The sequence below is a fragment of the Bradyrhizobium sp. STM 3561 genome (assembly GCF_045571455.1).
Taxonomy (GTDB): domain Bacteria; phylum Pseudomonadota; class Alphaproteobacteria; order Rhizobiales; family Xanthobacteraceae; genus Bradyrhizobium; species Bradyrhizobium vignae.
In genome coordinates, this window is the sequence record NZ_CP120695.1 from 2,280,488 (window position 1) to 2,336,287 (window position 55,800).

General features: G+C 63.7%; 58 protein-coding genes (1 of these 58 running past the window's edge). 36 read left to right on the top strand and 22 right to left on the bottom strand.

The window, feature by feature from the left end; all coding sequences use genetic code 11:
- Window positions 1–41: 41 nt before the first annotated feature.
- Window positions 42–374: a DHCW motif cupin fold protein gene (locus P6U28_RS10385; RefSeq protein WP_122403692.1), complete on the bottom strand. Its 333-nt coding sequence runs from the start codon at window positions 372–374 to the stop codon at window positions 42–44.
- 272 nt (window positions 375–646) lie between these two features.
- Window positions 647–1,018 (bottom strand): nuclear transport factor 2 family protein, encoded by a 372-nt coding sequence (locus P6U28_RS10390; RefSeq protein ID WP_122403690.1) that lies wholly within the window; start codon window positions 1,016–1,018, stop codon window positions 647–649.
- A gap of 147 nt (window positions 1,019–1,165) precedes the next feature.
- Here P6U28_RS10390 and guaA point away from each other — a divergent pair, with 147 nt between their 5' ends.
- From guaA to P6U28_RS10420, 6 genes are all read left to right on the top strand, one after another.
- The gene (gene guaA, locus P6U28_RS10395) at window positions 1,166–2,764 is read left to right on the top strand and encodes a glutamine-hydrolyzing GMP synthase (protein WP_122406723.1); all 1,599 of its coding nucleotides are present in this window, start codon (window positions 1,166–1,168) and stop codon (window positions 2,762–2,764) included.
- 218 nt (window positions 2,765–2,982) lie between these two features.
- Entirely contained in the window at window positions 2,983–4,320 is a 1,338-nt protein-coding gene (locus P6U28_RS10400) for a tyrosine-type recombinase/integrase (RefSeq protein WP_407122152.1), read from the top strand.
- Between the two features lie 301 nt (window positions 4,321–4,621).
- Window positions 4,622–4,867, top strand: coding sequence for a helix-turn-helix transcriptional regulator (locus tag P6U28_RS10405; protein ID WP_407122153.1), 246 nt, complete (start codon window positions 4,622–4,624; stop codon window positions 4,865–4,867).
- Window positions 4,864–5,346, top strand: coding sequence for a hypothetical protein (locus P6U28_RS10410; RefSeq protein WP_407122155.1), 483 nt, complete (start codon window positions 4,864–4,866; stop codon window positions 5,344–5,346). The genes P6U28_RS10405 and P6U28_RS10410 overlap by 4 nt, the downstream gene beginning before the upstream one ends.
- A 57-nt stretch (window positions 5,347–5,403) precedes the next feature.
- Window positions 5,404–6,033, top strand: coding sequence for a hypothetical protein (locus P6U28_RS10415; RefSeq protein ID WP_407122156.1), 630 nt, complete (start codon window positions 5,404–5,406; stop codon window positions 6,031–6,033).
- On the top strand, window positions 6,030–9,155 hold the full coding sequence (locus tag P6U28_RS10420) for a toprim domain-containing protein (protein WP_407122157.1): 3,126 nt from the start codon (window positions 6,030–6,032) through the stop codon (window positions 9,153–9,155). Before P6U28_RS10415 ends, P6U28_RS10420 begins: the two co-directional genes overlap by 4 nt.
- 34 nt (window positions 9,156–9,189) lie before the next feature.
- Here P6U28_RS10420 and P6U28_RS10425 read toward each other — a convergent pair whose 3' ends face one another.
- Window positions 9,190–11,484 (bottom strand): AAA family ATPase, encoded by a 2,295-nt coding sequence (locus P6U28_RS10425; protein WP_407122158.1) that lies wholly within the window; start codon window positions 11,482–11,484, stop codon window positions 9,190–9,192.
- 878 nt (window positions 11,485–12,362) lie between these two features.
- On the opposite strand from P6U28_RS10425, the gene P6U28_RS10430 reads away from it, so the two are divergent.
- From P6U28_RS10430 to P6U28_RS10440, 3 genes are read left to right on the top strand one after another with little or no spacing between them, the layout of a single operon-like run.
- On the top strand, window positions 12,363–12,965 hold the full coding sequence (locus P6U28_RS10430) for a hypothetical protein (RefSeq protein ID WP_407122160.1): 603 nt from the start codon (window positions 12,363–12,365) through the stop codon (window positions 12,963–12,965).
- A 12-nt stretch (window positions 12,966–12,977) separates the two neighbouring features.
- Complete coding sequence (locus P6U28_RS10435) at window positions 12,978–13,232, top strand: hypothetical protein (protein WP_407122162.1); 255 nt, start codon at window positions 12,978–12,980, stop codon at window positions 13,230–13,232.
- On the top strand, window positions 13,225–13,461 hold the full coding sequence (locus P6U28_RS10440) for a hypothetical protein (RefSeq protein ID WP_407122164.1): 237 nt from the start codon (window positions 13,225–13,227) through the stop codon (window positions 13,459–13,461). The genes P6U28_RS10435 and P6U28_RS10440 overlap by 8 nt, the downstream gene beginning before the upstream one ends.
- A 39-nt stretch (window positions 13,462–13,500) precedes the next feature.
- Here P6U28_RS10440 and P6U28_RS10445 read toward each other — a convergent pair whose 3' ends face one another.
- A complete protein-coding gene (locus P6U28_RS10445; protein ID WP_407122165.1) occupies window positions 13,501–14,025 on the bottom strand; it encodes a hypothetical protein in 525 nt (174 codons plus the stop codon).
- Between the two features lie 313 nt (window positions 14,026–14,338).
- On the opposite strand from P6U28_RS10445, the gene P6U28_RS10450 reads away from it, so the two are divergent.
- Window positions 14,339–14,539: an AlpA family transcriptional regulator gene (locus P6U28_RS10450; protein ID WP_302874136.1), complete on the top strand. Its 201-nt coding sequence runs from the start codon at window positions 14,339–14,341 to the stop codon at window positions 14,537–14,539.
- Between the two features lie 27 nt (window positions 14,540–14,566).
- Here the strand turns inward: P6U28_RS10450 and P6U28_RS10455 are convergent, their stop codons facing one another.
- The 5 genes from P6U28_RS10455 to P6U28_RS10475 all read right to left on the bottom strand — a co-directional run bounded on the left by P6U28_RS10455 (window position 14,567) and on the right by P6U28_RS10475 (window position 17,479).
- The gene (locus tag P6U28_RS10455; RefSeq protein WP_407122168.1) at window positions 14,567–14,806 is read right to left on the bottom strand and encodes a helix-turn-helix domain-containing protein; all 240 of its coding nucleotides are present in this window, start codon (window positions 14,804–14,806) and stop codon (window positions 14,567–14,569) included.
- A gap of 145 nt (window positions 14,807–14,951) precedes the next feature.
- Window positions 14,952–15,605 carry a hypothetical protein gene (locus tag P6U28_RS10460; protein ID WP_407122169.1) on the bottom strand — a complete coding sequence of 218 codons (654 nt, stop codon included), beginning with the start codon at window positions 15,603–15,605 and terminating at the stop codon, window positions 14,952–14,954.
- A complete protein-coding gene (locus tag P6U28_RS10465; protein WP_407122171.1) occupies window positions 15,536–15,943 on the bottom strand; it encodes a hypothetical protein in 408 nt (135 codons plus the stop codon). The genes P6U28_RS10460 and P6U28_RS10465 overlap by 70 nt, the downstream gene beginning before the upstream one ends.
- 151 nt (window positions 15,944–16,094) lie before the next feature.
- Entirely contained in the window at window positions 16,095–16,643 is a 549-nt protein-coding gene (locus P6U28_RS10470) for an HD domain-containing protein (RefSeq protein ID WP_407122173.1), read from the bottom strand.
- Window positions 16,644–16,888: 245 nt separating this feature from the next.
- Window positions 16,889–17,479, bottom strand: coding sequence for a recombinase family protein (locus P6U28_RS10475; protein WP_407122174.1), 591 nt, complete (start codon window positions 17,477–17,479; stop codon window positions 16,889–16,891).
- Window positions 17,480–17,730: 251 nt separating this feature from the next.
- Between P6U28_RS10475 and P6U28_RS10480 the strand changes: the two genes are divergently transcribed.
- The 7 genes from P6U28_RS10480 to P6U28_RS10510 are packed head-to-tail and all read left to right on the top strand — an operon-like array spanning window position 17,731 to window position 23,447.
- Entirely contained in the window at window positions 17,731–18,504 is a 774-nt protein-coding gene (locus P6U28_RS10480; protein ID WP_407122175.1) for a hypothetical protein, read from the top strand.
- Between the two features lie 13 nt (window positions 18,505–18,517).
- Window positions 18,518–18,790 (top strand): hypothetical protein, encoded by a 273-nt coding sequence (locus P6U28_RS10485; RefSeq protein ID WP_407122176.1) that lies wholly within the window; start codon window positions 18,518–18,520, stop codon window positions 18,788–18,790.
- Window positions 18,787–19,461 (top strand): hypothetical protein, encoded by a 675-nt coding sequence (locus tag P6U28_RS10490; protein WP_407122178.1) that lies wholly within the window; start codon window positions 18,787–18,789, stop codon window positions 19,459–19,461. The genes P6U28_RS10485 and P6U28_RS10490 overlap by 4 nt, the downstream gene beginning before the upstream one ends.
- Window positions 19,462–19,471: 10 nt before the next feature.
- Window positions 19,472–19,711 (top strand): hypothetical protein, encoded by a 240-nt coding sequence (locus P6U28_RS10495; protein ID WP_407122180.1) that lies wholly within the window; start codon window positions 19,472–19,474, stop codon window positions 19,709–19,711.
- An 8-nt stretch (window positions 19,712–19,719) separates the two neighbouring features.
- Window positions 19,720–22,482 (top strand): hypothetical protein, encoded by a 2,763-nt coding sequence (locus P6U28_RS10500; protein ID WP_407122182.1) that lies wholly within the window; start codon window positions 19,720–19,722, stop codon window positions 22,480–22,482.
- Window positions 22,482–22,910: a hypothetical protein gene (locus P6U28_RS10505; RefSeq protein WP_407122183.1), complete on the top strand. Its 429-nt coding sequence runs from the start codon at window positions 22,482–22,484 to the stop codon at window positions 22,908–22,910. Before P6U28_RS10500 ends, P6U28_RS10505 begins: the two co-directional genes overlap by 1 nt.
- Before the next feature lie 9 nt (window positions 22,911–22,919).
- Window positions 22,920–23,447, top strand: a complete 528-nt coding sequence (locus tag P6U28_RS10510) for a hypothetical protein (RefSeq protein ID WP_407122184.1) — start codon at window positions 22,920–22,922, stop codon at window positions 23,445–23,447.
- A gap of 126 nt (window positions 23,448–23,573) precedes the next feature.
- Here the strand turns inward: P6U28_RS10510 and P6U28_RS10515 are convergent, their stop codons facing one another.
- A complete protein-coding gene (locus tag P6U28_RS10515) occupies window positions 23,574–24,599 on the bottom strand; it encodes a phospholipase D family protein (RefSeq protein ID WP_407122185.1) in 1,026 nt (341 codons plus the stop codon).
- 197 nt (window positions 24,600–24,796) lie between these two features.
- Between P6U28_RS10515 and P6U28_RS10520 the strand changes: the two genes are divergently transcribed.
- The 3 genes from P6U28_RS10520 to P6U28_RS10530 are packed head-to-tail and all read left to right on the top strand — an operon-like array spanning window position 24,797 to window position 30,892.
- The gene (locus tag P6U28_RS10520; RefSeq protein WP_407122186.1) at window positions 24,797–26,383 is read left to right on the top strand and encodes a type I restriction-modification system subunit M; all 1,587 of its coding nucleotides are present in this window, start codon (window positions 24,797–24,799) and stop codon (window positions 26,381–26,383) included.
- Window positions 26,373–27,719 (top strand): restriction endonuclease subunit S, encoded by a 1,347-nt coding sequence (locus P6U28_RS10525; RefSeq protein WP_407122187.1) that lies wholly within the window; start codon window positions 26,373–26,375, stop codon window positions 27,717–27,719. Before P6U28_RS10520 ends, P6U28_RS10525 begins: the two co-directional genes overlap by 11 nt.
- A complete protein-coding gene (locus P6U28_RS10530; protein ID WP_407122188.1) occupies window positions 27,716–30,892 on the top strand; it encodes a type I restriction endonuclease subunit R in 3,177 nt (1,058 codons plus the stop codon). The genes P6U28_RS10525 and P6U28_RS10530 overlap by 4 nt, the downstream gene beginning before the upstream one ends.
- Before the next feature lie 588 nt (window positions 30,893–31,480).
- Here the strand turns inward: P6U28_RS10530 and P6U28_RS10535 are convergent.
- The 6 genes from P6U28_RS10535 to P6U28_RS10560 all read right to left on the bottom strand — a co-directional run bounded on the left by P6U28_RS10535 (window position 31,481) and on the right by P6U28_RS10560 (window position 37,096).
- On the bottom strand, window positions 31,481–32,317 hold the full coding sequence (locus P6U28_RS10535; RefSeq protein WP_122403689.1) for an ABC transporter substrate-binding protein: 837 nt from the start codon (window positions 32,315–32,317) through the stop codon (window positions 31,481–31,483).
- Between the two features lie 68 nt (window positions 32,318–32,385).
- Window positions 32,386–32,871 carry a MaoC family dehydratase gene (locus tag P6U28_RS10540; protein ID WP_122403688.1) on the bottom strand — a complete coding sequence of 162 codons (486 nt, stop codon included), beginning with the start codon at window positions 32,869–32,871 and terminating at the stop codon, window positions 32,386–32,388.
- 9 nt (window positions 32,872–32,880) lie between these two features.
- Window positions 32,881–34,464 carry an acyl CoA:acetate/3-ketoacid CoA transferase gene (locus P6U28_RS10545; protein ID WP_122403687.1) on the bottom strand — a complete coding sequence of 528 codons (1,584 nt, stop codon included), beginning with the start codon at window positions 34,462–34,464 and terminating at the stop codon, window positions 32,881–32,883.
- Between the two features lie 4 nt (window positions 34,465–34,468).
- Window positions 34,469–35,611 (bottom strand): acyl-CoA dehydrogenase family protein, encoded by a 1,143-nt coding sequence (locus P6U28_RS10550; RefSeq protein ID WP_122403686.1) that lies wholly within the window; start codon window positions 35,609–35,611, stop codon window positions 34,469–34,471.
- 12 nt (window positions 35,612–35,623) lie between these two features.
- Window positions 35,624–35,992, bottom strand: coding sequence for a tautomerase family protein (locus tag P6U28_RS10555; RefSeq protein WP_122403685.1), 369 nt, complete (start codon window positions 35,990–35,992; stop codon window positions 35,624–35,626).
- A 3-nt stretch (window positions 35,993–35,995) separates the two neighbouring features.
- Window positions 35,996–37,096 (bottom strand): LacI family DNA-binding transcriptional regulator, encoded by a 1,101-nt coding sequence (locus P6U28_RS10560; protein WP_122403684.1) that lies wholly within the window; start codon window positions 37,094–37,096, stop codon window positions 35,996–35,998.
- A gap of 184 nt (window positions 37,097–37,280) precedes the next feature.
- Here P6U28_RS10560 and dapA point away from each other — a divergent pair, with 184 nt between their 5' ends.
- The 11 genes from dapA to P6U28_RS10615 all read left to right on the top strand — a co-directional run bounded on the left by dapA (window position 37,281) and on the right by P6U28_RS10615 (window position 46,110).
- Entirely contained in the window at window positions 37,281–38,189 is a 909-nt protein-coding gene (dapA, locus tag P6U28_RS10565) for a 4-hydroxy-tetrahydrodipicolinate synthase (protein ID WP_162500609.1), read from the top strand.
- A 16-nt stretch (window positions 38,190–38,205) separates the two neighbouring features.
- Window positions 38,206–39,396, top strand: a complete 1,191-nt coding sequence (locus P6U28_RS10570; protein ID WP_122403682.1) for a CaiB/BaiF CoA-transferase family protein — start codon at window positions 38,206–38,208, stop codon at window positions 39,394–39,396.
- Window positions 39,393–40,556, top strand: a complete 1,164-nt coding sequence (locus tag P6U28_RS10575; RefSeq protein ID WP_209295168.1) for an acyl-CoA dehydrogenase family protein — start codon at window positions 39,393–39,395, stop codon at window positions 40,554–40,556. The genes P6U28_RS10570 and P6U28_RS10575 overlap by 4 nt, the downstream gene beginning before the upstream one ends.
- A gap of 10 nt (window positions 40,557–40,566) precedes the next feature.
- Entirely contained in the window at window positions 40,567–40,974 is a 408-nt protein-coding gene (locus P6U28_RS10580) for a MaoC/PaaZ C-terminal domain-containing protein (protein ID WP_122403680.1), read from the top strand.
- Between the two features lie 3 nt (window positions 40,975–40,977).
- Window positions 40,978–41,409, top strand: a complete 432-nt coding sequence (locus P6U28_RS10585; protein ID WP_122403679.1) for a MaoC/PaaZ C-terminal domain-containing protein — start codon at window positions 40,978–40,980, stop codon at window positions 41,407–41,409.
- Window positions 41,410–41,417: 8 nt separating this feature from the next.
- On the top strand, window positions 41,418–42,359 hold the full coding sequence (locus P6U28_RS10590) for a dihydrodipicolinate synthase family protein (RefSeq protein ID WP_244607670.1): 942 nt from the start codon (window positions 41,418–41,420) through the stop codon (window positions 42,357–42,359).
- 11 nt (window positions 42,360–42,370) lie between these two features.
- Window positions 42,371–42,673: a DUF4286 family protein gene (locus tag P6U28_RS10595; protein ID WP_122403677.1), complete on the top strand. Its 303-nt coding sequence runs from the start codon at window positions 42,371–42,373 to the stop codon at window positions 42,671–42,673.
- A 122-nt stretch (window positions 42,674–42,795) separates the two neighbouring features.
- Complete coding sequence (locus P6U28_RS10600; protein WP_122403676.1) at window positions 42,796–43,632, top strand: ABC transporter substrate-binding protein; 837 nt, start codon at window positions 42,796–42,798, stop codon at window positions 43,630–43,632.
- Window positions 43,633–43,651: 19 nt separating this feature from the next.
- The gene (locus tag P6U28_RS10605) at window positions 43,652–44,383 is read left to right on the top strand and encodes an amino acid ABC transporter permease (RefSeq protein WP_122403675.1); all 732 of its coding nucleotides are present in this window, start codon (window positions 43,652–43,654) and stop codon (window positions 44,381–44,383) included.
- On the top strand, window positions 44,380–45,171 hold the full coding sequence (locus P6U28_RS10610) for an amino acid ABC transporter ATP-binding protein (protein WP_122403674.1): 792 nt from the start codon (window positions 44,380–44,382) through the stop codon (window positions 45,169–45,171). The genes P6U28_RS10605 and P6U28_RS10610 overlap by 4 nt, the downstream gene beginning before the upstream one ends.
- Before the next feature lie 9 nt (window positions 45,172–45,180).
- Entirely contained in the window at window positions 45,181–46,110 is a 930-nt protein-coding gene (locus tag P6U28_RS10615) for a dihydrodipicolinate synthase family protein (RefSeq protein ID WP_122403673.1), read from the top strand.
- On the opposite strand, the gene P6U28_RS10620 is transcribed toward P6U28_RS10615, so the two are convergent.
- The 6 genes from P6U28_RS10620 to P6U28_RS10645 are packed head-to-tail and all read right to left on the bottom strand — an operon-like array spanning window position 46,107 to window position 51,662.
- Complete coding sequence (locus tag P6U28_RS10620; RefSeq protein WP_122403672.1) at window positions 46,107–47,411, bottom strand: LLM class flavin-dependent oxidoreductase; 1,305 nt, start codon at window positions 47,409–47,411, stop codon at window positions 46,107–46,109. The two genes, P6U28_RS10615 and P6U28_RS10620, sit on opposite strands and share 4 nt — an antisense overlap.
- Window positions 47,412–47,415: 4 nt before the next feature.
- Window positions 47,416–48,174, bottom strand: a complete 759-nt coding sequence (locus tag P6U28_RS10625) for an ABC transporter permease (RefSeq protein ID WP_122403671.1) — start codon at window positions 48,172–48,174, stop codon at window positions 47,416–47,418.
- Window positions 48,171–48,986, bottom strand: a complete 816-nt coding sequence (locus P6U28_RS10630) for an ABC transporter permease (protein WP_122403670.1) — start codon at window positions 48,984–48,986, stop codon at window positions 48,171–48,173. Before P6U28_RS10630 ends, P6U28_RS10625 begins: the two co-directional genes overlap by 4 nt.
- Window positions 48,983–49,999: an ABC transporter substrate-binding protein gene (locus tag P6U28_RS10635; protein WP_122406722.1), complete on the bottom strand. Its 1,017-nt coding sequence runs from the start codon at window positions 49,997–49,999 to the stop codon at window positions 48,983–48,985. Before P6U28_RS10635 ends, P6U28_RS10630 begins: the two co-directional genes overlap by 4 nt.
- A 23-nt stretch (window positions 50,000–50,022) precedes the next feature.
- On the bottom strand, window positions 50,023–50,802 hold the full coding sequence (locus P6U28_RS10640; protein ID WP_122403669.1) for a class II aldolase/adducin family protein: 780 nt from the start codon (window positions 50,800–50,802) through the stop codon (window positions 50,023–50,025).
- The gene (locus tag P6U28_RS10645) at window positions 50,799–51,662 is read right to left on the bottom strand and encodes an ABC transporter ATP-binding protein (RefSeq protein ID WP_122403668.1); all 864 of its coding nucleotides are present in this window, start codon (window positions 51,660–51,662) and stop codon (window positions 50,799–50,801) included. The genes P6U28_RS10640 and P6U28_RS10645 overlap by 4 nt, the downstream gene beginning before the upstream one ends.
- A 304-nt stretch (window positions 51,663–51,966) precedes the next feature.
- Here P6U28_RS10645 and P6U28_RS10650 point away from each other — a divergent pair, with 304 nt between their 5' ends.
- The 5 genes from P6U28_RS10650 to P6U28_RS10670 form a co-directional block, all read left to right on the top strand.
- Entirely contained in the window at window positions 51,967–52,605 is a 639-nt protein-coding gene (locus tag P6U28_RS10650; protein ID WP_162500314.1) for a GntR family transcriptional regulator, read from the top strand.
- Between the two features lie 67 nt (window positions 52,606–52,672).
- Entirely contained in the window at window positions 52,673–53,452 is a 780-nt protein-coding gene (locus tag P6U28_RS10655) for an SDR family oxidoreductase (protein ID WP_122403667.1), read from the top strand.
- A 7-nt stretch (window positions 53,453–53,459) separates the two neighbouring features.
- Window positions 53,460–54,605, top strand: coding sequence for a pyridoxal phosphate-dependent aminotransferase (locus P6U28_RS10660; protein WP_122403666.1), 1,146 nt, complete (start codon window positions 53,460–53,462; stop codon window positions 54,603–54,605).
- Between the two features lie 11 nt (window positions 54,606–54,616).
- On the top strand, window positions 54,617–55,498 hold the full coding sequence (locus P6U28_RS10665) for an alpha/beta fold hydrolase (RefSeq protein WP_162500313.1): 882 nt from the start codon (window positions 54,617–54,619) through the stop codon (window positions 55,496–55,498).
- Between the two features lie 3 nt (window positions 55,499–55,501).
- On the top strand, window positions 55,502–55,800 hold the 5' portion of the coding sequence (locus tag P6U28_RS10670) for a Zn-dependent hydrolase (RefSeq protein ID WP_122403665.1). It continues 955 nt past the right edge of the window; only the first 299 of its 1,254 coding nucleotides appear in the window; the start codon lies at window positions 55,502–55,504; its stop codon lies off the right edge, out of view.

The window sequence follows — 55,800 nt, forward strand, 5'->3', positions numbered from 1 at the left end:
CTTTGCTATTTTGCGGTGCAAATTAGCCCCGCTCTCGCGTCTCAGTCGACGATAAAGAGCGTCGCCCCCACAGCCGTCGAGGACCGGTGCGCGGCGTCGCCGAAATCCGACACCTGGTAGCTCATCCCCGCCGTGAGCTTGAATTTGCGCCCGTCGCGCAGCTCGCTGTCGAGCTCGCCCTTGAGCACGTAGAGCACGTGGCCGCGATCGCACCAATGATCGGCCAGATAGCCCGGCGAGTACTCCACCATCCGCACCCGCAAGTCGCCGATATCGAGAGTGCGCCACAGCGCCTGCCCGGTCTCGCCGGGATGAACGGTTGGTTCAACCTTGCTCCAGTCGGTGACGGTGAAAGGGGATGTGGGGAGTTTCATGGGGGAATCCTGTCTCAGAGCCGGCGGGCGCAGTGTTAGCGCACGCTCGCGCCGCAGTCTCCGTTCGCAATGACGCTTGCGGCACGCTAGCGCCTCCCGCTCGGTGTCATCGCCCGGCTTGACCGGGCGATCCAGTACTCCGAGACGTCGGTAGCCTATCGAGAAGCCGCGGCGTACTGGATTCCCCGCTTTCGCGGGGAATGACAGCGTTGGGTGGGCCGGCGTCGTCCGCACACGCCAAGCGCGCTGCTGCGATGGCCCGCGCGCCAGCGTCAATGCGCCAAATGGTTCGCCGAGCCCTGCACGATCAGCCCCGCCTCGTTCACCCGCAGATATTCGCAGATCTTCTTGCCCCGCTCGTTCTCGTAGAACACCACGACACTGTCGGGGCTGACGAACAGATCGATCAGCGAAAAGTGCAGCTCCGGCAGCAGCCCCAGCGCCTTGCCCCAATAGGCGCGAAGCGCATCCTTGCCGCGCACGGTGCCGCTGGCATCGAACCCAAGCGCCGGAATGCGGTCCGAGGTCATCACGGCCGCCTCGTCGTAGAGCGTGAGCACGCGCTCGAGATCGCGCGCGTTCCAGGCCTCGACCCAGGTCCGGCCGAGCGCGGCGAGCGTTGATGGCTGATGATGCTGTGACATGGCATTCTCCCTGACCGCCCCTGTTTGCGAGTGGGGCATAATAGGTCAACAATACTTACCTATATTCGTTTGTCCATGCCCAAAGAAGCATGTGGGCGCGCCGCCAGCGCGGTTGCGGCCCGCCCGCTGCCAGCGTATCTGCTGGCCATGACAGCAGCACAGAACGACCGCTCCGCGTCGACGTCCTCGGTGGCCTCGGCGCATGACAAGATTCTCATCGTCGACTTCGGCAGCCAGGTGACGCAGTTGATCGCGCGTCGCGTCCGCGAGGACGGCGTCTATTGCGAGATCGTCCCGTTCAACAAGGCCGAAGCCGCCTTCGACGAAATGAAGCCGAAGGCGGTGATCCTCTCCGGCGGCCCGGAATCGGTGCACGAGGCCGGCTCGCCCCGCGCCCCGCAATTGATCTTCGATTCCGGCGTGCCCGTCATGGGCATCTGCTACGGCCAGATGACCATGGCCGCCCAGTTAGGGGGCGAGGTCGAGGGCGGCCATCACCGCGAGTTCGGCCGCGCCGATGTCGAGGTCAAGGCCGACAGCCAGCTGTTTGCGGACGTCTGGTCGTCGGGCAGCAAGAACCAGGTCTGGATGAGCCATGGCGACCGCATCACCAAGATGCCGCCGGGCTTCTCCGTCGCCGGCACCTCGCCGAACGCGCCGTTCGCGATCATCCAGGACGAGAAGCGCAAATATTACGGCCTGATGTTCCACCCCGAAGTGGTGCACACGCCCGACGGCGCCAAGCTCATCCGCAACTTCGTGCGCAAGATCGCCGGTCTCACCGGCGACTGGACCATGCGCGCCTTCCGCGAGGAGGAGATCGCCAAGATCCGCGCGCAGGTCGGCAAGGGCAGGGTGATCTGCGGCCTCTCCGGCGGGGTCGATTCAGCCGTGGCGGCCGTGCTGATCCATGAGGCCATTGGCGACCAGCTCACCTGCGTCTTCGTCGATCACGGCCTGATGCGCCTCAACGAGGCCGAGCAGGTCGTCGACCTCTTCCGCCATCACTACAACATCCCGCTCGTGCACGTGGATGCCTCCAAGCAGTTCCTCGGCGAGTTAGAGGGCGTCACCGACCCCGAAGCCAAGCGCAAGACCATCGGTCGTCTCTTCATCGAGGTGTTCGAGGCTGAGGCCAAGAAGATCGGCGGCGCCGACTTCCTGGCGCAAGGCACGCTTTATCCTGACGTGATCGAGAGCGTCTCCTTCACCGGCGGCCCCTCGGTGACGATCAAGTCGCACCACAATGTCGGCGGTCTGCCCGAGCGCATGAACATGAAGCTCGTCGAGCCCTTGCGCGAGCTGTTCAAGGACGAGGTGCGCAAGCTCGGGCGCGAGCTCGGCCTGCCCGAAATCTTCGTCGGCCGCCACCCGTTCCCGGGCCCGGGCCTTGCCATCCGCTGCCCCGGCGAGATCACCCGCGACAAGCTCGACATCCTGCGCAAGGCGGACGCCGTCTACATCGACCAGATCCGGAAAGCAGGCCTCTACGACGAGATCTGGCAGGCCTTTGCCGTGCTGCTCCCGGTGAAGACGGTGGGCGTCATGGGCGACGGCCGCACCTATGATTATGTGGTTGGCCTGCGCGCCGTCACCTCAACCGACGGCATGACCGCGGACTTCTACCAGTTCGACATGAAGTTCTTAGGCGAGACCGCCACGCGCATCATCAACGAGGTGAAGGGCGTGAACCGGGTGGTGTACGACGTGACCAGCAAGCCGCCAGGGACGATCGAGTGGGAGTGATCTAGCATCGTCTCACACCGTTTCATGCAGTATCAAATTCCTCACGAAACCCAAGCGGGATAAGGAGTTAGTGGCTCAGGCAGTCTCAGCCGCTATCACCCAATCTCACTCATTTTGACGGTCGTCGTGACGGTATTTTGGGAAGCGGTCGAAAACGCCGCTTCCGGTACCGACAGACGGTCTGACGGTATCAAGCGGCAAATCAGAGTGAGGCTGATTTGCTAACTGATCGTGAGCTGGGCGCCCTGACGCCTAAAGAAAAAATGTTCAAGGTGAGCGACCGCGACGGCTTGTACGTGGCGGTGCTCCCAACTGGTACCCGGGCCTTTCGGTACGACTACCGACTCAATGGCCGGCGCGAGACCCTGGCGATCGGGCGCTATGACCCGACCTGCAGGGCGACACGCGATCCCGAGGCGCTTGAGTATGGAATGTGCATGTCACTGCGCGAGGCGCGCACGCTTCTGGACCGCGCCCGGCGCGACGTGGAACGGGGCGTGTCGCCGTCGCGCGCAAAGGCGGAGAAGCGCGCCGCAGCGGCCGAGGCGTTGACCTTCGGCGGCTGGGCGCAAGCCTACTTTACGCACAAGGCGGACCCCAAGAGTGGAGCGGAGCAGTTGGCGGACAGCACGCTCGAGCTGCGGCGGTCGACGTATCGGCGGGTTATCGAGCCCGAGCTGGGCCGCCTGAAGCTCGAGGAGGTAACGCCGCAACGCCTGATGCGCTTGTGCCTTGATGCGAAGGAAAAGCGGGGCCCCGCTGTCGGCGTCCATGTCCGCGAGGTGGTGCAAGCGGTGTTCCGCCACGCACAAGGCAGCGGAATTTCGATCGCGAACCCGGCGGATGGCGTGCGGACCAGCTCTATCGCCACTTTCGAGCCGCGCGATCGCGCATTGTCCCCAGTCGAGATCCGGAAGTTCTTCACAGCTCTCGAGAAAGTTGCGGCCGCGCCAACGCTGCGCCTGGCGCTGAAATTCGTTCTGTTGACCGGTGTGCGCAAGAGCGAGTTCATTGACGCGACCTGGAGCGAAGTCGATTTCGATACGGAGCGCTGGACAATTCCCGCAACTCGGATGAAGGCCGGGAAGGCTCACGTCGTGCCGCTGAGCCAACAGGCGTTGGATATTCTGACGGCTTTTCGTTCGTGCTTCGGAGCAAGCCAATACTTGCATCCAGGGCGCTATGAGCACGATTTGCCCATCAGCAACGCGACGTTAAATCGTATCATCGACAGCGCCGTGGAGCGCATCCGGAAGGACGACCCGGAATTCCAGTCGTTCGGCGTCCACGACTTGAGACGCACCTTTTCCACCCAACTGAACCGCATGCATTGGGATGAGAGATGGGTTGAAATGGCGCTCGCGCACGCGCCGAGAAACAGGATTGCAGCCGTCTACAACACGAACAAATATTTGCGAGAACGCGGAATCATGCTGCAGGCGTGGGCTGACACTGTTGATTGTTGGGTGCGCGGGGAGTCTGCGAAGGATCTAATCGCCGACGCCAAGCGACGCGCAGCAGAGGTCCCCATCGACGCACTTGATGACGATATGTAGGGGCAGCCCATGTCATGAGATAACCCGGCTTCTGCCGGGTTTTTTGTGAGCGCTGTTGCCATGCGCAGCGCCGTGGCGGCCCGAAGATCATGCCTGTAGCAAAGGCACAACAAATTTGCGCCCGAAAACAGCCTGCCAATCTGATGATCTATTTTGTCTCGCCATTCATTTGCCTGCACTCCTTTCGTAATGGAGGGTTTTCGGGCGCAAAATCGGGCGCAGATTCCAATTAGTATCAAACGGTGTCGTGACTTTATCATCGGCTTCAATTCGTCTTGAAGGCGATCTTTTGGAGTCATGAATGTCAAATCAGATCGACGCTCGCACTGATCTCGCTGTGGCCCAGGTTCGGATGGCGCAGGCTTGCCCCGATACTCTGTTAAATGCGCATGCGGTCAGAACGCTCACCGGCTGGTCAAAGCCGACGCTCTATCGCCACATCAAAAACGGCGACTTTCCAGCGCCGGTCATGCCTGGACGCTGGCACGGCGGCGATGTGCTGGCGTGTCTCGCGAAGAAGGCGGATAGGCAGAAGGAGGCAGCATGAGCAACCCATACCGTACCGAGCGCCGCACGCTCGGCCTTCGCGCAGACTACCCAGGCCGACGCGCAAATAACGAGAGGCGTCCGGCGTGGACCTTCGCGGAGAGCAATCTGCAGCCCGGCCAGGATCGCAAGCCGGGACGGCAGGAAAAGCAGGGCCACGCGCCGCGCCCGCAGTCCGGCCAGAGAAAGCCTCGCCAGTGGTCGGGTGGCTTCGAGGCGACCGCGCTGTTGGTCATCGGTGAACAGACGCACCCCGAAGCTACGCTAAGTCGCCGCTGCACGCACGTGCGAGCCGACGGCAGCACGGTCGGTTATGTCGTGGCTCGCTTCCACTACAAGGCGCCGCCGCCTGCCACAGGAACTTTGGTGCAGGTCGGCGCGCTCGTCGAGGCGAGCAATGGTGTTGCGAGTGGCGCACCGCTCTTTCGTCTCACAGTTCTTCGCTGGCACGAAGTGACCGGTGCTCATGCTGAAACATAACGCACCGCTATTAAGCGTCGCACCTTTAGACAGAGTAGTTTTAATGATGCATCAAAAATGAGGATGCCGCCCCGCGAGCCCTTTATTTGCAAGAGATTCATCAAAAACTATCGGTTTGCAAAAGGCGATAGACGTAACGGACAATTCGCTTACGTGGGCAACTTCCCACGCAACCCGCCCGCCCCGGGGAAAACAAAAAACCCGGGCCTGTTCGAGCAGGACACCGGGCTTCACACGCGATTTGATATGAAGAATCATACAGCAACGACCGCTGAGCGTGCAGGAAAAAACGTCGCTTCGATTCAACTGCTGCGGTTCCGCGACAATGCGGTCGCTGATCGCTTCCGCAGTGTCGTGCACGAGTCGTTCGCATGCCCATGGCCCGACTTCATCGGCGCCGTCTTGGCGATGTTCTGCGACGCCAAGCGCATCCGCCTCGGCACATTTCAATTTTTTGGCCGCACCGTGTGCGATGTGCCCGTTTGTGGGGTGAGCGCGGCGGCTGGATTTTGCCGGTGGCGCATGCCGGGCGCCGATGGCGTGAATGCTCCGAGCGTTGTGCTTGAGCCATCAGGCAGGGTTTTCTGGCAGCCCCCAAACGGCGGCGCACCGCGAAGAGTTTGGAGCTTCGGGGAGTTGGTGCGCATTGTGGGCTACTGCCGCCCGAGCGGATGGAGGGCGGTATGATGAGCGCCGGGACCATCCCACATGACGCGGTGGCCCAGTTCCGCGACGCGATGGCCGCACAGGGTATCGTCGTCGCCGAAGAGATCATCGCCGATGGCCGGCTGCACCGCTACCACGTCGAGGGCGATAAGAAGGGCCAGCGCAACGCCTGGGCCATTCTGCACATCGACGGCAAAAGGCCGGCGGGCGCGTTCGGCTGCAACCGCCGTTACGGCACGGATCAGAAGTTCACTTGGTCGGCCAAGGGCGCCAAGCCTCTGACGCAAGCTGAGCGCCGCGCGCTGCGTGAGCGCATCGAGCGCCAGAAGACCGAGCGTGAGGCAGCGGAGCGGGCCCGGCACGCGGTGGCGGCCGAGCGCGCACGCCAGCTTTGGGACGCCGCGAGCGATTGCGAGACGCATCCCTACCTCGAACGCAAGCAGATCCAGTCGCACGGTCTGCGCGTCGGAAAGTGGGAGAAGATCGACGAGGAGACGGGCGATGTCCGCCTGATCAGCAAGCAAGCGCTACTGATCCCAATTCGGGACACCAAGAAGCAAATTCACAGCCTGCAGGCGATCTTCCCCAAGAAGCTCATGGGGGACCGCGATAAGGATTACCTGACCGGCGGCAACAAGGCGGGGCACTTCTACTCTATCGGCAAGCCGGTGGAGTTCGAGGGCCGCATCGTCATCATCATCTGCGAGGGCTACGCCACGGGCGCCAGCCTGCACGAGGCTACCGGTCATGCCGTCATCGTCGCCTTCGATGCGCCGAACCTCTTGCCGGTCGCCCAGGCCATCCGCGCGCGCTTTCCCCACGCCATCGTCATCATGGCGGCCGACAACGATCAGTGGACGCTCAAGCCGGTCAACAATCCCGGCGTGACGCGCGCGCGAGAGGCAGCGCTCGCGATCGGCGGACTGGTCGCCGTGCCGCCGTTCGATGCGTCGCTCGGCGCCGTGGGCGAGGGCGGCCCGACCGACTTCAACGACATGCACGTGCGCGAGGGGGCGCGATCCGTGAAGGCAATAATCGAAAGCGAACTCGGGGAGGCAAGCCGCGTACTGCCTGTGTGGCTTGTTCCCAAGTGCGACCCGGCAGACCTCGACCGGATTCAATTCGCGGTCGACGGACTGGCAGCGTTCGATTCCGCACTGGCGACCCGACTGTCGCGGCGCGGCGCCGTGTTGGTTGAGTACAGTGGCGCCGGCGATCTGCTTGCGGCGATTGAGAAAGCATCCCAATTCATGCCGAGCGCTGTAGTTCAGGTCCTGGCGGATCCCAAGCAAGAGCGTGAGACTGTGCAGATCGCCCAGGAAGCTGGCGTCTCTGTCCGACCGCCACAAGCCGGCGTGTCGTGGGCAGATGAGCTATGGGAAGACTTCTGTGGCATGACTGGCTCGCAGGCGCTCGGCTGGCTTGCGGCCCAGGCCGACGAGGCGCCTCTCGAGCGGGACGACTGCGACCCCGAAGACGATACGGCTCCCGGCGAGAACCCGTTTGCGAACAATCGGCATTTTCGCGTGCTGGGCGTCGACGGGGACGCTTACTTCTTTTTCCGCAAAGGGCGCCGAAACCACATCCTGACCATCCGCACGAGCAGCCTCAGCAAGAACGCCCTGTTGTCTCTTGCCCCACTGAACTGGTGGGAAACCGTCATGATCGGCACGCCGTCCGGGAAGTTCGACAAGGATGCCGCCGTTGGCTTCCTGATGGAGGCGGCCGAGGCGGCGGGCATCTATGATCCGACGTTCACGCGCGGGCGCGGAGCGTGGTGGGACGGCGACCGAATGGTTGTACATCTGGGCGATCGACTGTTGGTCGACGGCGCCTGCATGGACCTCGGCGCGATTCGTTCGGAGTTCCTGTACCAAGGCGGCCGCAAGATCGCTGCTCCCTCGGATACGCCGCTCAGCGCTGCCGACGGCGCCTGGCTGCTGGAAATGGCTAGATCGTTCCGTTGGGCGAAGCCGGCGTCAGCGCCGCTCCTGTGCGGCTGGTTGCTCCTGAGCCCTTTGTGCGGTGCGCTGCATTGGCGCCCGCATGCCTGGATCACGGGCGGCCCGGGATCAGGCAAGACGACCATCCTGAACGAATTCGTGCGTCCGCTGATCCCGGCCGGCATGGACGTGTTCGCCAATGGGGACAGCACAGAGGCGGGTCTCCGCCAGACCCTGCGTAGCGACGCGCGACCGATCTTGATCGATGAGAGCGAGTCCGACACGGAGGCGGCGGCGACCAAGATGCAGCGCATCCTCGTCATGATTCGCCAGTCGTCGAGCGACACCGGTGCGCAGACTTACCGTGGCACGGTCGCCGGCGAGGCGCAGGCATTCCAAGTGCGTTCGATGGCGCTGCTTTCGAGTATCGGCGTCGCGCTTGAACGGCAGCAGGATATGGAGCGCGTCACCGTGCTCGCACTCCGGCCGAAGCGGGAAGGGGAAGCAACTGACACTCAAAACTGGCCGGCGATCCGTGCCGGGCTCAACAAGATCGCCAGGGACAAGACGTTGAGCGCGCGTCTGTTCCGCCGTTCGATCAATATGGCGCCCCTGATCATGGACGCTATCGACATGTTCACCGAGGCGGCTGCCAACATTCTCGGTACGCAACGTGAAGGCGATCAAGTCGGCGCGCTGCTGGCCGGTGCGTGGTGCCTGATCAACGATCGCTTGCCGACGCGGGATGAGGCGCTGACAGAGATCAAGCGGTACGACTGGGGCGATTATCAGGAAGAGAAAACCGAGGAGCAGGACGATCTGATTGCGACGCTCATGGGGCGCCCGATTACTCGGCAGGGTGGGGTGCGGACATCGGTTGGCAAGCTGATCGCCCGAGCCGCAGGATTTGCAGTCGACAGTCTCGACATCGAGCCTGCCGCCGCAGACGGCGAGCTGCACGTCTATGGCATGAAGGTGCTCGGTGACCGGCTATTGGTTCACCCGAGGAACCCGGAGCTCTTGAAGTTGATGCGTGAGACGAAGTTCGCGTCTGGTCTGCGGGGCCGGTTGAAGCGGATCGAAGGCGCCGATACCTACAACGGCTGTGGGATCCGTATCGGCGAGGCGTCCACGAGCGGGCTGCGCATTCCCCTCGACGCTCTTCTGCGTCACCGGCAGGCCGATAGCGAGATGTTCTGACGAGAGATGGCCCTGTGGGGCGGCATGCCTGCTCCTAGGGCCTGCGGATGAAAGCAAGCGTCCGTCGAGTGAAGTCCGTCAGTTCTGCATCGTTGATGAGCTCGGTGGCGTATGCGGCGTTCGTATCGTGGTGGAACCGGTTGGCGTAGTCCAGCAGCGCGCGCAATTCTTGGGCGTTGGGCGCGCTCATGATCTCCTGAGGCGTGCCAGCGCGGAGAGCGCATTGGTTCTGGAATGGGCCCAGCAAAGTGCCGGGAGGGAAACTGGTCGGATAGCCAACGCGGCAGAATGCCTCCAGCATTGGCCTGAGCGATTCTGCAACTTGCCGTTCCGTGGCGGGATCTGCTTGCTGCAGATAAGCTACCGCCGCAGCGTACCGCCGATCATGCACCGTCACCATTGCCGCGTTCACGTCCCATGCGGCGAGGGTTGAGCCGGGCCCTGAACGTCGAACCTCTAAGGCCGCCTTCTGCAATTGCTGGCACTTATCCCACACGCCGAGCAGAAACGGCTTGGAGTGCGAGAGCACGACCATTCCCGCCACATCTCGGGCCAGACGGTCCATTTCCTGCAGCGTATGCAGCGTGCGGTGTTCATCGAGGCTCGTCATTGGGTCGTCGATAACAACAATCCTCTGAGCGCGCTGGGGATCGTTCTGCAGGCTCGCGAAGAAGAAGGCCAAAGCCAGCGTGTTGCGGTCGCCGGCGCTGAGGGTGTTGCTGAAGTTCGGGTCTCCGGGATTCCCCGACAAGGGGACCGGATTGCCATCTATCAGCAGTGTGTAGTTTGCCGCCGAGCCGCCGCGCGTGTTCACTGGGTCGACAGGCCCGACACGGAAACTGGCGTTAAAGCGTTGGAGGAAATCGTTGATCGCCACCCCGTATGCGGGAAAGGCGGCTTGCCGATGCTGATCGAGCGCCGCCCGCGCGGCTCTGCGGCGCTGCTCAGTCGCGGTCTTCGCTGCCTTTTCGGCGAGATAGGCGTCGCACAGAGGCGCGATCGCGCCGTCATGTCGTGCTTCAACCGCCCGCAAATTTGCGAGGTCGTTCGCTAACGTCGCAACATTGGCCTCGCGTGCCTGTTCCTTCACCGTTTCAAGCTGAGCATTGGCGGCGGCCAACTGGTCCGAAATTTCCCGAATCCTGTCGCACTGGACATTGTGCTCGGCGATGGCCTGCTCGACATCGGCCGGCACGCTCAACGTGTCCAGCGGCGCGCCCATCTTGGTCTCGAGCAGGCGCTCGACCGGCTCCCTGGCTGACTTCCACGTTCGCGCGATCGCCGCCGTGTCGATCTCGATGGCCGGAACCTCGGCGAACGCTTTCCAGAACGTCTGCCGCTCCACAGTCTCGCGCACGCTGCGCTCGAACGCCGCCGGGACATCACCGGATTGAGCTGCCCGGAGGGCGCGGGCCGCGTCTGTGATCTCGCGCTTCAAGCCGTTGTAGGCGTCCCCGAAGTAGGAGCGGTAGTGAGCGAGGACCGGGGAGCCTGCCAAATCTTGAGCGCAGAAGGGGCATTCCCCATGCTCATGTTCAGCCAGATGATCGGCGAACCCCATTCCCTGGCCCACCCAAGCCTCACCTCCGCGACCGAGCTGGCTGAGATGATCCTGTACGCGTCCCAAGGCGCCGGCGTCGAGCTCGGGCAGGCCCTTAGCCAGCAGCGTTCGAAGGGCTTCAAGGTCAATCTTCGGCAGTGACAGCGGAGGGAAAGTCGGTGTCTCTGCCACTTTGCCGGCGTCGCGCGCCGCAGCAAGACGACGCTCCGCCTCCTCGATCGCTTGCGGCAGGTCGGGTACCGGTGCCAAGGCGCAGAAGGCATCAACGGAGAGATTGCCCCTGGCCCGCGCCGGTATGGCGTTTTCCCGGTCACGGAGCTCGCCATTGTGGACCTCGATCCTTTCGACCTCTGCCTGCAGCGCCCGGGTCAGGGCTATTCCCTGAGCCCCGACGATCAGTTCGTGGAGGTTCTGCCGATGCGCCGCGCCGACTTCCATGCCGGAAAAGACGTTTTCCGTGACGAAAGCGTCATCAAAAATGGCGATTTCAGGAGCCGTGCGGGTCCAGGCGCCGTTCTGGAAAATGGCAGGCGCGCCGGCACCGGTGTCGACGACCACATGCGGCGGATGTGCCGCACCGAGCCGTGCTCGCTCAGTAACGAGCTCCGGCCGACCGGATGAGAGCGAGCGCAAGATCGCGGCCAGCGTTGTCTTGCCGCGTGCGTTTTCGGCATAGATGACGGTCAGTCGGCTGAATGGAAGCTGAGCGCCAGCGGCAACGTTGTCGAACTTGCCGACGTTACGCAGCAGATTGAACTTTCGGACCATGAGACACGTCCCCACAGGCTATGGCTGCAAAATCCCACAAACCCACAATTCCCACAGCCGGAAACCCTTGTCTGGCTTTGGTTGTGGGATTGTGGGATTTGTGGGAAGAGAAATAGATACAAGAAGAAAGACCGTGCATCATGAGTGCTCTGATCCGGTAAAGCGGGTCAGAGGACTCATATAGTTTTGGTTGTGCTTTTTTGTCCCACAATTCCCACACCCCCACAAGCCTTATCAGGCAACGGTTTGCGGCGTGGGAAACGTGTGGGGAGCATCTGCGGATATCCCACAAATGGCTAATCCCGCCGCTGCGGTTGCTGACGGTACTTCCTGGGTGACCGGAGTGCGAGGCTTGAGTGGCGAGCGCTCAAAATGCGCTGCGGGGAAGGGTAGCTGGATCTAGGAAGTGGTCTTTGCTGATCCACCTGCAGTCACCGCTTACTCGGCCATCCCTGCGACCATTCTCACGGATGCAGGTGATGATGACGGTGTTGGGCTTGTATCGGCTCGAGTTATCGAAATTCCAGCACGCTTCCAAGCCGGTCGGAGTTTGCCGAGGAAGTGGCGTAGCGTGGACGATGGCTCGATATCCCTCTTTGGGCTTTCCTGGCACGCAAAGCTCATAGGTCAATGAGATCGGAAACATGTTCCTGTTTCCGGGGAAAACCCCAATGACTCTTGGGTCTGCTTGCGCGTTTCCAACGGCAGCGATCGTTGCAATGAGCAGCAAAGCAAAGACGTTTCTCATCCTTGACATGGCTCCACGCGGCGGGGGTTGCTGAGATAGTAGCAGCGCTGCCGAGTGTTTGCGCTGGATTGGCGTGTTCAACGTCGTGAATCGAAACTATAGGCATCCCTGTTTTGCCGTTTCGGAGCCTATGGCACGCCCACCTGACACCCGCCGCGATCTGGCGATTGAAACCATCCGCACTCTGTGTGGCGAGCACGGCCTCAAGGAAGGCTGCCGGCTGGCGCGCGAGCAATTTGCTGACATTCCTGATGGCACGTGGGGGCGTTGGCGCGTGCAGGCGCTCGGCCGCGAACCTGAGAGGAATGATCTCGAGCGCGAGGCACGCGCGACCGTTGCCGCCGAGATCCGCGAGAACATCCCAGCCGTGACGGAACTGGTCGCCACCGATGGCGAGGCCGTGCCGGCAGCGCGGCGGGCGTTGGACTTCTGGCGGATGCTCGACGAACTCGACGAAGACGCTCGCCTACTGCGCGAGTTCGCGGTGAAGGTCGACGCCGATGGCAACCGCAAGGTCAAGGTGCCGTTCGCACTGAGAGATGCACATCGCATGCGGTGCGACCTTATTCGGCTCGCCCTGCAGCACGCTGAGACAGCGCACAGCGTAGAGCAGGCCGCTCGGTTCCGCGATGCAATCCTCGCCGAAATAGAGGCGGAGTCGCCCGAACTTCAGCGACGGGTGATCGGTCGGCTTCGCCGGCTCTCATCCGAGGCCGAATTGCGTGGTTTCTAAGCGGAGGCAGTGATGGGCATAGAGCAGGTATTTGAGGATGGGCTGTCCAGGCTGGAGCGGGATGCGGCATTGCTGGAGGCGTCCGGACACCCGAAGAAGGCGGCGCAGATCCGGCGCGAAATTGCGAGGCTGCGCCGGCAGCACGAGTGCATCCACGCCGGGCTGGCGGATCGCCGAGCGGCTGCCGACGCCCGAGCGGGCCACATGGTGTGCAGCATGATCGCGGCGCTCGAGCAGCGCGCTGCCAAGGAGGGCAGCCGTGGCTAAGCGCTGGGCTCTCACACAGCACGTCTGCGGCGCGTGCTACGGCCGCATATTGGCGCGCCCGTGTGGCGACGAGATCGAGTTCTGCTGCGCGAACTGCGGACGCGAGCAGGTTGGTGAAGACGAGACCTGCATCTGCGCGTGCGGCCGGCTGGATGCGGAGTGCCGGCTGAACACCGACCGGAGTCCAGAATGGCCCGGCGAGGTCGTGGCGGTCGCGCTGGCTGGCTAGCGGCGGTACTCGCTCGCGCAGGCGACCGCTGGGGGCGCGTCAATCTTCCCCAGTTCTGACATAGACGACATCGGCGTTGCGGCGAGGGCGATAGCGTTCATGGTAGGCGGCGATTTCGAGATCAAGGTCGCTGAGCAACGACGCAAGCGTGTCATCGACCTGATGTCCGTCCTCGAGGTCGAGGAAGTCAAGATCGCTGGGTATGCCCGTCCGGGAATTCCGTTGCACGTAGATGTTCATGGCGGCGGTGAACTGTAGGCGGTCTAGAACCTCGCGCATGCAGACACCGGAGACAAGCACTACGGGCGATTGCTGACGGCCCTGCTCAATGGCGTCAGTTAGCGCGGGCAGGCGAAGTGCGTTGACGAACTCGCCGCGTTGACGATCGAGGTACTGATCGAGGTCTATCGCAGGGCATTTCAGCCGTCGGGCGAGGTTGTTCATCAGCGTTGTCTTTCCGGCGGACGTGCAACCGTCGAACGCTATGAGGCCGTGCTCGACGGTTCGCAGCAGTGATTCGAGGTCGGATACGTCGGTGACTTCGGGCGGGGTCTTGTTTGGCATGATCACGGCTAACGGCCTCGCTACTGCGCGACGATCAGCGGCGGCGCGCCAGCCGACGCTCGTTCGGACGAGAACGATATCCGCGTTGCGGCGCGGCAGTTAGCGTGGACGGCCGATGCACCGGCCTGCCGATTGCTGTTGTGTGCGCCCTATGTGCGCCCGAACTCCTTAGCGAAATATTTTTAGTCATGCGTCTCAAGTGCTTGTTCGTGTAAAGCAACAGACGACGAGTCTGTTTCACGGAGGGGCCGTTGTCGAGTGAATCGTGCCGTGCAATGAAAACGCGAGATTCCGACAGGCAAGAGGTGACTTCATGGGGGAGAAATTTTTGACGCCGCGTGAAGTGTCCGACCGATACGGAGACCAAGTCAGCGTTCGCACGCTTTCGAATTGGAGATGGAGCGGGACAGGCCCGGAGTTCTTCAAAATTGGCGGGAGGATACTCTACCGGCTCTCGGACTTGGAGCGATGGGAGGAGAGCCGCAAATGCTCAAGTACCTTCGATGAGAAGTAGGGCAGATATCTGCGGCTCGCACACCACCTAGCGTTGATAGTCGCTCGTTTTCGACACGGTCCTCTTTTGCTCCCAAGCTGCAAGTTCGGTCGCAGAGTAAAGGATTCGTCCGCCGATCCTGACGAACTTTGGCCCCGCGCCACTCCATCTCCAGTTCGAAAGCGTCCGGACTGATATGCGTCCCGCGTAGCGAGCGGCGACTTCTGCGGGGCTGAGATAGTTAGACATTTGCATCACCTTCGGTCTGTTGCGATCCCGATTTGTCATTGCATGACTCGATTTTGACTCGCAACAGACGGCCTGGGAGACAGATCGCCAGTCTGATGATCTTCGCTTGCATCGCCTGGCAGTGAATGAAGAAGAATTTTTTGAGTTGGGCTCCGGGCGCAGGTCGGGCGCGCCGGCCGGATAGTCACCCACGTCCACGGCGCGACCGGATCAGATCGGCCGCTCGCTGAGAGCCCTTGAGTCCCTCAGTCCGGGCAACCTGCTTTTCCCACTCTTCCAGCTCCTTGGATTCCAGCTCGGCGACATGCGCCGCCATGGCCTCGTCGTGCGTCAGCGGGAAGAACCACGATGGAAGCGCGAGACCGACGTGCTCATTCCTGAGCGGCGTTGCGGTGCTATCGATGAGGAACAACACGGCGTTGCCATTGACGACGATCGGGTGATGCTTCGGATCGGAGTGAAATGGCGTCACGTCGATCAGCTTGTTGTCCGGCGCACGCCATACGGCGTGGTTCACGCCGATCAGATATCCGGGGCCGGGCAGTGCCACGACCTCGCGATAATTGAACATCCAACCGAACAGCACCCCGCCGCCCGCCTGCTGCGCCTTGCGCTGAGCATTCGAGAAGCATTGCGTCGGCAAGGCTGACGTATCAGGCTCATGGCGCGCACCTGCGAGAGGTTCGTTGCTGATCCTCGGTGCGATCGCGCGGATGCGGTCGAATACTTCCTTGATCTTGACCATGGGGATTGTGCCGGGGTCACCGGTCAGTAGCTGGTGCCTTCCCGTGCAATCTGTTTGAGCGCACCACTGATGCCCGTTTTCGTGCGCCCACAAGCCGTTTTTGCATAAGCGGCTCGGATTTGTCTTCCAGGTAGAGAAGAAGGTTTTTCGCTATAGACGGTAATAGATGAGCGGGCTTCCAGACGACAGGGCCACTGCTCACCGTTGGGAAGGAAGGGGCGGATGAATCCTCTTTCCTTAGTACCACGATAGAAAACGCCGACTTCTTCAATTGTTACGGCAAAATCGCTCAGATTCTGGATTTCGATGCAGAACTGAAGATGCGATGGAGCTCCCCCGACTGGAATAGCATGTTTCGGGGTGACCCGTAACTTCAAGCGCGACCGATCGAGAGCAAACCACGTGTTCATGACCCCGAGGACGGCACCCAAGACCGCAATTGCAAGCGTAATGCCCTGAACGAGATTGGTATTAATGACGGCCCCCGTTTTGTTTTATATCCGGCGGAATCTAACTTCGTGATTCTCTAAGCAGTCAAGCTACCATAAATTGGCTTGGTGCTCGTCGGGCGTAGCGCGGCGGTCAGAGCAATTCGGCAGTGCGCGTGCAGAGTTCGTCGAATATCGCTTCGAGCCCGGGATGAGTCCCCCTGATGTTGGTGACTACTCGCGCCGCCCAGTCGAAATATGCCTGCTTGCGCTCTGCCGGCCAGTCTGTGGGCGGCGAAGATAAGATGTCGCGCAGATTGCAAATCTTGTCGGCCAGCTTCACCAATTTGGCCTCTGGCGTCGCGTCTGCCGCATGCTCGATTTGAAGCTGCTTACGCACCTCCTTGGGCAGCGACTTGTCGTCCGTCACTTCAAGCACAATGCTCGCAATCTTGGGGCCGAACCGGGTCTCCAGTTCGGTGGCAGTCGTCTCGGTGTCCTCGATCGTGTCGTGGAGGATGGCGGCACAGAGCACGTTCGTGTCCGTGACGTGGCCTTCGTTGGTGAGAACCGCCGCCAACGCAATAGGGTGGTTGATATACGGTGACGCGCTGGCATCCTTGCGCCGCTGGTCGCGGTGCTTGGTGGCGGCGAATGCGATTGCCGAGATCAAAAGGGACTGGGGATTTTCAGCGTTATTCATTCTGATCAGCTCGTTTCGTTTCAGGGGGGTAATTCAGAACGCCTGGCCCGGGGGCTCATGAAGTCCTCACCACCAAAACGGATCCCACCAGCGATACGGTGCCGCACATAGCGCAGCGCATGCGGGAAAGCTCCCAGTAGTCTTCGTTCACGCCGATGTTGATCCGATCGGTACATCGCGGTTCTGCGCTGGGGTCGAAGCATTGGCAGGATTGGCTGGGGATCGGCATCTTGTTCTCCAGTTGCTCAGATTTGTGCGGTCGCCTGCTTCGTGCGCAAGCGCATGATGGTCTGCCGCGTCGTGCTGAAGTCGCGCGCGATCGCGGCAATGGCGTCGCCTGCGGCGATGCGTTGGGCCGCCTGCTGTTGCTGCTCGGGTGTCAGTGCTGGCGGCCGGCCGAACGGTTTCCCGGCAGCCTTGGCGCGGCTGATGCCGGCCTGCGTGCGTTCGATCAGCAGATCGCGCTCGAACTCCGCCACGGCGGCGATCACCTGCATCGTCATCCGGCCGGCCGGGCTGGTCAAGTCGACCCCGCCCAGGGCCAAGCAATGCACCCGCACGCCTATCTCAGCGAGTTGCTCGACCGTGGCGCGCACGTCCATCGCGTTGCGGCCCAGCCGGTCCAGCTTGGTAACGATCAGCGCGTCGCCTTCCTCCAGCCGATCGAGCAGCTTGGCGAAGCCGGGCCGCTCGGACGCCGCCACGGAGCCGCTGATGCTCTCCTCGACGATGCGCCGCTTGTCGATCGCGAAGCCGGCGGCCTCGATCTCGCGGCGCTGGTTGGCGGTGGTTTGGTCGGACGTGGAAACGCGGCAATAGGCAAAGACTCTGCTCACGGTCTCCCCTGAGAGTACGTTAGTCATGTACGAATCTTAAGCTATGTACCAAATATGAGCAAGCCTAGTTTCGTACACCCACGCAGGAATCTGTACGCAACTGAACGGTTTCGTACTCCCAGGCGCGTCGATCGCCGACGGCGCAAATAGCTGGCGCCTCCTCTCGAAACCCGCCCACGAAATCCAGTCGTGACGAAATACTGACCTCATCAGACGCCGTATCAGCGGCATTTAATGAGGAAACCCCAACCATGGCCGGTAACACTGAATTCGAGGCGCAGCGCGCCATTCTCAATGCAGAACTGACCGCTGTCGCTCTGGCGGGCGGTGACACGAGCAAGGTTCGCAAAAAGCTGCATGCGCTCGATGATCGCGAGCAGGCTGCACGCGACTCCGACAATGCTGCTCGTGAGGCAGAGCGCCGTCAGCGCATGGAGGTTGCTGCTGACGTTGGCTTGCAACGGGCAATGGCGGCAATCGAGCGTATCCAGGCGCAAGGCTACGGGGTAGCCGAGCACGAGGTGCAGAGCCTCCGCGATCAGTACATCGCGATCGCGCGCCTCGACGCTGAGATTGCTACCGCCGACGAGGCGCGCATCGCGGCGAGCGAGCGGGCGCAGCACATCGAGGGGCGCATTGAACTGCTTCAGGCGCGTGCAGATGCCCTTTCAGGTCTTCGTCTGACCGGACAGGCCAGCGAACGCGACCTGACCGAATCCAACATGGTGGCGCAGGACATCGTCACGCTGAAGGAAGCGCTCGAGGACGCCCAGGCTACCGCTGCCGCGACCCGCATCCCCGCGGATCTTCTCGCGCGTCGCGCTGAAGAGTGGACGCGAGCCGGCGCCACCGAGGTCGCAATCATTCAGCGTGGCATCCGTGCCCGCCTTGCTGATGTCGAAGCCGAGTACCTCGATTTGGTCGGCAAGCTCGTGGGTGTGACTGGGGCAAGTCATCCCACCGCGTGCTGGCAGCCTGGGGCTGGACTTTCATGGCTCATGCGCACCGGCGCGTTGCCGCGCTAAGCCGGAGCGCGCGATGGCGAACTTCACCTCCGGCCCTGAGAACTCGGGCGCCAAATTCCCACCCGGCCGCAGCGCGAACCCGCTCGGCCGGCCGCCAACCGTGGCCCGTCTCCGCCGCGACGTTGCGCGTGAGTTGGTCAAGCACGGCGCCACGCTGACGCGACTGGCAGTGCAACGCGCCATTGGCGGCGATGCGGCCTGTCTCGCGGCGTGTGTCTCCCTGCTTGGCTCGACGGTTGTCGAGGAGCTCACGCGAAAGCCTGCCGTTGCTGACGGCAGCGAATGATTATCCGTGCGGCGCTCGACCATCCACCAAAAAGCGCCGCTTTGCCCCGGGCTTCGGTCCGGGGGCTTTTCTTCAACCTGCGCCCGGAGAGCAAGATGCTGGAATTGATTCATGAGGAAATGCGGGGCGGGCTGCGAATCCGGCTGACCGTGCTCGAGCACTCCATGGTCGCCGAGGCGATGCGGGGCAACGTTGTCCTGGCGAAATCCAGTTCGGGGCACGGCGGTCTCCTGGGTCCGAACTCCTACCGGCCGCAAAGTTCTTCGCTGGCGAAGACCCTGATAGAGCAGGTCGCCGACAAAGCGACTGGGGTGCGCCGGAAGAGCAACTTCGACGCGCTCGTTGATGACCTTCGGGCCGCCCAGCGGAGCGCTGGCGGTGGCCTCATGAAGAAGGCGTTGCGCGCGGCTCGGCGCGTTGTGCTCTTCGCGAAGGCGCAGCGAGACCCCCAGCCTGCGTCGTTGCGCGCCGCAGGACTTCTGGCCCAAGCGCATCGACATGCCGCAGCGACCTATGAACCAAATAGCCCGGTGGATGAGCGTGCCTTGCGTCGTGTTCTGGAGGCTGCCGCACGAGGGGTGCTGACCCCCGACGACGTGCAGGCCGTCCGGCAGGCGCATCGTGATGGTCGGGCTCTCCCGAGCCACGTGCTGCGAAAGATGGCGGGCTGAGGCGATGACCATGACGCCATTCGACTTCCTCGTCCGCGATCTGTGCACGCTACAGCAGCAGATTGCCGCGCAAGCCACGTCCCGCGAGCACCGCGTTCCGGCAGCGAAGCTTGAGCTCGCCATCGCGGATGCACAGCGCGCTTACCGGCTGCGCATGGGCGATATCGACCGAATTGAGGCCGCCCGAGAAATCGGCGCACAGATCCCGCATGACGTGCTGGCGCGCGTCCTGGGCGAGCAAACCCACTGAGAAGCACTATGTCCAACGACGTGAAAATTAACATCGACGCGCAGATCGACACCGGCGACGTAGACGCCCAGATTGCCAAGGTGACCGAGCGGCTGAACCGCTTGGGGCAAAGCGTCGCCGCAGCGAACCGCGTCAAGTTCCATCCGATCGACCGCGCCACGCTCGACGACATCCGCAAGGTGCAGGCCGCGTTTGAAAGCATCAAGCGCCTGTCGCCGAATCTGGCGGCCGACCTGAAGCGCATGGGCCAGGGCAGCACTCATTTTGCTGACGTTGACCTGCTGAGCCTATCGCAGAACAAATTAGTCGCATCGGCTCGCGCGTATGGGCTGTTCAATAAGGTTGCCGCCGGCACCGCTTGGGCTGGGAGCATGCAGCAGTCCGCCGCTGGTAGCACCGGCGGCCGCCCTCCCGCACCTCCGTCGCCGCCTTCTCCATCGAGCCCCGGCGCATCGTGGGGCTGGGGAGGCGCCGGTCGGCGCATCGTGGGCGCCGGGCTCAATGCCGCCGGTCCCGTCGGGCAGGCACTGAACGGCGGCATCTCCGCTGGGATGTCTGCCGGCGTTATGGCTGGCGTGGGCGGCTTTGTCGGCATGCTCGGCGCGGCGCTGGTCGGCAAAGCTGTTGGTGCCATCAAGGAGAAGGTCGGAGACGCTCAGAACGACTCCATCGGTTACGACACGTTGAAGCGCACACTTGGCGACGTGAATGTGAGCTTCGAAGCGTTGCAACGCTCCCTCCACGCTGCGAGCGATGGAGTCGACATCACCTATGTAGAGGCGCGGAAGCTCGGCACCGAGTTTGCGAAGATTTCGGGATCGAACAATGCCAAGAGCCTCGCAGAAGAAGTTCTGAACGGTGGCGCGTTTGGCCGTTCGTTCGGCATTGACCCGGGCCAGTCGAACGCCTTCTTCGCACAGATGCGTCAGTTCGGCGTTACGCGAGACGCCGAGGGCAGCCGCCGGCTGGCCCTGGACATCGGGGAGGCCATCGCCAAGAGCGGCGCGTTCTCGAAGGCCGATGAGATGCTGCAGGCGATTGCTTCATACACCACGCAGCAAACTCGGCTCGGCCTGACGGCTGCGAATTCGACCGGCTACGCGGGCATGCTCGCCGGGCTGGTCGGCTCGCATACGCCCGGGCTCGATCCGCAGGGGGCGGCCAATTTGCTCGCGCGCGTGAACTCGGCAATTGCGAACGGTGGCTCGGCTGGCGAGGCGGGGCAGAACTTCCTCTACATGGCGCTCGGCCGGCGACTGGGCCTGAACCCGATTCAGTCCAAGATCCTGCAAGAGCAGGGCGCCTTCGGCTCCGGCGCGGGCGCGTTCGGCAGCGGCAGCCTGTACGCCAAATGGGCTGCGCAGAATGGGCTGGCTGTCCTTGGCGCGGCAGGCTCCGGCGAGACGAACCTCGAGATGACGCTCAAGGCGTTGCGCCTGAGTTATGCGAATCCGATGTTGCGACTGAGCGCAATGTCGAATCTGCTCGGCGTCAACACTAGCCAATCGATGGCGCTGGATAGCATCGGCTCGGAGAAGCTGGGTAGCCTGCAGCGCGCGCTGGCGGCTAACGGCATCGATCTGAGCAAGATGTCCGGTACCGGCATCAGCGCTCTCGCTCAGATCGCATCCGGCGGCCGTGACGTGCTCAACGCGCAGGCTAAGGCCCTGTGGGGGCAACTCTCACCGGACGAGGCTGCGCGCCTGGACAAGGCCGGTCAGGGCGGCGACGAGGGGCTGCGCAAGGCGCTGCTCGAATTGACCGCAAAGTACGGCCAGGAGCGCACCGAGGGCGAGCAAACCCGCGAGAGCATCAACAAGCTCGACAAGACCACGCAGGACGCGGCCGCGAAGATGATCGGGCCGCTCAACACCATGCGCGACACGCTGCTGTACGCATTCGGTGATCGTGGTCGTATGACGGCCGCCGACATGCACAAGGCGGTCGTCGACGCGCAACGGCAGGAGGTGAATGACCGCTACAGCGCGCGCGTGAAGAAGACTCAGGCCTCGGCCTCGATGTCCGTGGACGAGTACGGCCGCACGTTGCCCGGCCAAGAGGCTGCCATGACGGCTGCTCAAGCCGAGATGAACGCCGCCAAAGCGGAACGCGACAAAGCGCTGCGCGAGATCGACGCCGGGGAAACCCCTGCCACGTCCAGCACCGGGAGCAACACCGCCTCGCTGCCGGCGTGGGCGTCCTCTGGCTCGACGGCTGCCGCAAGCCCTGGTGCCGCTACACGGCGCGCCACAAACCCGGGGAATATCCGCTACGGCGATTTTGCGCGCCGATATGGCGCGATCGGCCAGGACGGAAGTGGATTCGCCGTCTTCCCGGATGCGGCTACGGGCACTGCGGCCATGCAGGCACTGCTCCGGTCCTATGGGGAGCGCGGGCTGAATACAGTCGGCGGCGTGGTGGGGCGCTGGGCTCCTCCAAGCGAGAACGATACCAGTAGCTATGCGAAAGCGGTCGCCAAGCGGCTTGGTGTTGGCGTCGACGCCAAGCTGGACATGCGCAATCCCGCTGTTGTCGAGGCACTGGGCCGCGAGATGGCGAAGCAGGAGGGTAATGCGCCAGCCTATCAGCCGCGCAGCATGTACAGCACTCCGATGCCCGATGGTGCGTCGCGCATGGCTCAGCAGGCACCGCAGGAATTCACGTTCACGCACGAATTGAAACTGCAAGATCCGTCCGGCAAGCCGATCGCGCCGTTGTCGGTCGTGTCCACGCGCGTGGCGAAGCCCAGCCCGTCGGGGGTGGCAAATTGATGCAACGAGCACCAAGCGGCCTCTTCACGCTCCGCATCTACCGTCGCGGTGAACTCGTCGAGGTGTTCGAGGAGCCGAATTTGATCGTGATCGGGTCGCAGCAGGCGCATGCGAAGCTGCTGGGCGGTGACGTTACCGGCCAGAGTGTGACGCAGATCGGTTTCGGCACAAACGGAGCGGCGCCTGTCTTCTCCAATACGTCGCTGACTGGCGCCTACGCCAAGAACGTCGATGCGGTCAGCTATCCGGCCACCAATCAGGTGCAGTTCGCCTTCTCCCTCGGGATCGGCGAGGCGAACGGCATGGCGATCTCGGAATTCGGGCTACTCACTGCCGGCGGCGCACTGTACGCACGCAAGACACGATCGACGCCCCTGAACAAGGATGACGACATCACCTTGTCTGGCACCTGGAGCGTTTTCTACTGAGGAGAGCCGGTGGAGCCGATCTACTTCGACATGCCAGAACTGCCCGGGCGGCTGTACTTCGCCTGCGGGCCGCTACGGGCCACTCTGGAAATCGATGCGTGTGCTGATAACTGGCGGCGGGCGAACATTGATCGCGACATTTCGCGGCTGAAATGCCGGGGCTGCCAGATCGGAGCGGAGCATGCCGGCGAGCGCGGCGCGAACACCCATCCGCTGCGGGGCACGACGACATGTGGGCGGTGCCATCGGGGCGCTTCGAGGCTGATCCACGGCCACCTATGCGTGTCATGCTTCAATCGCGAGCGTGAGCTCATTAAGGGCCGGAACGGGAAGGGTACGCCGCCGATCAAGCTGGCGCGCCTGGACCCGCGATCGGTCACCTACCAGCGCGCCGACCGCACCGTGCACACCCGAGCGATTGATCGGACGGTGGATATGGAGGAGGTGCTTGTCGCGGTGCTGCGCGACGAGCAGCAGGCGGTCCGGTTTGGCTTTCGCGCGCGCGTGGCTTTACGCTCGCCAGGCCGTGTACCATGAATGAGCGAGCTTGATCAGGCCGTTTAACGTCAGCTATTCCTACGACGACGGCGCGAAAGCGGATACGCTGGAAGGTCCGAGAGTAGGGCGAAAAACGGAAATTGATCGGCTCGCTCAGTGGGTCCTCTACCGGACCCTCGTCCATTTGCGATCAATGATCTCGGCCATATCGGGATCAAGTTTCCGCGTGCTCTTGCGGGTGACCTCCCACGGAACATCGGCTTCCTTCATGATCCTCTGAAACCTGGACCAACTCACCTCATCGCACCGGCCGGCCGGTTCTTGGATATAAAACCTGACGTGATCTGGCTCCGGGTCTCTGAGCAGTACACGCACGCTCCGCGTCACCAACGGACGCTTGCGGTCGAGCCTTTGGAAGATCTGGATCAGCGTATCGCCAGCGCGACACTCGCGTCCGAAGCGGGATTTCTTGCCCCACTGGATCCAGCCGAAATCCTCGTTCGTCCCGAGACGCTCATTGAGCTCATGGTTCCTGCGGTCAATGCGCTTCTGCTGTCGCTCGCTCGGATCGTTCTTCAGCTCCTTGACGCTGACGATCCAGGTCGACTTTCCAATCTGACGAACGGGATTTTTCTTTCTCGCACCCTTTGGCCGTCCCGCACGTATCACCTTGATTGCGCAGAGCTCCGCGATACGAGCCGTGCTCAGCCTGCTATGTTTCGTCGAAAGCATCTCGATGAAGGCCGCGACACCGGAGGCAATGACCGGGCTGTCCGTGATGACGGAGGCCTCGATCAATCCCGACGCCGACATGTTGGCGGAGCCTACGACCGCGTGCTTTCCGAACAGCGCGACCTTGGAATGCAGGCCTTCGCGATTGTAGATGATCACGCCCTCGCCGTGGAGCTTGCGAAGCAGCTTGGCGTCGGTCTGTCCTGATCGAACGGCCCGCTCGGACGCGTCGGTGATTAGCACGTCCCCAGCGCGCAAACCAATCTCGTCTGTCGTCACGTAAGCGATAGCCGCCTTGCGCGTCGGTGCTGATCGGGCTCGCCTGGCAACTTCGCGCCAGATCTTATTCGTGAGTACTTGATTCAAAACATTGCCCCCAGCCCCCAATGCCTCCTTATAGCGCGCCGAACCAGTCGCTCCTAAGGACGAAAGCAGGATTTTCTTAACAACGGCGGCCAACCCCAGCTAGAACAGCACGTGGGCTATGCCGCCTGGCGCAAGAAGCCCCGAGCCAAGCGGCGTAGGCTCGCTTGCCGCAAAGCTCGGGAGGACACGCAACTTAAGGCTTAACGATTTTTCGTGGTCTATTGGATCGGCTACAGGTATCAAGGCATTGTGGGGCCCATTGTTGGGCGCAGGCAGGGGTGTCTACCTAGATGAATCAAGACCTCAAGAAGGCCCTCTGGGCGGCGGCAGACAAGCTGCGCTCCAGCATGGACGCGGCCGAGTACAAACACATCGTCCTGGGCCTCATCTTCCTCAAGTACATCAGTGACGCCTTCGACGAGCGCCGCACGCAACTCCTGGAAGCCTTCCGCGACAAGGCTAGTGATCTCCATCTGCCAGATCCTGCCGACCATGCGGACGCGCTGGAGGAGCGGGACTACTACACCATGGCCAACGTGTTCTGGGTGCCAGCCGAGGCGCGCTGGGAAGCGATTCGCGCCCAGGCCAAGCAGGCCGACATCGGCGTGCGCATCGACGCCGCGCTGGAAGCCATCGAGGCCGACAACCCGCGCCTGAAAGGAATTCTCGACAAGCGCTTCGGCCGCACGCAACTCGAACCGGGCCGCCTGGGCGAACTGGTCGACCTCATTTCGACCATCGGCTTCGGCGAGGGCCACCGGGCGAAAGACCTGCTCGGCGAGGTCTACGAATACTTCCTCGGCCAGTTCGCCAGCGCCGAGGGCAAGAAGGGCGGCCAGTTCTACACGCCAGCGTCGGTAGTCAAGGTGCTGGTCGAGGTGCTGGCGCCGCACCAGGGGCGCGTCTACGACCCCTGCTGCGGATCCGGCGGCATGTTCGTGCAGAGCGAGAAGTTCATCGAGGCGCACGGCGGCAAGGCCGACGACATCAGCATCTATGGCCAAGAGGCGAACCCGACCACCTGGCGCTTGGTCGCGATGAACCTCGCTATTCGCGGCTTCGCGGCGGACTTGGGCAAGGAGCCTGCCGATACCTTTCACCGCGACCAGCATTCCGACCTGCGGGCCGACTACGTGCTTGCCAATCCCCCTTTCAACATCAGCGATTGGGGCGGCGAGCGGCTGGCTGATGACCGGCGCTGGGTCCATGGCACGCCCCCGGCCGCCAATGCCAACTACGCCTGGCTGCAGCACATCCTGCACCACCTGAGCCCGCGCGGCCAAGCCGGCGTGGTGCTGGCTAACGGGAGCATGAGCTCCAACCAGAACAACGAAGGCACCATCCGCAAGGCCATGGTTGAGGCCGACGTGGTGGACGTGATGGTGGCGTTGCCGCCGCAGCTCTTCTTCAACACACAGATCCCGGCGTGCCTGTGGTTCTTGGCCAAGGACAAGAGCGGTGCGGCCGTGCCGGGTGGGAAGAAGGGCCGCGATCGGCGCGGCGAGGTGCTGTTCATCGACGCGCGCAAGCTGGGTCGCATGGAGACGCGGGTGAACCGCGTGTTCGATGACGAGGATGTTGCCCGCATCGCCGGTACGGTGCACCGCTGGCGGCAGGATGGCGAGGAAGGTTCAGACGAGGCCTACGCCGACGTACCGGGCTTCTGCCGCGCGGTGAAGCTGGCGGAAATTGCCGAGCATGGGCATGTGCTGACGCCAGGGCGCTATGTGGGCGCCGAAGAGACGGACGACAACGACGAGGCATTCAACGAGAAGATGGAGCGGCTGACGGCCCTGCTTGCCGAGCAGATGTCGCATGGGATAGCGCTGGACGCAGTAATTAGACAGAAGCTCGGAGCACTGGGCTATGCCGTTTGAGTTTACGACCCTCTCAGTCTCGGAACTTGTGCAGCGGGGCGCTCTCTTTGTCGAGGACGGCAACCATGGCGAGTACCGGCCACTTGCGCACGAGTTTGCCGAGACTGGGACTCCTTTCATTCGCCCCGATGACTTGGTTGGAGGTGTAGTTCGCTTCTCCGGCTGCGACCATATCAACGATGTCGCAACAAGGCGAGTTCGCAAAGGCAAGGGCAAGGCGGGGGACATTGCCTTCACTCACCGAGCAACAGTCGGTCGTATCGCGCGGGTTGGACCACGAGCGCCCAACTTCGTCGCGAACCCAGGTGTAACGGTTTGGCGAGTCACGGACAGCAACCAGATAGATCGGAACTACCTCTACTACTTCATGCAAAGCCCTGCCTTTATGGACCAAGTTTGGTCAATGGCAGGCGGGACCGACACGTTCCCATACATCAGTCTCACGCAGCAGCGAACCCTACGGATCAACCTGCCACGCCTAGCCGAACAGGTTCAAATTGGCTCTACGCTAGGGGCCCTGGATGACCGCATCGAGCTTTTGCGCCAAACCAACGCCACCCTCGAATCCATCGCCCAAGCCCTGTTCAAGAGCTGGTTCATCGACTTCGATCCGGTGCGGGCGAAAGCGGAAGGACGCGAGCCGGAAGGCATGGACGCCGCCGTGGCGGCGCTGTTTCCCGCCGAGTTCGAGGAATCGGCGCTAGGTCCGATTCCGAAGGGGTGGCATGCCGCTACCGTTGCCGAGGCTGTAGAGCTGAATCCGTCGCGCTCGCTATCGAAGGGAGCCGACGCGCCATACCTAGAAATGGCGAACGCACCGACCAGCAGCCATCGGCCGATTAAGCATGTCGACCGCCGTGCTTTTGGTTCGGGTTGCAAGTTCCGAAATGGCGATGCCTTGCTCGCGAAAATCACGCCCTGTTTGGAGAACGGCAAATCAGCGTTCATCGATTTCCTCGATGATGATGAGATTGGTTGGGGCTCAACCGAATTCATCGTTCTACGGGCCAAACCCGTGTTGCCGCAATACGCCGCATACCTGCTCGCCCGATATGAGCCGTTCCGGCAGTTCGCCATTCAAGCGATGACCGGAACCAGCGGGCGACAACGAATTGACCTGTCTCGGCTGGCGCAATTCCCCCTGGCGCTGCCCTCCGATTCATCAGTCGCTCAGGGCGCGGAACCGATGCTGCGAGCGCTGCAGTTGCGCATTGCTGCCAACGACGAGCAGGCGAAGAACTTGGCAGACCTGCGCGACAGGCTTCTCCCCCGCCTCATCTCCGGCAAGCTGCGCCTGCCTGAAGCCGAAGCCCAGCTCGAAGAGGCGGCTGAATGAGCGGCATCAGCGAGGATGATGTCGAGCAGGCGATGCTCCAATGGCTGGCGGGCTTGGGCTGGTCCACTGCGCATGGTCCCAGCATTTCCCCTCCCGACGCCATGACGCCAGGGACCGAGCGTGACAGCTACCGCGATGTCATCCTGCGCCATCGTCTCGCCGACGCAATCGCTCGTCTCAACCCTCAGATCCCCGCTGGTGCCCGCGACGATGCGCTGCGCCGCGTCCTCACTCCAAACATCCCCAGCCTGATCAACGCCAATCGCCAGGTGCACCGCTGGCTGGTCGACGGCGTGCCGGTCGAATTCCAGAAGGATGGCGAGACGCGCGGGGACCGCGTGCGCCTGGTCGACTTCACCGATGTGGCCGCCAACGACTGGTTGGCAGTCAACCAGTTCAGCGTGCAGGGCCCGAAGCTCACGCGGCGGCCTGACGTGGTGCTGTTTGTCAACGGGCTGCCGCTCGTCGTCGTCGAGCTGAAGAACCCCGGCGACGAGGAGGCCGACATCTGGGCGGCCTGGAACCAGTTGCAGGCCTACCAGCAAGACATCCCCGACCTGTTCAACGCCAACGCGCTGCAGGTCATCAGCGACGGCATCCAGGCGCGCATGGGCTCGCTCACCAGCGACCGCGAGCGCTTCATGGCCTGGCGCACCATCGACGGCGTGGCCACCGACCCGCTGGGCGCGATGCGCGAGCTGGAGACGCTGGTGCTGGGCCTGTGCCAACGCGAGTTGCTGTTGGAGTACCTGCGCCACTTCGTGCTGTTCGAGGACGACGGACGGCTTGTCAAGAAGGTGGCCGGGTATCACCAATTCCACGCGGTGCGTGCTGTCGTGCAAAGCGTGCTCAAGGCGTCGGCTCCGGGCGGCACGCGCAAGGGCGGCGTGGTCTGGCATACGCAGGGGGCGGGCAAGAGCATCGAGATGACCTGCCTGGCTGGCGCCTTGATGGTGCACCCAGACATGGGCAATCCGACCCTGGTGGTAGTAACCGACCGCAACGACCTGGACAACCAGCTTTTCGGCGTGTTTGCGGCTGCGAGCGAGATGCTGCGCGAGACGCCCGCCCGCGCCGACACCCGACCCGAGCTGCGCCGGCTGCTGGCCAACCGGCCCTCCGGCGGCATCATCTTCACCACGATCCAGAAGTTCACGCCGGGCGAGGACGAGGACACATTTCCCGTGCTCTCTGATCGGCGCAACATCGTCGTTATTTGCGACGAGGCGCACCGTAGCCAGTACGGTTTCGAGGCGCGCCTTTCCGGCGAGCCCGTGTCCAACGGCGCCGTGAAGGGGGCGGCAGGTGAGGGCGAGGGCACGACAGCGCCAGCCGCCGCCGGCTCCAAAGCGGTGCGCTACGGGTACGCCCAGTACCTGCGTGACGCCTTGCCCGGTGCCACCTTCGTTGCCTTCACGGGCACGCCGGTGTCGCTGGATGATCGCGATACGCGCGCCGTGTTCGGCGACTACGTCCACATCTACGACATCGAGCAGGCGGTGCGCGATGGCGCCACCGTGCCGATTTACTACGAAGGCCGCTTGGCCAAGCTGGAGCTCAAGGAGGCCGACGTCACCCAGCTAGACAGCGAAGTCGACGAACTGACCGAGGAGGAGGAGGGGGACGCCGCCAAGGTGGCCAAGCTGCGGCGCTGGGCTGCACTGGAGCAATTGGTGGGTGCGCCGCCACGCATCCAAAAGGTGGCGGCCGACATCGTGGCCCACTTCGAGAACCGCCTTTCCGCGATGGACGGCAAGGCGATGATCGTTGCGATGAGCCGCGACATCTGTGCGCACCTCTACAACGCCATCGTGGCGCTGCGGCCCGAGTGGCACAGCGACGACCCGATGCAGGGCGCCATCAAGGTGGTGATGACCGGCTCGGCCTCCGACAAGGCGCTGCTGAAGCCGCACATCTACCCGAAGGACGTGCGCAAGCGCCTGGAGACGCGCTTCAAGAACCCGGCCGACCCGTTCAAGCTGGTCATCGTGCGGGATATGTGGCTGACCGGCTTCGACGCGCCGTGTCTGCACACGATGTACGTCGACAAGCCGATGCGCGGCCACAATCTGATGCAGGCAATAGCCCGGGTGAACCGCGTCTTCAAGGACAAGCCCGGCGGCCTGGTGGTGGACTACATCGGCATCGCCAACGAACTGAAAGCGGCGCTGGCCGACTACACCCAGGCCCACGGGCGCGGCAAGCCGACCATCGATGCCCACGACGCGCTCGCCGTGCTGCAGGAACAGATGGATGTGCTGCACGGCATGCTGCACGGACTGGACTACAGCGATTTCCGCAGCAAGGCATGGCAGTTGCTGCCGGCCGTGGCCAACCACGTGTTGGGCCTGGACGACGGTAAGAAGCGCTTCGCCGATGCCGTGTTGGCCGCGAGCAAGGCCTTCGCCTTGTGCTGCACGCTCGACGCGGCGCTGGCCTACCGCGACGAACTGGCCTTCCTGCAGGCGGTGAAGGCTGCACTGACCAAGCACGGTGGCACCGACAAGCGACTCACGGACGAGCAGAAGGAGCACGCGCTCCGGCAGATCATCAGCCGCGCAGTGGTCAGCGACGAGGTGGTCGACATCTTCTCGGCCGCCGGCCTGAAGCGACCGGATATCGGCGTGCTCTCGGACGAGTTTCTCGAAGATGTGCGCCACATGAAGGAACGTAATCTGGCCGTCGAACTGCTGGAGCGATTGCTCAAGGGCGAAATCCGGTCCCGCTTCAAGACCAACGTCGTGCAGAGCGCCAAGTTCTCCGACTTGCTCCAGCAGAGCCTGACGCGCTACCGCAACCGCGCGGTCGAGACGGCGCAAGTCATCGAAGAGCTGATCGCGATGGCCAAGCGGTTCCAGGAGGCGGCCCGGCGGGGCGAGGACCTGGGCCTGAACGCCGACGAGTTGTCCTTCTACGATGCGCTGGCGAGCAACGAGGCGGCCGTGCGCGACCTGGGCGACGACACGCTCAAGAAGATCGCGGTCGAACTGACGCTCAGTCTACGCAAGTCGGTAACGGTCGATTGGGCCAAGCGAGAAACGGTGCGCGCCAAGATTCGGGTGATGGTGAAGACGCTGCTGCGCCGCTACAAGTACCCACCGGACAAGCAGGAAGAGGCGACTGAGACGGTGCTAAAACAAGCCGAGGCATTGTCAGAGGCCTGGGCAGCGTAGCGCGCGCGGGTCATCATCTTCGGCTCGGCGAGCGCTCGCCGTGATAGCGTTGCGAAGACGGTCTTGTCTGGTTTCTGAAAAGACTACTCGCGGGGTTTGCTGGCCGCCGTACTCTCATCAACGACCGTGAAAATGCTCCTCAAAAAGCTGACGGTATCGACGACGGTATCGACGAAACGCACCCCCTCAGAACGCCGTTATCCATAGTGGTTTGGGGCGCGAATTGACAATCGAGTGGGAATAATTCAGGCCCGTCCGGGACTATCTCGTTCTATCCAATTGCACGAATTAACAGACTGATTTTACGATCGAATTCGTCTGCGGCCTCTGAACCTTGCGCTCTCATCCGGCGGTTCGCCGATGTTCACTACGCGGCCCAAGAAGTTGCTCGTGCATACCGCTTGAGCGACTGCCGAGCCTTGCGTCGCTTAGACCATATTTGAACGCGTGGTGGGCCTTATGGACCGCACCGGCTTTCGACGTCATCAAATTTGCTAAGAAGTTCACTTCTCGTTCTCGCTCGCCTCTGCTGCACGCGCGTAGCCCCATGCGACAGCATTCATGGTATGACTGCGACATGGTGTACGATCAGTTCGTCGGCCCGTCCCCACGGATTGCAAACGTCGTCGCCTTCAGCTTGGTCATGCCGAACTTGTCGAACAGCTTGTCATAGGTGCCGTCGGCGCGGATCGCCGTCATCGCGTCGGCAACGGCCTGGGCCAGCAGCTTGTCGCGGAAGGCAAACGTAATGTCTGTGCCAGCGATGTCGCGGACCCAGATCTTTGCGATGCCCTTCTGCTCGAGCGAGTTGGCGGTCTCGTTGATGTTGAGCGCGGCCTCGAGCTGCCCGGCGCGCAGCGCCGCCGAGGTGGCGGTGACGGTGGTGAAGGTGCGCAGCTCGATCGGCTTGAGGCCCTTGGCCTCCATCGCGGTGTTGAACTCGCGCGCCTTGCGCTCGGTGTAGGTTGCCGATTCTACGCCGACGACGCGGCCGGCGAGGTCCTCGAACTTCTCCAGCTTGAGGCTGGAGGAGGGGTCGGTGTAAATGCTGATCGCCTGCTGCGCATAAGGCACGAGGTAGAGCATCTTCGAGCGCTCCTCGGTCCAGAACAGGCCGGTGTTGATGGCATCGAACCGGCCCGAGCGCAGCGCCGGGATCATCGGCGGGAAGTCCATGCGCAGGAACACCGGCTCGACGCAGATGCGCTTGGCGATCTCGCGGGCGAGCTCGACATTGAGGCCCTGCAACTCACCCTTGTCGTCGACGAATTGCTGCGGCGGCAGCGTCGGGTTGATCGACATCTGCCATTTCGGCGCCTCGATCAGGCTCGACGCCGGCACCTTCGGCGTGCAGGTCTGGGCACCGGCGGCCTGTGTCAGGCCGACCAGAAGGACGATGGCGGAGAAGGTTTTTGGAAATCGCATCTGAATACTCCGATCAAATCGTGGGTGGCAGAGGAGCCGTTCTCCGGTCCGAAGTCTTCTTCATTGTCTCATCGTGTGGCCGCCGTCGCGTCGGCTTGCCGGGTCAGGATCAGCGAGATGTGGCGGGCCGCGGTCACCACCTCGTCGCGCTGGTTGAGGAGGTCGAGGGTCTCGATGACGATGCCGCGCCCGGGATTCTTGGTCGGGCGTTTCTCGACGAAGCGGAAGCGGACGCGCAAGGAATCGCCGGCGACGATCGGCCCCTTGAATTTCACCTCGTCCCAGCCGAGTGAGGCGACCGAGGTCTCTTCATATAGCTTCAGCTCCGACTTCAGCCCTTCCATCAGTGACAGGCCGTACAGCCCGTGGCCGATCACGGCGGGGAAGCCGCGGGACCTTGCGTAGGCACCATCGACATGAAGCGGATGATGGTCGCGCGTGACGTCGGCGAAGGCCGCGATATCGGCTTCCGTCACGGTGTGCGCGGCGGTCTCGAACTCGGCACCGAGCGCGATATCTTCGTAATGGAGATTGATCGAGGCGCTCGTGTCCATGCTGATCCCTCAGGCAACCTTCCGTGGCCGCGCCGACAGCGCCTTGAAGCTCTGCGCGATTCCCATCGGGCCGGAACGGAAGATTCTCGGGTCCATGTCCTTCAGCTGAGGGCTGATGCGCGGCCTGAAGCCCATGTTCGCGAGGATGTCCTCCTCCAGCCGCACGCCCGGTGCGATCTCCGTCAGCGTCACGTGGCCGTTCTCGAGCTCGAACACGGCGCGCTCGGTGACGTAGCTGACATGCTGGCCACGCTGTGCGGCAAGCGAAGCGCTGAAGCTGATCTGGCCGACTTGTGGGACGAATTTGCGGAAGGCACCGTCGCGCCGGATCGCGAGGCGGCCATTCTCGACACCGATGTCGAACTTGCCGCCGGTCATGGTGCCGCTGAAGATCAGCCGCTTGGCATTCTGGGTGATGTCGATGAAGCCGCCGGAGCCGTCGCGTCGCTCGCCGAAGCGAGTGACGTTGACATTGCCTGTTACGTCCACCTCCGCGAAGGAGAGGAAGGCGCAGGAGAGTCCGCCGCCGTCGTAGAAGTCGAACTGATAGGCCTGGTCGAGGATGACGCGCGGGTTGATCGCGGTGCCGAACTCGCGGGCGTGACCTGGCACGCCGCCCACGACGCCGGATTCCACCGTCAGGGTGATCAGGTCGGAGATGCCTTCCTCGGCCGCGACATTCGGGATCATCGCGGAGATGCCGACGCCGAGATTGACGACGTCGCGCGGGCGCAATTCGAAGGCGGCGCGGCGGGCGATCACTCGGCGTTCGGTGAGTGGATCGGGTATGATCATCGCTACCGGCACGCGCGTCTCGCCGCAGCGCGCCGGATCGTAGGCGGTGCCGTAGGTCTGCATCTGCTCGGGTTCGAGCACGACGTGGTCGATCAGGAAGCCCGGGATCTTCACCATCTGCGGATGGATCGAGCCGCGCTTCACGATGCGCTTGACCTGGCAGATCACGGTGCCGCCGGCATTGTGCACGGCCTGTGCGATCGAGAGATCCTCGCGCGTCGTGCCCTCGTGCTCCATGCTGATGTAACCATCTTCATCTGCGGAGGTGCCGCGGATGATGGCGACATCGGGCGGGGTGGGGACGCGGTAGAGCAGCCAGGACTGGCCGTGCAGCTCGAGCAGGTCGACCAGCGGCGCGGTGGTGCGCTTGTTCATGCGCCCGCCATCCTGGCGCGGGTCCATATAGGTGTTGAGACCGACGTGGGTGAGCACGCCCGGATGTTTCGCGGCCATGGCGCGGCAGAGCTGGCTCATCACGCCTTGCGGGAAATTGTAGGCGTCGATCAGCTCGTCGCGGACGAGCCGCATGAACGGTACCTGGAGCCCGAAGTTGCCGCCGATCACGCGCGCGATCAGGCCTTCATGGGCGAGATGGCAGAGGCCCTTCTCGGTCACGGCGCCGACGCCGGTGATGTTGATCAGCGTCAGATTGTGCGGGCCCTGGCCGCCGAGGAAGCGCTGCTCCAGCGCATCGAGGATGGCTTCGGCTGCGCCCGTGCCGCCATTGCCGCCGACGATCAGCGTATCGGTGTCGCGGATCAGGCCTGCGGCCTCTTTCGCCGTGATGATGCTCAGCATGCCCTCACGCGGCCTCCTTTTCGACCTGGCGGGCGATGATCAGCCGCTGGATCTGGTTGGTGCCCTCGTAGATCTGGGCGAGGCGGACGTCGCGGAAGATCCGCTCGATGCGATACTCGCGCGAATAGCCGTTGCCGCCGTGGATCTGCAGCGCGTTGGAGACGTGCTTCATCGCCATGTCGGTGGTGAACAGCTTTGCCTGCGCCGCTTCCTTGGCGATCGGCTCGCCGGCATCGTGCAGGCGCGCGGCGTGGTGGATCAGGAGGCGCGCAGCCGCAATGTCCGTCGACATGTCCGCGAGCATGAACTGCACCGCCTGGTAGCCGATGATGGCCTGGCCGAACTGCTTGCGGTCCTTGGCATAGGCGGTGGCGTCCTCGAACGCGGCCTGCGCCATGCCGAGCGCCATCGAGGCCATCATCAGCCGGCTGAAGTTGAAATTGCTCATGGCCATCTTGAAGGCCTGGTTCTCCGGCCCCATCACGCTGTCCGAGGGCAGGCGCACATCGGAGAAGGTGATCTGGCAGTCGTCGAGGCCGTGCATGCCGAGCAGCTCCTCGTTCTTGCCGCGGGCGATGCCGGGCAGGGCGCCGTCGACCAGAAGACACGAGATGGCGCGATGGCCGGCATCTGCGCCGGTGCGCGCGAACACCATGATGCGGTCGGCGACGCCGCCGAGCGTCACCCAGGCCTTTGTGCCGTTGAGCCGCCAGCCATTGCCCTCGCGCGCCGCGCTGGTGCGGATGCCCGCGACATCGGAGCCGTGGTCGGGCTCGGAGACGGCGGTAGCGGGAATGATGTCGCCGCTGAGAATCTTGGGGATCAGCGCCTTGTGCGCGTCGGTGCCGTGATGGTCGAAGAACAGCACGGCCTCGACCGGGATAGCGAAGGCATTGGCGACCGCGCCGGAGCAGCGCGCCAATTCCTCCATCGCAATGCAGGCCGCGACCGCATCGAGCCCGGCGCCGCCGGCGCCTTCGCGCAGGCAGATGCCGAACAGGCCGAGATCGGCCATGCCCTTGTAGAGCGTGCGGTCGAACCGGTCCTCGCGATCGATCGCGGCCGCGCGCGGCAGGATCTCCGCTTCCGCGAAGCGGCGGGCGGTGTCGCGCAGGGCTTTCTGGTCTTGGCTGTAGAAGCGATCCATGGCGTGCTCCCGTCAGTCGCTGGCGAGCTTGGAATCGTGGGAGACCTCGCTGCGGTCGCGGTCGAGGAAATAGACCGCGACATCGTCGCCCGGCACGCCATAGGCACTGCATACGGCGCGGGTCAGCGCGATGGCGGCGGCGCGCCGCTCGGCCTCGCTGCGGCGGAAGGCATGGACCTTGAGCAGGATGCGTTGGCCGGTGGCCTGAGCGCCGAACGTACCGGCGTGGGCGTAGTCATCGGCCGCAATGTTCAGGAAATAGAGCGTGACCGTATCAGCGGTGACGCCGAACGCCGACATCAGGCCGTCGGTCACGGACCGCGCCAGCGCGGCCTTGCGATCAGACGGGACTTGCGGGCCGAGCACTTCGACATAGGGCATCGATCAGACCTTCGCGGACTTCGCTGCTGACGACTTGGCCGCAGATGATTTGGATGAAGACGATTTGGACTTGGCGGATTTCGCGGGGGCCAGGGCGTCGATCTGGCGGCAGGAGTCGCGCTTGATCAGGCGGGCGCCGACGCGATATTCGCGAACGCCGTCATTGCCGTTGCCCTTGGCGTCCATGCGGTGCAGCAGCCGGTCGACGGCGAGATTGGCAAGGTCCCGCGCGCCGTTGTCGACGATGCTGATGGCCGGGCGGTGCCACTCGAACCACGGCATGTCTTCATAACAGAGTAGCGAGAGATCGTCGGGAATGGCGATGTTCCGCTCCGCCGTGACGCGCAGCACGCCGAGCGTTGCCTCGTGATTGGCGACGAAGATCGCGCTCGGCGGCCGGGGGAGGTCGAGCAGCTTGCGGGCGCACGTCGCGCCGGTCTCGGGCTCGAAATGGCCGGCATGAATCAAGGTGTCGTCCCTGGCGATGCCGGCCTCACGCAGGGCGCGGACATAGCCGGACAAGCGTTCGCGGCCGGACGTGGTGTCCTGGCGCCCCACGATCAGCCCGATGCGCTTGTGCCCGAGCTCGATCAAATGGCGCGTGCCCAGATAAGCGCCTTGCGGATCGTCGGCGAGCACGGTCTCGAGATCGGTCGCGTCATCGCGCCGCACCAGGCAGACGATAGGCACGTCTTTCGAGAGCGTCTTGAGCTGCGAGCCGTTCTTTCCCGTGGGCACCACGATCAGCCCGTCGATGCGGTGGTCGACCAGTGTGGCGAGGGTGTCGCTCTCCTGCTGCGGATCGTCGCCGCCGATGCACAGGAGCATTTGATAACCCAGCGCCTTCAGGCGTGCCTGCACCACTTCGGCCATCACCTGGAACGAGGCGTTGGTGAGGTTGTGGACGAGAAGCGCCACGAGCCGCGACTGTCCGGTCTTGAGACCTCGCGCGATAGGGTTCGGTCGATAGCCGAGCTCGCGCGCGATGCGCACCAGGCGCTGCTGCGTACGTTCGCTGGTCAGGCCGGTTCCCGTCAGCGCTCGGGAAACAGTGCTGACTGAAACGCGGGCCGCCTGTGCCACATCTTTGAGCGTGACGCTCATCAAACCTGCCGATAGACTGCAAACGATTGCAGAAACGCTATGAGCTAATTCCACGCTTATCAAGCTCAAAAAATGGATGGTGTTGCCCAATGCAGAGCCATTTATGCAAACGATTGCATAAGTCGTGCGGATATTCCGCAGGCGACGCCCATCGCCTGATTCCACCCGAGCATCCGACGGTTCCCTGATGAAGACGTTCCGCGGCACCTACACCGTCATGATCACCCCGTTCACGGCTGCGGGCGAGGTCGATGTCGCGGCCTTGCGCGCCTTCGTCGATTGGCAGATCGCGGAAGGTATTCACGGGTTGATCCCGCTCGGCTCGACCGGTGAGTTCCTGTCCATGGACGATGACGAGAAAGCGCTGGTTGCCGAGGTTGTCATTCGCCAGGCCGCGGGCCGCGTCCCCGTGCTGATCGGCACCGGCGCGGAGGACACGCGCGAGGTGGTGCGCCTCAGTCGCCGTGCCGAAAAACTGGGCGCTGACGGTGTGATGATCATCCCGCCGTTCTATTCGACGCCGACCGACGACGAGCTCGTCCATCACTACAAGACGGTGGCCGACGCCATCGCGCTGCCGATCATGGTCTACAACAATCCGGCGACCGCCAATGTCGATCTCAAGCCGCCGCTGGTGGCGCGCATCGCCGAGATCGACAACTGCCTCTATATCAAGGAGTCGACGCTGGAGGTGACGCGCGTGCGCGACATCATCCGTCTCTGCGGCGACAGGATGACGGTGTTCGGCGGCATCCTCGGCTTTGAATCCTTCGTCGAGGGCGCGCAGGGCTGGGTGGCCGTTGCCTCCAACGTGGTCCCGGCGGAGATGGCCCGCATCTTCAGCCTCGTCGCCGACCACGGCGCGATCAGGGAAGCGCGCGAGCTTTATCTGAAATACCTGCCGGTGATCGAATTCGTCGGCGGCCAGGCCTATGTCGCCGGCACCAAGGCGCTGCTCAGTCATATGGGTTTTGCAGCCGGCCATCCGCGCCCGCCACGCCTGCCGCTGCCGGCTGTGCAGGATGCGGCTGCGCGCGTGCTGGTCAAGACGTTCGATCTCGCCTGGCGCGACGCGCCAATCGCGGCTGCTTGAACCGAGGTGTGAACGGATGAACCTGCTCGACGGCGTCAAGATCCTCAGCTTCAATCACTATCTCGCGGGACCGCTGGCCGCGCAGACGCTCGCCGATCTCGGCGCCGACGTCATCGCGGTCGAGCCGATCGAGGGCGCATTTCAGCGCAACTGGGCGGTCGCCAATCATTTCGTCGCAGGCGACAGCGTTAATCATCTGGCGACCGGGCGTAACAAGCGCAGCCTCGCCGTCGATCTCAAGCATCCCGACGGCATTGCCGCGGTGAAGAAGCTGGTCGCGACCGCCGACGTCGTGATGGAGAACTTTCGGCCGGGCACGATGGCCAAGCTCGGTCTCAGCTACGACACGCTCAAGGCGATCAACCCCGGCCTGATCTACGCGGTCGCAACCGGCTTCGGATCGGAGGGGCCGTACAGGGATCGCCCCGGCCAGGATCTTCTGCTCCAGGCGATGTCGGGTCTTGCGATGCGGACGGGGCGGGCGGACGGCGAGCCGACGGCGGTCGGCGCTGTCATCGTCGATCAGCACGCCGCCTCACTCTATGCCATGAGCATCCTCGCGGCGTTGTTTGCAAGAACCAAGACAGGCAAGGGGCAGCTCGTCGAGGTCAACCTCTACCAGGCCGCGCTCGATCTCCAGGTCGAGCCGCTGACCGCATGGCTGAACGGCGCGCCGTCGCCGACGTCGCGCGGTCCGGCCGGCATCGCGGCTTGGTTCAGTCCCGGGCCTTACGGCGTTCACGCCACGGCGGACGGTCATATGGCGATCTCCATGGCAGCGCCCAAGGCGCTGGCGGTCGCGCTCGACAATGAGGAATTGAAGCAGTTCGAGGAGGGTGACAGTTTCTCGAAGCGCGAGGAGATCACGCGGATCGTCGCGGCGCGTCTGAAGCAGAAGTCGACAGCCGATTGGCTGCCCGCGCTGGAATCGGCGCGTGTCTGGCACGCACCGGTGCAGGATTATCGCGACCTCGAATCCGATCCCCAGCTCAAGCACCTCGGCGTGTTCAAGAGCGCCGAGAGCGCAGGCGGCGCGCCGATCCGCATGGTCGCCCATCCCGCGCGCTATGACGGCCGGACGCCGGAGGTGCGGCTGGTGCCGCAGCGGCTCGGTGCGCAGACGCGCGAGGTGCTCGGCGAGATCGGCTACGGCGCCGCGGAGATCGACGCGATGGTCGCCGGCAAGGCGGTGGGAGTAGCGCGATGATCGATTTTTCGCTCCCTGAGGAGACGCGCCTCCTGGTCGACACCGTCCGCCGTTTCGTTGAAACGGAGGTGCAGCCGCTCGAAGACGTCGTCGAGCAAACAGCAAAAGTGCCGGCCGATGCGCTGGCGGTCACCAAGGCCAAGGCGCAGAAGCTCGGCCTTTACGCCATGAATATGCCGGCAAATGTCGGTGGTGGCGGGCTATCCTGCGTCGAGCATTGCCTGGTCGAGGAAGAATTTGGCAAGACCTCGGATGCGCTGATCCGCCGCGTGTTCGGCCAGGTCTATCCGATGCTGATGGCCTGCAAGGGCGATCAGGTCGAACGCTATTTGCTGCCCACGGTGAAAGGCGACAAGATCTGCGCCATGGCGATCACCGAGCCGGGCGCCGGTTCCGACGCGGCGTCGATCAGCACGACGGCGCATCTTGAGGGTGATCAGTGGGTGCTGAACGGCACCAAGCATTTCATCAGCGACGGCGACATCGCGGACTATGTGATCCTGATGGCGCTGACCGACAGGGAGAAGCGGGCGAGGGGTGGCATCACGCTGTTCCTGGTCGATCGTGGCACGCCCGGCTTCAAGGTCGCGCGCACGCAGCCGATGATGGGCCATCGCGGCTATGGCCATGCCGAGCTGAGTTTTGAGGACTGCCGCATTCCTAAGGCGGCCGTGCTCGGCGAGGTCGGGGGCGGCTTCAAGCTGATCATGCAGAGCGTGCTGCAGATCCGGCTCGCCCATATCGGCGCCCGCGCGGTCGGCATGGCGCAGCGTGCGCTCGAGATGATGCGCAAGCATGCCGGCGAGCGGCGCCAGTTCGGCCAGCTGATCGGCGACTTCCAGATGGTGCAGAAGCTGATCGCCGATTCCGCCACCGAGATCTTCGGCGTGAAGATGATGGTGATGAACGCCGCCTGGGATATCGATCAGGGCAAGGATGCGCGCGACAAGGTTTCGATGATCAAGGTCGCGGCCTCCGAGATGCAGGGCCGGGTGGTCGATCGCGCCATCCAGGTGTTCGGCGGCATGGGGTTCAGCAAGGACCTGCCGCTGGAGCGCATGTACCGCGACGCCCGCGTCACCCGGATCTATGACGGTACCTCCGAAATTCACCGCATGCTGGTCGCGCGCAGCACCATCAAGAACGGCTTGCAGCTCTAGGGAACGTCTCATGTCGCACGCACCTCTCAAGCCCGGCGCTGCCTTCGCCTTCCGCAAGACCATGACGGTCGCCGAGCAGGCGATGTTCACCGGCATCAGCGGCAATCTCGGCGGCCTCTATGTCGACGCCGTCCGCGCCAAGAAGGCGGGCGCCTCCAACATGGTCGCGTTCGAGCTTGCCGTCGGCGGTCTCGCCACCACCTGTCTCAGCCAGCTCGGGGGGCCGACGCGGCGGATCGGCAGCATCGTGCTGAATTTTGCGGCGCCCGTGATCGTCGGCGAGTCCGTCGAAGCGCGGGCCGAGATCGTCTCCGTTGAGGGCGACGATGCGACCTGCCGGGTCACCTGCACGCTGTCGCCATCCGGCACGACCGTGGTGGACGGCACCGCGACGCTGGTTCCCTTTGCCAAGGCCTGAGCCATGTACGAACCAAGATCCTTCGACGATCTCAAGGTGAATGACAGGGTCAGCCTGAGCAAGACCATCACCGAAGCCGATGGCGCGCTCTACATCGCCGCGACCGGCGATTTCGGCCCTGTTCATGTCGACGAGGTCTATGCCGGCGCGACGCGCTTTGGCCGCAGGCTGGCGCCGGGGATCATGGTTGCGGGCCTCTGCACCAGCATCCTCACCTCTGAGCTGGTCGGCACCATCGGCATATCGGTGGAGGACCGCTTCTGGTTCACCGGTCCCGTGTTTTACGGCGACACGCTCACCATCGACGTCTGGATCGCTGAGCAGCACGACGAAACCCGCACCATCATCTGGGAAGCGAGCGCGCGCAACGAAGGCGGCCTCGAAGTGCTGAAGGCGCGCGCGAGCCTGAAATTTCCGCGGCGTAAACCGTCATGAGCAAGCCGATGAAGAAACCGGATTTGCGCGGCGTCACGGTCGCGACCGTGCTGCCCTTCAGGGACGACAGCTCGATCGACTGGGACGGATACGCCCGCGTGCTGGACTATTGCGCGTGCCCGGATGGAATCGCGGCGGTGTTCGTCAATGGCCACGCCGGCGAGGGTGGGTCGCTCTCGGACGAGGAACGTCAGGCCGTGATCGAGCGGACGCGCCGGCAGATCGGCGGCAAGCCGCTATTGGCCGGCATCATCGCGCATTCCACGGCGGAAGCGATTCATCAGGCGCAGCTCGCGGAAGCTGCCGGCGCCGATTGCGCCGTTCTGTTCCCGCCCGCGCCGCTCGGCGGCGGAGCCTCGGCGACGTCGCGTGCGCCGGTGGCATTCGTGCAGGCGGTGAGCTCCGCCATCGGCATTCCCGTATCCGTCTTCCAGTATCCGCTCGCGTCCGGCTTCGGCTATTCGCCGGAGACGCTGGCGAAGATTGCAGCGATTGACAGCGTCATCGCCATCAAGGAGGGCAGCGATACCATGCTGGCCTATGACGAGAACCGACGGGCGGTGAAGCAGGCTGATCCCTCCGTGGCGATCCTGCCGTCAAATTTCAACTGGTTCCTGCCGCAGCTCGCCGTCGGCGGCGACGGCATTCTGTCCGGTCTCGTCAGCCTTGCGCCGCATCTGTTCGCAGCGCTGTGGCAGGCCGCGCTCGCCGACGACCTCAAGGCGATGCGCGCCGTCAACGAGCGGCTCTATCCGATCGTCCGCGCCATCTACGGGCCGGCGCCGATCATGGACATGCACACCCGCATGAAGGTCGGGCTGAAAGCGCTCGGCCTGATCCGCAACGCCGATCCGCGGCCGCCGCTGCTGCCGGTTCTGCCCGCGTTGTGCGATGCCATCGCAACGACAGTCGGCGCAGCGCGCACGGCCGGCGACATCCGTCTGGCATGAGGAACGAGTAGATGCCGGACGAAGCCTTCATCCATATCGTGCGGGTCGACATCGATCCCGAGCACGAGGCTGCGTTCAACGCCTGGTACGAGCAGACGCATTTTCCTGATCTGCTCGCCTGTCCCGGCTGGCTCTCGGCCAAGCGTTTCATCTCGATCGGCGATGGGCCGAAATACGCCGCGATGTACGAAGTCGCGGGGCGATGGGCATTCGAGACGCCGGAGTTCCTGAAGGTGAAGGGCTTTGGTCCGTTCGAATCCCTGGTGAAGAATTTCATGCGCATCCAGCTCAGGCCGATGTCGGGACCGGCTTGAGCGGATCAAGGACGATGCTGCCTGCCGTGTCGAGAGATCCGGCCAGCCGCATCCAAGAAACACCGAGGGGGAATCCCGGGCGAGGAATTGCATCGGTCATCGGCGTCTTACTGGAGGTATCCATGGTCTCGACACTGTTTCGCTTGAGTGCGGCCGCCGCATTCGTTTTCGCGTCCACGGCGGTGCATGCCGCCTGCACGCCCGCAATCACCGACGACAATCTGATTGCGCCCGGCAAATTGCAGCTCTCCATCAACCCGACCAATCCGCCGCAGCAATTCGTCGACAAGGACGGCCAGTTGCAGGGCCTCAACGTCGAGCTCGCCGCCGAGCTCGGCAAGCGGCTGTGCCTTCCGGTCGAACTCGTCCGGATGGATTTTCCGGCCATGATTCCTGCCTTGGGCGCAGCGCGAATTGACGGCGTCAACACCGGCATGTTCTGGACCGAGGAACGCTCGAAGCTGATGTACATGGTGCCGTATGCCATTCAGGCGATCTCGGTCGTGGTGGCCCCCGATAGCGGCACAAGAATTGCTACCGAAAGCGATCTGTTTGGAAAATCTTCCGCCGTCGAGGTCAGCAGCTACCAGATGAACTGGCTCAAGAAGCTCAGCGAGGCCAGCGTTGCGAAAGGCGGAGCCGCCGTCGAAATGCGGACGTTCCCCACCGCGACCAACGTCGTCAGCGCGCTGCTCGCGGGCCAGGTTGACAATGCGCTGCTGGTCGACAGCGTGGCGCGCGATCTGGTCGGCCGTGGCCGCGTGAAGGAAGTCCTGAGCGGGCTCGGCACGGCCAGGACCACGCTTGGTTTCCGCAACAAGACAGTCGCCGATACCGTCGTCAAGGTGCTGAACGCAATGCGCGCCGACGGCTTTTATAAGGCGCTGTTCGACAAGTTCGGCCTGACCGCCATGCCGGCTGATCAGCCGCTCGCGATCGCCGGCCCCGGTCCGGCCTGATACTTACGGAGACGAGCCGATGAGCCATTTCAGTCCGACAGCCGCCGTCAGCTACTTCTTCAACTACTTCCTGATGAAGGGAGTGCTCGTCACCATCGGCTTGACGGTGGCGGCGGTCGTCGGCGGATTGATCCTCGGCATGGGCATCGCGTTGCTGCGCATGTCGTCCAATCCGGTGCTCGCAGGCGCGGCGCGCTTCTACATCTGGTTCTTCCGCGGCACGCCGCTTCTGATCCAGCTCGTGGTGATCTACAGCGGCTTGCCGCAGCTTGGCATCAAGTTCAGTGTGATCACCTGCGCGCTCATCGGCCTGATCCTCAACGAAGCGGCCTATCTCGCCGAGATCGTACGCAGCGGCTTCATGGCGGTGTCGGCGGGGCAGCGCGAAGCCGCCTGGGCGCTCAGCCTGTCGCCCTGGGTCACGTTCCGTCGCGTGACCCTGCCGCAGGCGTTCCGCCTGATGATCCCGCCGCTCGGCAACTCCATCAACTCGCTCTTGAAGGCGACCTCGCTGGCCTCCGTGATCTCGGTCGAGGAGCTGATGCGCCGCAGCGACATGCTGATGCAGGAGCATTTCCAGATCCTCGAGGTCTATGCGGCGGCAACGGCATATTACCTGATCCTCACCTCGGTCTGGGATGCGGTGCAACGCCGGCTGGAAAAGCATTTCGGTCGATCGAGTGCCGCAAAAACCAGGCGGGTCAGAACGAGTGCGCCGGTTGCGCAGGCGAGTGTGGAGGCCCGCGCATGAGCGAGATATCGATGACGACGACGGAAGGTGCAACAGTGGAGCCGCAGCTTCGCGAGGTGCCTGCGGTTCGCATGGAGGCCGTCTACAAGCATTATGGCGATTTCACCGCGCTCGACCAGATCGATCTCAAGGTCGCCAAGGGCGAGAAGATCGTGGTCTGCGGTCCTTCCGGCTCGGGCAAGTCGACGCTCATCCGCTGCATCAACCACATCGAGAAGCACGACGAAGGCCTGATCTACGTCAACGGCGTCGAGCTCGACCATCAGCGCAAGAACATCGATGCGGTGAGGCGCGACACCGGCATGGTGTTCCAGAGTTTCAATCTGTTTCCGCACATGACGGTGCTGGAGAACTGCACCCTGGCGCCGATGACCGCGAACGGCATGAGCGAGGCGGAGGCCAAGGACCTCGCCATGCATTTCCTGACAAAAGTCCGGATTCCCGATCAGGCCGAGAAATTCCCCGGGCAGCTCTCAGGTGGCCAGCAGCAGCGCGTCGCGATCGCGCGGGCGCTGTGCATGCGTCCCAAGATCATGCTGTTCGACGAGCCGACCTCGGCGCTCGACCCCGAGATGGTCAAGGAAGTGCTGGAGACCATGAAGAAGCTCGCGGAAGAGGGCATGACCATGCTGTGCGTGACCCACGAGATGGGCTTTGCCCGCGAGGTCGCTGACCGAATCGTGTTCATGAACGAGGGCAAGGTGGTCGAACAGGCCGCGCCGAAGGAATTCTTCAAGCATCCGAAGTCCGAGCGGGCGCGGACGTTCCTCGACCAGATCATTCACTGATCGGCCAAGATGCGGACATTCAGCGACCGCCTGCGCGGCATTCACGCCGCCACCATCGTGCCGATGACGCCCGATTTCGAGATCGATGAGGCGCAGCTCGCAAACCATCTCGCGTCGGTTTCGTCCACACTCGGCATTAATGGGCTCCTCGTCAACGGCCACGCCGGCGAGAATTTTGTGCTGTCCCTGGCCGAGAAGCGGCGCGTGGTGGAGCTGGCGCGCCAGCACGCGCCGAAGGACTGCCTGATCGTCTCCGGGGTCAATCATGAATCGAGCCTGGAAGCGGCGCGCGAGGCGGCTGCACTGGAACAGGCCGGCGCGGACGGGCTGCTGGTATTTCCGCCCAACAGCTGGGCGCTCGGCCACGCCGATGACTGCGTGATCGAGCATCATAGCCGCATCCGTGATGCGACGACCGCTCCGCTGATGCTCTACGCCGCGCCCGTCGGCGCGGGTGCGATGGCCTACGCGCCGCCGCTGCTTACGCGGCTCGTTGCCGATCCGCGCTTCGTTGCGGTGAAGGAAGGCAGCTGGGAGGTTGCGGCCTACGAACAGAATCTCAGGCTGATCCGGAAACTGCGACAGGACTTCGTCGTGCTCGGCTCCGGCGACGAGCACCTGCTGACCAGCTATCTCGTCGGCTCGGCCGGCAGCCAGGTCAGCCTTGCCTGCGTCGTCCCGGAACTTATCGTTGGCCTCTGGAATGCGGCGGAGGCCGGCGATTGGGAGCGGGCGCGCGCCGCACATGAGAAGCTCTATCCGCTGGCTGTCGCGATCTATCGGGATGCGCCGGGAGGACGGGCGACCGTGCGGCTCAAGGCCTGCCTGAAGCGGCTCGGCCGTCTGTCGTGCGATGCGGCGCGGCCGCCGCAGCCGGCGGCGACACCGGGCGAGCTAAAGGCGCTCGAGCAGGCACTGCGCGTCGTCGGCGTGCTCTAAGCCGCGAAGAACGGATTCGCCGGCCGTGCAAGGCCGAGATGATCGCGCAATGTCGTGCCCTCATAGTCCGCACGGAACAGCCCGCGCTCCTGCAGGATCGGCACGACGAGCCGGACGAAATCCTCGAAGCCTTCGTGGAAATAGGGCGGCATCACGTTGAAGCCGTCGGCGGCATGCTCCTCGAACCAGAGCTGGAGCGTGTCGGCGATGCGCTCGGCCGAGCCGCACAGCACCCAATGCCCGCGGGCGGCGGCGGTGAGATTGTAGAGATCGCGCAGCGTCATGTTCTCGCGGCGCCCTTTGGCGAGCATGACGCTGGCGAAACTGTGATAGCTATCCGAGGGCGCGATGTCGGGGATCGGCCCGTCGAGATCGTAGGCCGACATGTCCCGGCCGAAGCGGTCAGACAGGATCGCGAGCGCGTTGCTGCCGCTGACAAAGTTCTGGAGCACGTTAAGCTTCTCGAGCGCCTCCTTGTCGGTGCGGCCGACCACGGGCATCACGCCCGGCAGCACGGTGACGTCCTCGGCCTTGCGGCCGAACGACGGCAGGCGCGCCTTCAACGAGGTATAGCCGGCCTTGGCCTCGTCAATATCCTGCACCACCGAGAACACGATATCGGCGGTGCGTGCGGCGAGCGCCTGTCCGGCTTCGGAGCCGCCGGCCTGGAGCACGACGGGTTGGCCTTGCGGGCTGCGGCCGATATTGAGCGGGCCCTTTACCTTGAAGAAGGTGCCGTCATGGTCGATCGGGCGCAGCTTTGCGGGATCGATGTAAAGGCCGCTGCCGCGGTCGGCGACGATGGCATCATCCGCCCAGCCATCCCACAGGCCCTTGACCACATCGAGGAATTCGCCCGCCATCTCGTAGCGGCTGGCGTGGTCGGGATGCCTCGTGCCGAAATTCGCCGCCGTTGCCGGATTCGCCGTCGTCACCGCGTTCCACGCAGCTCGGCCATTGGAGATGTGATCGAGCGAAGCGAACACGCGTGCGACCGAGAACGGATCGCTGTAGGTGGTGGAGACGGTCGCGCCAAGGCCGATATGGCTGGTCGAAGTCGAAAGCGCGGCCAGCATCGTCAGCGGTTCCAGCCGCAGCGCGTAGGAGGGATGGGCGGCGGCATCGGCGTAGAGATTGTCGCCCATGAAGATCAGGTCGAACTTGCCGCGCTCGGCGGTGCGGCCGATCTCCTGGATCGCCGCAAAGTCCTGAAAACTGTCGACTGCACCGGGATAGCGCCAACCCGCGACGTGGCTGCCGGTGCCGAGGATGAACAATCCGAGATGCATCTGTCGTTTCATGGCGTCATGTCCAGAACAGGATTTTTTGCTCGAGAAAGCCGATCAGGCCGAAGAAGGCGAGGCTCGCCGCCGAGGCGACGAAGATCGCGGACCAGACCTGGACGAAGTCGATCTGGAGCACGGCCTGGTAGATCACCCAGCCGAGCCCACCATGGGCCCCTAACATCTCGGTGACGATCGCCACGATCACGCTGCGCACGGTGGAAACGCGCATGCCCGCCAGCAGCAGCGGCAGAGCGGTCGGCAGGCGCAATCGCCACAGCACGCTGAGGCGGCTCGCGCCAAAACTCTTCATCAGGTCGACGGCGCGGCGATCGACGCGGTCGAGCCCGGCCAGCATCGACAGCAGGATGGTGAAGCTCACCGCCATCGCCACCATAACGATCTTCGAGCTGACGCCGATGCCGAACCAGAGCAGGATCAACGGCGAATAGCCGACCACAGGCACCGAATTGATGGCGGTCGCGAGCGGCAGGATCGCGCTGCGCAACGCCGGCGCCAGCGCGATGGCGACGGCGAGGCCGATGCCGATCAGGCAGCCGAGGCCGTATCCCGCCAGTGCTTCGAGCAGCGTGTAGCCGGCGGCGTCAATGAGTATCGCGCGCTTGGACCAGAGACCCACCAAGATGTCGCTGACCGCGGGGAGAACATAGGCCGGCAGATGCAGTCCGCGCGCGATGCCTTCCCAGCACGCGATCAGGATGACGGCGCCGAGAATGCCGCGCTGGACGGCGAGCGAAGGCGAGGCGAGCGCGCGGCTCATTGCTCGGCGCTCCAGAACACCAGCCGCCGCTCCACCGCGGCGACCACCGCATAGAAGCCCGTGCCGAGCAGGGCCGCGGCGAGCAGAGCGCCCCAGATCGCGACGACGTTCTCAGTGAACATGGCCTGGAGCAAGAGCACGCCGAGGCCGGTGGTGTCGCCGAACCATTCACCGACGATGGCGCCGACGAGGCTCAATGATGCTGCGAGCCGCAGCGCCACGAAGATCTGCGGCATTGCCGTCGGAAGCTGAAGGCGCAGCAGGAGCTGGCGATTGGAGGCGCCGAAGCTGCGCATCAGCGCGACCTGCTTGGGATCGACCGTATCGAGGCCCAGCAGCGTGTTCACCGTCACCGGAAAGAAGGTCAGATAGAACGCGATGATCGCCTTGGCGAGCAGCGTGTTGCCGAACCACAGCACCACCAGCGCACCGAAAGCGATGACCGGAATGGTCTGCGACACCACGAAGATCGGAAAGATCATTTCGCGCAGCGCGCGGACGCGGAAGAACACGATGCCCATGAGCACGCCGAAGGCGCCGCCGGACGCAAAGCCAATCAGCGTCTCGGCGAGCGTGCGGAGGAAACCGTCGACATAGGCCCGAGGCGTTGCCGCGATCGCCATCAGGATCGTGCTGAGGCGCGGCAGATAGTAGGGACGGATACCGAACAGCAGCACCGCACCTTCCCAGACTACTGCCGCAATGGCGAGGCCGAGCAGGAGCCGAATCAGCTTGCGCAGCGAATCCGGCATCGTGATCGACCGCGTCGCGGCGGCGGCCTCACCGAGCGATGTCGCGGCAGGGCTGCTCACGGCAGCCGGTCCGCCGCAGGGACGCTCTGGATGAAGCTTGCGTCATAGGCGGCGGCAAGATCCAGCGGCTTGGAGATCACGCCATACTTCAGGAAGAAGTCGTGAGCGGTCTTGACCGCGTCGGCATCGATCCAGAACAGGCCGTTCTTTGCCGCCGCGCCTGACGTCATCAGGCGCTTCACCTCGGTGAGCATGAACTCCTGCTGCGCCCGATCGAGCGTCGGGGCTGCGGCCATCACGGTGTCGACGGCGCCCTTGGGATCGGAGAAGGCGTCCTTCCAGCCCTTCAGCGACGCGCGCAGAAATGCCTTGACCAGCTCCGGCTTCTCCTTGGCGGTCGCTTCGGCCACGATCAGCGTGTCGCGCGGGAAGGTGATGCCGTAATCTTCGGCAACGAACGTCTTCAGACTGTCCTTCGGCATGCGCGACTGGATGGTGTAGAACTCGTTATAATAGGTCGCCGTGACGACATCGACGCTACCGTCGACGAACGGAGTGACAGAGACCTGCTGCGGCTGGATCTTGAGTTCATCCGGCTTGATGCCTTCCTTGGCCAGCATGCCGTTGAGCACGTGGTTAGCACCGGTGAACCAGGTGGTGACGGTCTTGCCTTTAAAATCCTGGATCGTCTTCACAGGTCCATCTTTGCGGGTGACGAAGATGAAGGGCGTGATCTGGTGCGACACGCCGATGCAGACGATTGGGAGTCCCTTGTCTCGGGCGGCGAACACGCTATCGGTGCCGCCGGACAGGCCGAACGTGTCGGCGCCGGTGGCGACCAGGTTCTCGGTGAGCAGGTTGGGCCCGCCGGGATTGATGGTGAGGTCGATACTCTCGGCCTTGTAGTAGCCCTTGGCGGCGGCGACGTAGAAGCCGGCGAACTGGGCCTGCGGCAGCCATTTCAGGCGCAGGCTCGCCTTCTGCGGCTCGGCTGCCGGCGCAGCCGTGACGAGCGAGCCGGTCGCCAGTGCGATGGCGGAGAGGACGGAGAAGGCGTGGCGTCGGCTCAACATGGTCATACTCCAGGCGGTGAAAATCAATTGCGGTAAGACGGATCGGTGCGATCGAGCTGGCGCATCAAGGCGGGCCATTCGCGTTCGCCGGGGACCAGAATGTCGCCCTGCAATTCCCAGAACTGGCGCGCGGCCTTCTCGCAGACCTCGTGCGGCGGCATCACCAGCGTGGCGCCGGCTGCGGCCGCCGCCTGCATCTGAAGCTGAATCCGCGCGGCGCGCTCGAAATAGTAGAGCAGCATGAAGGCCTCGCCCGGCGTCCGACCGACGGTGAGGATGCCGTGGTTGCGCATCAGCATCACCTTGTGCGGGCCGAGATCGCGCACCAGGCGCGTCTGCTCGTCGAGATCGATAGCGACGCCTTCGTAGTCGTGGAAGGCCTGGCGCTCGTAGAAGCGCATCGCGAACTGGCTGAGCGGCAGCAGGCCCTTCTCCTGCCCGGAGACCGCAACGCTCGCGTCGGAGTGGGTGTGCAGCACGCAGGCCGCGTCGTGGTTCGAGGTGTGGATCGCGGCATGGATGACGAAGGCCGCGACGTTGACCGCATGCGGTGTGTCGTCGAGCTTGTTTCCCTTGGTGTCGATCTTGACGAGGCTCGACGCGGTGATCTCGTCGAACAGCAGCCCGTAGGGGTTGATCAGGAACTGATCCTCGTGGCCGGGCACGCGCATGGAGATGTGATTATAGATCAGGTCGTCCATCCCGAGCTTGGCGACCATGCGATAGCAGGCGGCGAGCTTGACGCGGGCGTCCCACTCGGCCGGATCGATCCCGTGCGCTTCTCTCGCTGACATCGCGTTCACTGCGACTTCTCCTGCGCGATGGAGGACTGGAACGATTTCATGCTTTCCTCCTCGATCGCATCGAGCAGCGTGCGCTTGAGGCGGATGAATTCGGGGGACGTGACGATCTCGGGGCGGCGCGGGCGGGGGAGGTCAACGACCTGTTCGAGCTTCACCGAGCCTGGACGCGCAGTCATCACCAGCACGCGGTCGCCGAGGAAGATCGCCTCGTCGACATCATGGGTGATGAAAAGAATCGTGCGGCGGTATTTCTGCCAGACGTCGAGCAGCCAGCGCTGCATCATCGCGCGCGTCAGCGCATCGAGCGCGCCGAACGGCTCGTCCAGCAGCATCAGGTCGCGCTCGAACAGGAAGGTGCGCATCAGCGCAACGCGCTGGCGCATGCCGCCCGACAATTGATTGGGATATTGCTTCTCGAAGCCGGCGAGGCCGAACTCGGGCAGCATTTTCAGCGCCTTGGCGCGCGCCTGATCGCGCGGCATCCCCTCGACCTCGAGCGCGAGGATGGCATTGTCCACCACGTTGCGCCAGGGAAACAGCAAATCGCGCTGCGGCATGAAGGAGACGCGGCCGAGCAAGTCGGCGGCATGGCAGCTCTTGGCTTCGAAGCGCAGGATGCCGCCGGCATCCGGCTCTTCCAGGCCTGCGACGATGTTGAAGAGGGTGCTCTTGCCGCAGCCGCTGGGGCCGACGACGGTGACGAACTCGCCGGGGGCGATGTTCGCCTGAAGTCCCGACAGGGCCGCGACAGCACCGAATGTCTTGTTGATCGCGCGAAGTTCAAGCAGCGGCTCAGGCTTGGGCTGAGCCTGCGGGGCTTCGGGGGCCGGGCCGGGATGGGGGAGGCGGGCAGCCTGCACCGGGGTATCCTTGTATAATTGCGGCGGTCATTCGCATACGGAAGCAGGACCGCGTCGAAATCTCTTAGCAACTCGTGTGCCAGTGCGATTTTCGCGCAAATCAGGCATAAGACTTGCGAGAACGACGGCCGAATATCTCGGCGGCACCCGCATCTCCGGGAGAAAACCGGTCATTTCGTGGGGATAGGAGCGCCAATATGTATACGTATATTGAGATTGGAGAAACATGATGGCGGGTATTGGTGCACATGGCGCAGGCAAGCGCGTCAAAAATGGGCATGAAACCCTCACCGCGACCTCCGGCATGACGCTCGCGGAAAGCCTGCGCCAGAGGCTCGAGGGCGCGATCGCAGCCGGCCGTCTGGAGCCGGGTAGCCGGCTCGACGAGCAGGAGATCGCGCAGCGCTTCGGCGTCTCCCGCACGCCGGTGCGGGAGGCGTTCCGCCTGATGGCGGCGAACAATCTGGTCGAGCTGCGCGGCCGGCAGGGGGCGACGGTCCGCAGCATCAAGGCGCAGGCGCTGATAGAGATGTTTCAGGTCATGGCAGAGCTTGAGGGGCTCTGCGCGCGGCTGGCCGCAAGACGCGTCTCCCAGGCCTGGGGTGCGGAAATTGGTGAGATTCACCAGCGACTTGTCGCGACAGGCGAAACCGGCGACATCGACGTGTTCTACGACATCAATCAGGAATTCCACGAAGCGATCTACGAGGCCTCGCGCAACGCCTTCCTCGCCGATCAGACCCGCAAGCTGCGCAATCAGGTCGCCGCCTATCGCCGCCGGGTGACGCGAATGCCGAACCGGATCGCCGATACCGTTCGCGAGCACGAGGCGATCATGCAGGCGATCCTGGCCCACGACCCGGAGCGGGCGCACAGCGCCATGCGGGACCACGTCAACCTGCTCGGCGACAACCTCTTGGACTTCCTCGCCGCCTTCGAATGACCCTTCGGCCTCTTGGTATGCAAATTGCTAGGCCTTGTATATCTAGCCTGCATCCTGGAGACCCGGAGTGGACCTGAAGCTGACGAACAAGACCGCCCTCATCACCGGCGCGTCGAAAGGAATTGGACTGGCGGTGGCCGAGCTCTTCGCCGCCGAGGGGTGTCATCTCCATCTCGCCGCCCGCAACGGCGAAGCTCTGCTTGAGGCCAAGAAGGCGCTCGAAGCCCGCCATGGCGTGAAGATCACGATCTATGCGCTCGACCTGTCGAGCACGTCCGCGATGGAGAAGCTGGCGGCCGAAGTCGGCGACATCGACATCCTCATCAACAATGCCGGCGACATCCCGGCCGGCTCGCTGGAGATCCTCGACGACGCCGCCTGGCGGCGTGGCTTCGATCTCAAGGTGTTCGGCTACATCACGCTGTCGCGCCTTTATTATCCGCGGATGAAGGGCAGGGACGGCGTCATCATCAACATCATCGGCAATTCCGGCGAGAACTGGGATGCGAGCTACATCGCGGGCTCGACCGGCAATGCGGCGCTGATGTCCTTCACCAAGGCGCTCGGCGGGCGCAGCCTCGACCACGGCGTGCGCGTGGTCGCGGTCAATCCGGGTCCGGTTGCGACCGACCGCATGCTCAAGATCATGAAGCGCAAGGCGATCGACATGCTCGGTGACGAAAGCCGCTGGGAGGAGCTGTTCGACAAGTATCCGGGCAAACGCCCGGCGACGTCGGAAGAGGTCGCCGATCTCGTCGCCTTCCTGTCCTCGCCGCGGTCCGGCTACATCACCGGCACCGTGGTGACGATCGACGGCGGCATCGCCGCGCGCGGCTCGGTGATCTGAGGCGTCGATGTCGAAGCCTCAATCCGCGGCGCTGGTCCGCAACCGCTATTTCGACGAGCTCTCGGCGACGCCGGGACTCTATTGGCTCGGCCAGAACACCAACCATATCGAGAGCCACCCCGCCGTGCGCGAGGCCATGCTGCGCTCGATCGAGGCAGGCGAGTTCAATGCCTATGCCCCACCGCTCGGCTTCGAGGCGCTGCGCGAGGCGATCGTCGCGGATCTCGGCACGCCGGGCGCAGAGGCCCTGGTGACCGAGGGCGGCGTCAACGCACTGGCGATGATCTGCCGTGCACGCTGCAAGCCCGGCACCACGCTTGTCACTACCGATCCGACCTGGAAATGGCCGTGCCTGTTCGCGCGCCAGCAGGGCGCCGAGGTGATCGAGATCCCGATCTACGATCCCGCCTGCAACTACCGCCTGACGCCGGCAGCCTTGAGGGCGCATGTCGATGAGCGCACGGCGATCATCTATCTCGTCGATCCCAACAATCCGCTCGGCATCCGCTATACGCGCGAGGAGATCGAGAGCTTTGCCGCGATCGCGCGCGATTGCGGCGCGCTGCTGGTGCACGACTGCACCTATCGCGATTTCGCCGACGGCCACACGCCGGCCCTTCATGTCGCCCCGAAAGGCTCGGTGGTCTCGACCAGCTTCTCGAAATGGCTCGGGCTTGCAGGCCTGCGGATCGGGGCGCTCGTCGCGGCGCCAGACCTGTTCGAGGAGCTGGCGCAGACCTCCACAAGCGTGCTCGGCGCCAGCGTCATCGCGCAGCGCGCGGCGCAGGCGGGGCTGTCGGTGAAGGCCGAATGGATGACGAAGGTCCGCGGCACCGATCGCGCCAACAAGGCGATGATCCAGGAGGCGGCAGCCGCGATCGAGGGCCTGGCGCTGCCGATCATGCCCTCGCACGGCAACTTCCTCGTGCTCGAAACCATCACGGCGGGCATCCGACCCGAAGCGCTGGTCGAATGCTATCGCCGCCAGGGCATCATGATCCGCCAGGGCACCTATCACACCCAGCGTTTTGGCGACCGCTTCGTCAAGATCAGCACCTCCGTGCCGCAAGGCTGGGTCGAAAAGCTGTGCACGCTGCTGCCGGAGATGGTCGCGCAGGCGCGCACGCTCAACGATCTGCCGCCGCAATTCTAGGGACGATGCCGATGACGATGATCACGACGAAGGACGGCGTGAAGCTCCATGTGGAAGAGGCCGGCGAGGGCACGCCGATCCTCTTCATCCACGAATTCGGCGGCAACCACGCAAGCTGGGAGCCGCAGCTGCGCTATTTCAGCCGGCGCCATCGCTGCATCAGCTACGCCGCGCGCGGCTATCCGCCGTCGGACGTGCCTGACAGCGTGGAGGCCTATTCGCAGGCGATCGCCGCTGATGATGCGGTCGCCGTGCTCGACGCGCTCAAGATCGATAGGGCGCATATCGTCGGCCTCTCCATGGGCGGATTCTGTACGGTGCATTTCGGCCTTCGCACGCCGGAGCGCGCTTTGTCGCTCACGGTGGCCGGCGCCGGTTATGGCTGCGAGAAGGAGTTCGAGGAGTATTTTCGCGGCGTCTCGCGCGAAGTCGCCGACAGTTTCGAGAAGCAGGGAGCGAAGGAGTTTTCCAGGATCTATGCGCTCGGTGCGAGCCGGGTGCAGTTCCAGAACAAGGATCCGCGCGGCTGGCAGGAGTTCGCCGATCGGCTCGCCACCCATTCCGACCGCGGCGCCGCCAACACGATGCGTGGCGTCCAGGCGCGGCGGCCGTCATTCTATGACCTCGAAGACGGCCTGAAGAAGATGATGGTGCCGACGCTGGTTATCGTCGGCGATGAGGACGACCATTGTCTGCAGCCCGGCATCTTCCTGAAGAAGACGATTCCCGCCTGCGGTCTCTCGGTCTTTCCCAAGACCGGCCACACGCTCAATCTCGAAGAGCCGGCGGCATTCAACGCACTGCTCGCCGAGTTCATTGCCCAGGTCGAGGCCGGACGCTGGCTGCCGCGCGATCCACGCGCGCTGCCGGGTCAGATCATGCGCACGAAGTAGCCGATGACGGGCAAGCCTCTGATCAACGCCGATCGGCTCTGGACCCGCTTGATGGCGCTCGCCGAGATCGGGGCGACGCCGGCCGGCGGGGTCAACCGTCAGGCGCTGAGCGACGGCGAGATGGCGGCTTGGCGCCGCGTCATCGGCTGGGCGCGCGAAGCGGGCTCGACGCCTTCAACGGATGCTGCGGGAAATCTGTTCCTGACCCTGGCCGGCCGCGATCGCGCCGCACCGCCGCTGCTGCTCGGCAGTCATCTCGATAGCCAGCCGACCGGCGGAAAGTTCGACGGCGCCGCCGGCGT

Bases quoted from the DNA above. Each gene is read 5' to 3' on its own strand.
- P6U28_RS10385 (WP_122403692.1), bottom strand. From the start codon at position 374: ATGAAACTCCCCACATCCCCTTTCACCGTCACCGACTGGAGCAAGGTT.
- P6U28_RS10390 (WP_122403690.1), bottom strand. From the start codon at position 1,018: ATGTCACAGCATCATCAGCCATCAACGCTCGCCGCGCTCGGCCGGACC.
- guaA (WP_122406723.1), top strand. From the start codon at position 1,166: ATGACAGCAGCACAGAACGACCGCTCCGCGTCGACGTCCTCGGTGGCC.
- P6U28_RS10405 (WP_407122153.1), top strand. From the start codon at position 4,622: ATGTCAAATCAGATCGACGCTCGCACTGATCTCGCTGTGGCCCAGGTT.
- P6U28_RS10410 (WP_407122155.1), top strand. From the start codon at position 4,864: ATGAGCAACCCATACCGTACCGAGCGCCGCACGCTCGGCCTTCGCGCA.
- P6U28_RS10415 (WP_407122156.1), top strand. From the start codon at position 5,404: ATGAGGATGCCGCCCCGCGAGCCCTTTATTTGCAAGAGATTCATCAAA.
- P6U28_RS10420 (WP_407122157.1), top strand. From the start codon at position 6,030: ATGATGAGCGCCGGGACCATCCCACATGACGCGGTGGCCCAGTTCCGC.
- P6U28_RS10425 (WP_407122158.1), bottom strand. From the start codon at position 11,484: ATGGTCCGAAAGTTCAATCTGCTGCGTAACGTCGGCAAGTTCGACAAC.
- P6U28_RS10430 (WP_407122160.1), top strand. From the start codon at position 12,363: ATGGCACGCCCACCTGACACCCGCCGCGATCTGGCGATTGAAACCATC.
- P6U28_RS10435 (WP_407122162.1), top strand. From the start codon at position 12,978: ATGGGCATAGAGCAGGTATTTGAGGATGGGCTGTCCAGGCTGGAGCGG.
- P6U28_RS10445 (WP_407122165.1), bottom strand. From the start codon at position 14,025: ATGCCAAACAAGACCCCGCCCGAAGTCACCGACGTATCCGACCTCGAA.
- P6U28_RS10450 (WP_302874136.1), top strand. From the start codon at position 14,339: ATGGGGGAGAAATTTTTGACGCCGCGTGAAGTGTCCGACCGATACGGA.
- P6U28_RS10455 (WP_407122168.1), bottom strand. From the start codon at position 14,806: ATGACAAATCGGGATCGCAACAGACCGAAGGTGATGCAAATGTCTAAC.
- P6U28_RS10470 (WP_407122173.1), bottom strand. From the start codon at position 16,643: ATGAATAACGCTGAAAATCCCCAGTCCCTTTTGATCTCGGCAATCGCA.
- P6U28_RS10480 (WP_407122175.1), top strand. From the start codon at position 17,731: ATGGCCGGTAACACTGAATTCGAGGCGCAGCGCGCCATTCTCAATGCA.
- P6U28_RS10485 (WP_407122176.1), top strand. From the start codon at position 18,518: ATGGCGAACTTCACCTCCGGCCCTGAGAACTCGGGCGCCAAATTCCCA.
- P6U28_RS10490 (WP_407122178.1), top strand. From the start codon at position 18,787: ATGATTATCCGTGCGGCGCTCGACCATCCACCAAAAAGCGCCGCTTTG.
- P6U28_RS10495 (WP_407122180.1), top strand. From the start codon at position 19,472: ATGACGCCATTCGACTTCCTCGTCCGCGATCTGTGCACGCTACAGCAG.
- P6U28_RS10500 (WP_407122182.1), top strand. From the start codon at position 19,720: ATGTCCAACGACGTGAAAATTAACATCGACGCGCAGATCGACACCGGC.
- P6U28_RS10505 (WP_407122183.1), top strand. From the start codon at position 22,482: ATGCAACGAGCACCAAGCGGCCTCTTCACGCTCCGCATCTACCGTCGC.
- P6U28_RS10520 (WP_407122186.1), top strand. From the start codon at position 24,797: ATGAATCAAGACCTCAAGAAGGCCCTCTGGGCGGCGGCAGACAAGCTG.
- P6U28_RS10525 (WP_407122187.1), top strand. From the start codon at position 26,373: ATGCCGTTTGAGTTTACGACCCTCTCAGTCTCGGAACTTGTGCAGCGG.
- P6U28_RS10530 (WP_407122188.1), top strand. From the start codon at position 27,716: ATGAGCGGCATCAGCGAGGATGATGTCGAGCAGGCGATGCTCCAATGG.
- P6U28_RS10535 (WP_122403689.1), bottom strand. From the start codon at position 32,317: ATGCGATTTCCAAAAACCTTCTCCGCCATCGTCCTTCTGGTCGGCCTG.
- P6U28_RS10540 (WP_122403688.1), bottom strand. From the start codon at position 32,871: ATGGACACGAGCGCCTCGATCAATCTCCATTACGAAGATATCGCGCTC.
- P6U28_RS10545 (WP_122403687.1), bottom strand. From the start codon at position 34,464: ATGCTGAGCATCATCACGGCGAAAGAGGCCGCAGGCCTGATCCGCGAC.
- P6U28_RS10550 (WP_122403686.1), bottom strand. From the start codon at position 35,611: ATGGATCGCTTCTACAGCCAAGACCAGAAAGCCCTGCGCGACACCGCC.
- P6U28_RS10555 (WP_122403685.1), bottom strand. From the start codon at position 35,992: ATGCCCTATGTCGAAGTGCTCGGCCCGCAAGTCCCGTCTGATCGCAAG.
- P6U28_RS10560 (WP_122403684.1), bottom strand. From the start codon at position 37,096: ATGAGCGTCACGCTCAAAGATGTGGCACAGGCGGCCCGCGTTTCAGTC.
- P6U28_RS10570 (WP_122403682.1), top strand. From the start codon at position 38,206: ATGAACCTGCTCGACGGCGTCAAGATCCTCAGCTTCAATCACTATCTC.
- P6U28_RS10575 (WP_209295168.1), top strand. From the start codon at position 39,393: ATGATCGATTTTTCGCTCCCTGAGGAGACGCGCCTCCTGGTCGACACC.
- P6U28_RS10580 (WP_122403680.1), top strand. From the start codon at position 40,567: ATGTCGCACGCACCTCTCAAGCCCGGCGCTGCCTTCGCCTTCCGCAAG.
- P6U28_RS10585 (WP_122403679.1), top strand. From the start codon at position 40,978: ATGTACGAACCAAGATCCTTCGACGATCTCAAGGTGAATGACAGGGTC.
- P6U28_RS10590 (WP_244607670.1), top strand. From the start codon at position 41,418: ATGAAGAAACCGGATTTGCGCGGCGTCACGGTCGCGACCGTGCTGCCC.
- P6U28_RS10595 (WP_122403677.1), top strand. From the start codon at position 42,371: ATGCCGGACGAAGCCTTCATCCATATCGTGCGGGTCGACATCGATCCC.
- P6U28_RS10600 (WP_122403676.1), top strand. From the start codon at position 42,796: ATGGTCTCGACACTGTTTCGCTTGAGTGCGGCCGCCGCATTCGTTTTC.
- P6U28_RS10605 (WP_122403675.1), top strand. From the start codon at position 43,652: ATGAGCCATTTCAGTCCGACAGCCGCCGTCAGCTACTTCTTCAACTAC.
- P6U28_RS10610 (WP_122403674.1), top strand. From the start codon at position 44,380: ATGAGCGAGATATCGATGACGACGACGGAAGGTGCAACAGTGGAGCCG.
- P6U28_RS10615 (WP_122403673.1), top strand. From the start codon at position 45,181: ATGCGGACATTCAGCGACCGCCTGCGCGGCATTCACGCCGCCACCATC.
- P6U28_RS10620 (WP_122403672.1), bottom strand. From the start codon at position 47,411: ATGAAACGACAGATGCATCTCGGATTGTTCATCCTCGGCACCGGCAGC.
- P6U28_RS10625 (WP_122403671.1), bottom strand. From the start codon at position 48,174: ATGAGCCGCGCGCTCGCCTCGCCTTCGCTCGCCGTCCAGCGCGGCATT.
- P6U28_RS10635 (WP_122406722.1), bottom strand. From the start codon at position 49,999: ATGTTGAGCCGACGCCACGCCTTCTCCGTCCTCTCCGCCATCGCACTG.
- P6U28_RS10650 (WP_162500314.1), top strand. From the start codon at position 51,967: ATGACGCTCGCGGAAAGCCTGCGCCAGAGGCTCGAGGGCGCGATCGCA.
- P6U28_RS10660 (WP_122403666.1), top strand. From the start codon at position 53,460: ATGTCGAAGCCTCAATCCGCGGCGCTGGTCCGCAACCGCTATTTCGAC.
- P6U28_RS10665 (WP_162500313.1), top strand. From the start codon at position 54,617: ATGACGATGATCACGACGAAGGACGGCGTGAAGCTCCATGTGGAAGAG.